The organism is Devosia sp. (assembly GCF_017744655.1).
Lineage (GTDB): Bacteria > Pseudomonadota > Alphaproteobacteria > Rhizobiales > Devosiaceae > Devosia.
Window position 1 is genome coordinate 115,343 of the sequence record NZ_JAGIAW010000008.1, and the last position, 49,127, is coordinate 164,469.

The 49,127-nt window shown below is 62.0% G+C and carries 47 protein-coding genes and 1 pseudogene (1 of these 48 cut by a window edge); 25 read left to right on the top strand and 23 right to left on the bottom strand.

The window, feature by feature from the left end:
- From J7557_RS16120 to J7557_RS16155, 8 genes are all read left to right on the top strand, one after another.
- Positions 1-5, top strand: partial view of a PAS-domain containing protein gene (locus tag J7557_RS16120; RefSeq protein WP_291421063.1) — the 3' end only. It extends 2,380 nt beyond the left edge of the window; only the last 5 of its 2,385 coding nucleotides appear in the window; its start codon lies off the left edge, out of view; its stop codon occupies positions 3-5.
- Positions 6-425 (top strand): tRNA (adenosine(37)-N6)-threonylcarbamoyltransferase complex ATPase subunit type 1 TsaE, encoded by a 420-nt coding sequence (gene tsaE, locus J7557_RS16125; protein ID WP_367272909.1) that lies wholly within the window; start codon positions 6-8, stop codon positions 423-425.
- Positions 426-774: 349 nt separating this feature from the next.
- Positions 775-2,106: a sn-glycerol-3-phosphate ABC transporter substrate-binding protein UgpB gene (gene ugpB, locus J7557_RS16130; protein WP_291421064.1), complete on the top strand. Its 1,332-nt coding sequence runs from the start codon at positions 775-777 to the stop codon at positions 2,104-2,106.
- A 76-nt stretch (positions 2,107-2,182) separates the two neighbouring features.
- Complete coding sequence (gene ugpA, locus J7557_RS16135) at positions 2,183-3,067, top strand: sn-glycerol-3-phosphate ABC transporter permease UgpA (protein WP_291421065.1); 885 nt, start codon at positions 2,183-2,185, stop codon at positions 3,065-3,067.
- Positions 3,068-3,079: 12 nt separating this feature from the next.
- A complete protein-coding gene (gene ugpE, locus J7557_RS16140; protein WP_291421066.1) occupies positions 3,080-3,922 on the top strand; it encodes a sn-glycerol-3-phosphate ABC transporter permease UgpE in 843 nt (280 codons plus the stop codon).
- 3 nt (positions 3,923-3,925) lie between these two features.
- The gene (ugpC, locus tag J7557_RS16145) at positions 3,926-4,972 is read left to right on the top strand and encodes a sn-glycerol-3-phosphate ABC transporter ATP-binding protein UgpC (protein ID WP_291421067.1); all 1,047 of its coding nucleotides are present in this window, start codon (positions 3,926-3,928) and stop codon (positions 4,970-4,972) included.
- Between the two features lie 205 nt (positions 4,973-5,177).
- A complete protein-coding gene (locus J7557_RS16150) occupies positions 5,178-7,763 on the top strand; it encodes an EAL domain-containing protein (protein ID WP_367272910.1) in 2,586 nt (861 codons plus the stop codon).
- Between the two features lie 78 nt (positions 7,764-7,841).
- Positions 7,842-8,873: a Gfo/Idh/MocA family oxidoreductase gene (locus J7557_RS16155; RefSeq protein ID WP_291421068.1), complete on the top strand. Its 1,032-nt coding sequence runs from the start codon at positions 7,842-7,844 to the stop codon at positions 8,871-8,873.
- Here J7557_RS16155 and J7557_RS16160 read toward each other — a convergent pair.
- The 6 genes from J7557_RS16160 to J7557_RS16185 all read right to left on the bottom strand — a co-directional run bounded on the left by J7557_RS16160 (position 8,863) and on the right by J7557_RS16185 (position 15,435).
- Entirely contained in the window at positions 8,863-9,897 is a 1,035-nt protein-coding gene (locus tag J7557_RS16160; protein ID WP_291421069.1) for a YihY/virulence factor BrkB family protein, read from the bottom strand. The two genes, J7557_RS16155 and J7557_RS16160, sit on opposite strands and share 11 nt — an antisense overlap.
- Before the next feature lie 140 nt (positions 9,898-10,037).
- Positions 10,038-10,868, bottom strand: coding sequence for an ABC transporter ATP-binding protein (locus J7557_RS16165; RefSeq protein WP_291421070.1), 831 nt, complete (start codon positions 10,866-10,868; stop codon positions 10,038-10,040).
- Positions 10,865-11,713 (bottom strand): ABC transporter ATP-binding protein, encoded by an 849-nt coding sequence (locus tag J7557_RS16170; RefSeq protein ID WP_291421071.1) that lies wholly within the window; start codon positions 11,711-11,713, stop codon positions 10,865-10,867. Before J7557_RS16170 ends, J7557_RS16165 begins: the two co-directional genes overlap by 4 nt.
- A 4-nt stretch (positions 11,714-11,717) precedes the next feature.
- The gene (locus J7557_RS16175) at positions 11,718-12,614 is read right to left on the bottom strand and encodes an ABC transporter permease subunit (protein WP_291421072.1); all 897 of its coding nucleotides are present in this window, start codon (positions 12,612-12,614) and stop codon (positions 11,718-11,720) included.
- 1 nt (position 12,615) lies between these two features.
- Positions 12,616-13,623 carry an ABC transporter permease subunit gene (locus tag J7557_RS16180; RefSeq protein WP_291421073.1) on the bottom strand — a complete coding sequence of 336 codons (1,008 nt, stop codon included), beginning with the start codon at positions 13,621-13,623 and terminating at the stop codon, positions 12,616-12,618.
- A 216-nt stretch (positions 13,624-13,839) separates the two neighbouring features.
- Positions 13,840-15,435: an ABC transporter substrate-binding protein gene (locus J7557_RS16185; protein ID WP_291421074.1), complete on the bottom strand. Its 1,596-nt coding sequence runs from the start codon at positions 15,433-15,435 to the stop codon at positions 13,840-13,842.
- Positions 15,436-15,657: 222 nt separating this feature from the next.
- Between J7557_RS16185 and J7557_RS16190 the strand changes: the two genes are divergently transcribed.
- The 4 genes from J7557_RS16190 (at position 15,658) to J7557_RS16205 (ending at position 18,996) form a co-directional block, all read left to right on the top strand.
- Positions 15,658-16,050: a VOC family protein gene (locus J7557_RS16190; RefSeq protein ID WP_291421075.1), complete on the top strand. Its 393-nt coding sequence runs from the start codon at positions 15,658-15,660 to the stop codon at positions 16,048-16,050.
- Complete coding sequence (locus tag J7557_RS16195) at positions 16,023-16,583, top strand: hypothetical protein (RefSeq protein WP_291421076.1); 561 nt, start codon at positions 16,023-16,025, stop codon at positions 16,581-16,583. The genes J7557_RS16190 and J7557_RS16195 overlap by 28 nt, the downstream gene beginning before the upstream one ends.
- Positions 16,555-17,493 carry an aldo/keto reductase gene (locus tag J7557_RS16200; protein WP_291421077.1) on the top strand — a complete coding sequence of 313 codons (939 nt, stop codon included), beginning with the start codon at positions 16,555-16,557 and terminating at the stop codon, positions 17,491-17,493. The genes J7557_RS16195 and J7557_RS16200 overlap by 29 nt, the downstream gene beginning before the upstream one ends.
- A 291-nt stretch (positions 17,494-17,784) precedes the next feature.
- A complete protein-coding gene (locus J7557_RS16205) occupies positions 17,785-18,996 on the top strand; it encodes an ROK family transcriptional regulator (RefSeq protein ID WP_291421078.1) in 1,212 nt (403 codons plus the stop codon).
- 75 nt (positions 18,997-19,071) lie between these two features.
- On the opposite strand, the gene J7557_RS16210 is transcribed toward J7557_RS16205, so the two are convergent.
- Positions 19,072-19,371: an HU family DNA-binding protein gene (locus J7557_RS16210; RefSeq protein ID WP_291421079.1), complete on the bottom strand. Its 300-nt coding sequence runs from the start codon at positions 19,369-19,371 to the stop codon at positions 19,072-19,074.
- A gap of 189 nt (positions 19,372-19,560) precedes the next feature.
- Here J7557_RS16210 and rirA point away from each other — a divergent pair, with 189 nt between their 5' ends.
- Both rirA and J7557_RS16220 read left to right on the top strand, forming a co-directional pair.
- Positions 19,561-20,052, top strand: coding sequence for an iron-responsive transcriptional regulator RirA (rirA, locus tag J7557_RS16215; RefSeq protein WP_051960373.1), 492 nt, complete (start codon positions 19,561-19,563; stop codon positions 20,050-20,052).
- Between the two features lie 243 nt (positions 20,053-20,295).
- Positions 20,296-22,107, top strand: coding sequence for an ABC-F family ATP-binding cassette domain-containing protein (locus tag J7557_RS16220; protein WP_291421080.1), 1,812 nt, complete (start codon positions 20,296-20,298; stop codon positions 22,105-22,107).
- A gap of 180 nt (positions 22,108-22,287) precedes the next feature.
- Here J7557_RS16220 and J7557_RS16225 read toward each other — a convergent pair whose 3' ends face one another.
- On the bottom strand, positions 22,288-23,277 hold the full coding sequence (locus J7557_RS16225) for an aldo/keto reductase (protein ID WP_291421081.1): 990 nt from the start codon (positions 23,275-23,277) through the stop codon (positions 22,288-22,290).
- Between the two features lie 119 nt (positions 23,278-23,396).
- Here J7557_RS16225 and J7557_RS16230 point away from each other — a divergent pair, with 119 nt between their 5' ends.
- The gene (locus J7557_RS16230; RefSeq protein WP_291421082.1) at positions 23,397-24,404 is read left to right on the top strand and encodes a zinc-binding alcohol dehydrogenase family protein; all 1,008 of its coding nucleotides are present in this window, start codon (positions 23,397-23,399) and stop codon (positions 24,402-24,404) included.
- A gap of 157 nt (positions 24,405-24,561) precedes the next feature.
- Here J7557_RS16230 and J7557_RS16235 read toward each other — a convergent pair whose 3' ends face one another.
- On the bottom strand, positions 24,562-25,251 hold the full coding sequence (locus tag J7557_RS16235) for a FadR/GntR family transcriptional regulator (protein WP_291421083.1): 690 nt from the start codon (positions 25,249-25,251) through the stop codon (positions 24,562-24,564).
- 173 nt (positions 25,252-25,424) lie between these two features.
- Between J7557_RS16235 and J7557_RS16240 the strand changes: the two genes are divergently transcribed.
- From J7557_RS16240 to J7557_RS16265, 6 genes are all read left to right on the top strand, one after another.
- Positions 25,425-26,990, top strand: a complete 1,566-nt coding sequence (locus J7557_RS16240; protein WP_291421084.1) for a sugar ABC transporter ATP-binding protein — start codon at positions 25,425-25,427, stop codon at positions 26,988-26,990.
- Complete coding sequence (locus J7557_RS16245; RefSeq protein ID WP_291421085.1) at positions 26,987-27,985, top strand: ABC transporter permease; 999 nt, start codon at positions 26,987-26,989, stop codon at positions 27,983-27,985. The genes J7557_RS16240 and J7557_RS16245 overlap by 4 nt, the downstream gene beginning before the upstream one ends.
- A gap of 114 nt (positions 27,986-28,099) precedes the next feature.
- Positions 28,100-29,047, top strand: a complete 948-nt coding sequence (locus tag J7557_RS16250) for an ABC transporter substrate-binding protein (protein ID WP_291421086.1) — start codon at positions 28,100-28,102, stop codon at positions 29,045-29,047.
- A 58-nt stretch (positions 29,048-29,105) separates the two neighbouring features.
- Entirely contained in the window at positions 29,106-29,837 is a 732-nt protein-coding gene (locus J7557_RS16255; protein WP_291421087.1) for an SDR family oxidoreductase, read from the top strand.
- A gap of 11 nt (positions 29,838-29,848) precedes the next feature.
- Positions 29,849-31,138, top strand: coding sequence for an L-fuconate dehydratase (locus J7557_RS16260; protein WP_291421088.1), 1,290 nt, complete (start codon positions 29,849-29,851; stop codon positions 31,136-31,138).
- A gap of 106 nt (positions 31,139-31,244) precedes the next feature.
- On the top strand, positions 31,245-32,288 hold the full coding sequence (locus J7557_RS16265; protein WP_291421089.1) for an HD domain-containing phosphohydrolase: 1,044 nt from the start codon (positions 31,245-31,247) through the stop codon (positions 32,286-32,288).
- On the opposite strand, the gene J7557_RS16270 is transcribed toward J7557_RS16265, so the two are convergent.
- The 3 genes from J7557_RS16270 to J7557_RS16280 are packed head-to-tail and all read right to left on the bottom strand — an operon-like array spanning position 32,285 to position 35,158.
- The gene (locus J7557_RS16270; RefSeq protein WP_291421090.1) at positions 32,285-33,106 is read right to left on the bottom strand and encodes an ABC transporter ATP-binding protein; all 822 of its coding nucleotides are present in this window, start codon (positions 33,104-33,106) and stop codon (positions 32,285-32,287) included. The two genes, J7557_RS16265 and J7557_RS16270, sit on opposite strands and share 4 nt — an antisense overlap.
- Entirely contained in the window at positions 33,099-34,142 is a 1,044-nt protein-coding gene (locus tag J7557_RS16275; protein WP_035079335.1) for an iron ABC transporter permease, read from the bottom strand. The genes J7557_RS16270 and J7557_RS16275 overlap by 8 nt, the downstream gene beginning before the upstream one ends.
- Complete coding sequence (locus tag J7557_RS16280) at positions 34,139-35,158, bottom strand: iron ABC transporter permease (RefSeq protein WP_291421091.1); 1,020 nt, start codon at positions 35,156-35,158, stop codon at positions 34,139-34,141. The genes J7557_RS16275 and J7557_RS16280 overlap by 4 nt, the downstream gene beginning before the upstream one ends.
- A 181-nt stretch (positions 35,159-35,339) precedes the next feature.
- On the opposite strand from J7557_RS16280, the gene J7557_RS16285 reads away from it, so the two are divergent.
- The gene (locus J7557_RS16285) at positions 35,340-36,248 is read left to right on the top strand and encodes an ABC transporter substrate-binding protein (RefSeq protein ID WP_291421092.1); all 909 of its coding nucleotides are present in this window, start codon (positions 35,340-35,342) and stop codon (positions 36,246-36,248) included.
- Positions 36,249-36,418: 170 nt separating this feature from the next.
- Positions 36,419-37,345: an ABC transporter substrate-binding protein gene (locus J7557_RS16290; RefSeq protein WP_291421093.1), complete on the top strand. Its 927-nt coding sequence runs from the start codon at positions 36,419-36,421 to the stop codon at positions 37,343-37,345.
- Positions 37,346-37,493: 148 nt separating this feature from the next.
- On the opposite strand, the gene blaOXA is transcribed toward J7557_RS16290, so the two are convergent.
- The 10 genes and pseudogenes from blaOXA to pcaD form a co-directional block, all read right to left on the bottom strand.
- Positions 37,494-38,300, bottom strand: coding sequence for a class D beta-lactamase (gene blaOXA / locus J7557_RS16295; RefSeq protein ID WP_291421094.1), 807 nt, complete (start codon positions 38,298-38,300; stop codon positions 37,494-37,496).
- Between the two features lie 182 nt (positions 38,301-38,482).
- Positions 38,483-38,824 (bottom strand): annotated as a pseudogene (locus J7557_RS16300) (transglycosylase SLT domain-containing protein); the annotation flags it as partial.
- Positions 38,825-39,250: 426 nt separating this feature from the next.
- Positions 39,251-40,453 (bottom strand): 3-oxoadipyl-CoA thiolase, encoded by a 1,203-nt coding sequence (pcaF, locus tag J7557_RS16305; protein ID WP_291421095.1) that lies wholly within the window; start codon positions 40,451-40,453, stop codon positions 39,251-39,253.
- A 2-nt stretch (positions 40,454-40,455) separates the two neighbouring features.
- Positions 40,456-41,127 (bottom strand): 3-oxoacid CoA-transferase subunit B, encoded by a 672-nt coding sequence (locus J7557_RS16310; RefSeq protein WP_291421096.1) that lies wholly within the window; start codon positions 41,125-41,127, stop codon positions 40,456-40,458.
- Positions 41,124-41,846: a 3-oxoacid CoA-transferase subunit A gene (locus J7557_RS16315; protein WP_291421097.1), complete on the bottom strand. Its 723-nt coding sequence runs from the start codon at positions 41,844-41,846 to the stop codon at positions 41,124-41,126. The genes J7557_RS16310 and J7557_RS16315 overlap by 4 nt, the downstream gene beginning before the upstream one ends.
- 152 nt (positions 41,847-41,998) lie before the next feature.
- Positions 41,999-43,030, bottom strand: coding sequence for a 3-carboxy-cis,cis-muconate cycloisomerase (locus J7557_RS16320; protein WP_291421098.1), 1,032 nt, complete (start codon positions 43,028-43,030; stop codon positions 41,999-42,001).
- A gap of 6 nt (positions 43,031-43,036) precedes the next feature.
- Complete coding sequence (gene pcaG / locus J7557_RS16325) at positions 43,037-43,645, bottom strand: protocatechuate 3,4-dioxygenase subunit alpha (protein ID WP_291421099.1); 609 nt, start codon at positions 43,643-43,645, stop codon at positions 43,037-43,039.
- On the bottom strand, positions 43,645-44,391 hold the full coding sequence (pcaH, locus tag J7557_RS16330) for a protocatechuate 3,4-dioxygenase subunit beta (RefSeq protein WP_291421100.1): 747 nt from the start codon (positions 44,389-44,391) through the stop codon (positions 43,645-43,647). Before pcaH ends, pcaG begins: the two co-directional genes overlap by 1 nt.
- Positions 44,388-44,777 carry a 4-carboxymuconolactone decarboxylase gene (pcaC, locus tag J7557_RS16335; protein ID WP_291421101.1) on the bottom strand — a complete coding sequence of 130 codons (390 nt, stop codon included), beginning with the start codon at positions 44,775-44,777 and terminating at the stop codon, positions 44,388-44,390. The genes pcaH and pcaC overlap by 4 nt, the downstream gene beginning before the upstream one ends.
- Positions 44,770-45,564 carry a 3-oxoadipate enol-lactonase gene (gene pcaD / locus J7557_RS16340; protein ID WP_291421102.1) on the bottom strand — a complete coding sequence of 265 codons (795 nt, stop codon included), beginning with the start codon at positions 45,562-45,564 and terminating at the stop codon, positions 44,770-44,772. The genes pcaC and pcaD overlap by 8 nt, the downstream gene beginning before the upstream one ends.
- A gap of 165 nt (positions 45,565-45,729) precedes the next feature.
- Here pcaD and pcaQ point away from each other — a divergent pair, with 165 nt between their 5' ends.
- Positions 45,730-46,641, top strand: a complete 912-nt coding sequence (gene pcaQ, locus J7557_RS16345; protein WP_291421113.1) for a pca operon transcription factor PcaQ — start codon at positions 45,730-45,732, stop codon at positions 46,639-46,641.
- On the opposite strand, the gene J7557_RS16350 is transcribed toward pcaQ, so the two are convergent.
- Positions 46,638-47,531: a helix-turn-helix domain-containing protein gene (locus J7557_RS16350; RefSeq protein WP_291421103.1), complete on the bottom strand. Its 894-nt coding sequence runs from the start codon at positions 47,529-47,531 to the stop codon at positions 46,638-46,640. The genes pcaQ and J7557_RS16350 overlap by 4 nt on opposite strands.
- Before the next feature lie 184 nt (positions 47,532-47,715).
- On the opposite strand from J7557_RS16350, the gene J7557_RS16355 reads away from it, so the two are divergent.
- A complete protein-coding gene (locus J7557_RS16355) occupies positions 47,716-48,951 on the top strand; it encodes an amino acid ABC transporter substrate-binding protein (RefSeq protein WP_291421104.1) in 1,236 nt (411 codons plus the stop codon).
- Positions 48,952-49,127: the final 176 nt, after the last annotated feature.

Sequence of the window (49,127 nt, forward strand, 5' to 3'; positions counted from 1 at the left end):
AGTAAATGGAGCGCTTCCTTGCCGATGACGCGGCGACCCTCGCCTTTGGGCAGGAACTGGCAGATATGCTGCGGCCCGGCGATATCGTCAGCCTCGAAGGCGAACTCGGCGCCGGAAAGTCGGCTTTGGCGCGCGCTACTATCCGCGCGCTCGCGGGCGATCCCGAGCTCGAAGTCCCTTCGCCCACCTTTGCCCTGGTGCAACCCTATGAGACGCCCCGCGGCCCGGTGCTGCATGCCGATCTCTACCGGCTTGGCGATGCGGCCGAAGCCGACGAACTCGGGCTTCTCGATAATGCCGGTGCTTTCGTGCTCGTCGAATGGGCCGAACGCGCAGCCCATGTGGCCGATGCCGCCAACATCGTGATCGCCCTCGCCATTCCGCCCGGCGGGTCCGGGCGAAATCTGGTCCTCGTCCGCCGCTAGCGGTCTTCCGCGGGCCTTTGCCGCTTTCGGATGAAAACGCACGTCGCGACGAACGGCCCAGCCGCCCGCCAAGACCTTGAAAGATCGGCGCTTCCTTTTGGCGGCCGCCCAGTGGTTTCAACAGTCACCGAACTGACATGTCACCGTCACGCGGACGTTAATCGCGGCCAATAGATCGGGCTCGCACGCCGCTTTCCTTTCAAATGGGGAGTCCGGAATGCGCGCTTGAACTTTCGGTTTGTCGAAACGGCTTCGGTTTTCGCCCGAAAGCACCAGGCGCTTCACTTTTCAAGAAGTCTGGCAGGAGCCGGACGGCCACGCGCCGATCCGGTCCGACGGGAGACAAGACATGAAGAACCTGAACGGCGTTGCCGGGCTTGCTGCCCTTTCGCTGATGCTTTCCACCTCGGCCGCCTTTGCGCAGACCGAAGTCACCTGGTGGCACGCCATGGGCGGCGAGCTGGGCACCAAGCTCGAAGAAATCGCCGCCAACTTCAATGCCAGCCAGTCCGACTATGTCGTGACGCCGGTCTACAAGGGCACCTATGCCGAAACGCTGACCTCGGCCATTGCCGCCTTCCGCGCCAATGAACAGCCGGCCATCGTGCAGGTCTTCGAAGTCGGCACCGGCACCATGATGGCCGCCAAGGGCGCCGTCTATCCGGTTTACCAGCTCATGGCCGACCAGGGCGAACCCTGGGACCCGTCGGGTTTCCTGGCTCCCGTGACCGGCTATTATTCGGATCCGGAAGGCAACATTCTCTCGCTGCCCTTCAATTCCTCGACCCCGATCCTTTATTACAACAAGTCCGTGTTCGAGAAAGCCGGCCTTGATCCGGAAGTCGCGCCCAAGACCTGGGCCGATGTCGAAGCCTTCTCCAAACAGATCGTTGAATCGGGCGCCGCCACCTGCGGTTTCACCACCGGCTGGGTGACCTGGATCCAGACCGAAAACCTCTCGGCCATCCACGATCAGCCCTTCGGCACCAAGGAAAACGGCTTTGCCGGTTTCGACACCGAATTCACCTTCAACGGTGAAGTCCAGGCCCGTCACTGGAACAATCTCAAGGCCTGGTCCGATGCCGGCCTCTTCAAATATGGCGGTCCGGAAGGCGGTGCCGATGCCGGCCCGCTCTTCTACACCCAGGAATGCGCCATGGTGATGAACTCGTCGGCCTCGCGCGCTGGCGTCATCAACAATGCCAAGGACTTTGAAGTCGGCTTTGCCCCGCTGCCCTATTATGACGACGTGATCGCCGAGCCCAAGAACTCGATCATCGGCGGCGCCACCCTCTGGGTCCTCAACGGCAAGTCGACCGAAGAATATGCGGGCGCCGCAAAGTTCTTCACCTATCTCAGCCAGCCTGAAGTCCAGGCCGCCTGGCACCAGTTCACCGGCTATCTGCCGATCACCAATGCCGCCTATGAACTGGGCCAGAGCCAGGACTACTATGCCCAGAACCCGGGTTCTGATGTTGCCATCAACCAGATCACCCGTGGTACCCCGACGGCCAATTCCAAGGGCGTTCGCTTCGGCAACTTCACCCAGGTCCGCAACGTCGTCGACGAAGAATTCCAGGCGCTGCTCTCGGGCAGCAAGACCGCCCAGGAAGCCCTCGACAGCGCCGTTAGCCGCGGCAACCAGCTCCTGCGCGATTTTGAAGCGTCCAACGCTCAGTAAATCCTGATCTCTGGGCAGGCCGGATCGTTCCGGCCTGCCCTTTCGTCTTTTTGCTTTTCTGGAAGCGGGGCCATTCGTGGAAACGAAGCGCACAACCTTTCCCAGCAAGACGCTGCCCTATGCGCTTGTCATGCCGCAGCTATTGATCACGCTGGTGTTTTTCATCTGGCCGACCTGGCAGGCGGTGCAGTCGTCGTTCCTGCGCGAAGATCCCTTCGGACTCGCCAGCACCTTTGTCGGCCTCTTGCACTATCAGCGTCTCTTCCAGGACCCGCTCTATCTCGATGCCATCGGCCGCACGGCGCTTTTCGCCGTCGCCGTCACCGTGCTTTCCATGGGCATGGGCCTCCTGCTCGCCGTCGCGGTCAGCCGCCTGGTGCGCAGCGCCAATGCCTATTCGACGCTTCTGCTCTGGCCCTATGCTGTGGCGCCGGTCGTTGCTGGCATTCTGTGGTGGTTCATGTTCAATTCGAGCTCGGGCATCCTGCCCTATATGCTGAGCTTTTTCGGGGTCGACTGGAACCACAAGCTCAATGGCACCCAGGCCATGATCCTGGTCATCGTCGCGGCGAGCTGGAAACAGGTCTCCTACAATTTCCTGTTCTTTCTTGCTGGCCTGCAATCGGTGCCGCAGTCGCTGACCGAAGCCGCCGCCATCGACGGGGCAGGGCCGGTGAAACGCTTCTTCACCATCGTCCTGCCGCTCCTCTCCCCGACGACGTTTTTCCTCTTCATCGTCAACGTCAACTACACGATGTTCGACACCTTCGGCACCATCGATGCCACGACGCAAGGCGGCCCGAACCAGGCGACCAATATCCTCGTCTACAAGGTCTATGCCGACGGCTTTATCGGCCTCAATCTCGGCTCCTCCTCGGCCCAGTCGGTCGTCCTCATGCTCTTCGTCATCGGCCTGACCTTCCTCCAGTTCCGCTATGTCGAGCGGCGCGTGCAGTACTGAGGACAAGGACAAATGGTAGAAAACCGACCCTTTCTTGCTTTCCTCACCCATCTGGTGCTGATCGCTGGCGTCGCCGTCATCGTCTTCCCCGTCTATATCGCCGTGGTGGCGGCAACCCATGATGCGACCGCCATGTCGAGCGGCATGATGCCCCTCTGGCCTGGCGCGCATTTGTGGGACAATCTCATGCTCACGCTGACCCACCAGACGCCCGGCCTGCCGCCCTTCTGGGTCATGGCCTGGAACTCGCTCTGGATGGCGGTGATCATCACGGCGGGCAAGATCGCCATTTCGATCCTTTCCGCCTTCGCCATCGTCTATTTCAAGTTCCCGTTCCGGAACCTCGCGTTCTGGCTGATCTTCATCACCCTCATGCTGCCCGTGGAAGTGCGCATCATTCCCACCTATTCGGTGGTGGCGAATCTGGGGATGCTCAATTCCTATCTCGGGCTCACCGTGCCGCTCATCGCCTCGGCGACCGCGACCTTCCTCTTCCGCCAGTTCTTCATGACCATTCCCGATGAACTGATGGAAGCCGCCCGCGTCGATGGCGCCGGACCGATGAAGTTCTTCCGCGATATCTTGCTGCCGCTCTCGCGTACCAACATCGCCGCGCTCTGCGTCATCCTCTTCATCTTCGGCTGGATGCAGTATCTCTGGCCCATGCTGGTGACCACCGACCGCAACTATTACACGCTCATGATGGGCGTGAAGCGCATGGCCGCCGTTGCCGATGCCGACCCGCAATGGAACCTCATCATGGCTTCCGTGGTGCTGGCCATGCTCCCCCCGATCCTCATCGTCATCTTCATGCAGCGCCTGTTCGTCAAAGGCCTCGTGGAAACCGAGAAATAAGTCATGGCTCCGATCAAGATTTCCCAAGTCAAGAAAACCTATCAGGGCAATGTCACCGCCATTCATGGCCTCGATCTCGATATCGAGGATGGCGAAATGGTCGTGCTCGTCGGGCCTTCGGGCTGCGGCAAGTCCACTCTTTTGCGCATGATCGCCGGGCTCGAAACCATCACTGACGGCACGATTTCCATCGGTGGCGAAGTGGTCAACCGCAAGGAACCGGCCGAGCGCGACGTCGCCATGGTGTTCCAGAATTATGCGCTCTATCCGCATATGAGCGTGCGGCAAAACCTCGAATATGGCCTCAAGAACCGCGGCACGCCGCGCGAGGAAATCGATCGCCGCGTCAACGAAGCCGCTCGCGTCCTCGAAATCGCGCCCTTCCTCGAACGCAAGCCGCGCCAGCTCTCGGGTGGTCAACGCCAGCGCGTCGCCATGGGTCGCGCCATCGTGCGCCAGCCCAAGGCATTCCTGTTCGACGAGCCCTTATCCAATCTCGATGCGAAACTGCGTGGGCAGATGCGCATCGAAATTCGCCGCCTGCAGCGATCCCTGAAAACCACCAGCGTCTATGTGACCCATGACCAGCTCGAGGCCATGACCCTGGCGGATCGGCTGGTGGTCATGAATGCCGGTCGCATCGAACAGGTGGGCAAGCCCATCGAGCTCTATGATCGCCCCGCTTCGCTCTTTGTTGCCGGTTTCATCGGCTCGCCGCCGATGAACCTTTTCAAGCTCGAGGCGCTGAGCCGGGTGACGGGACAGGACCTCTCGACGACCCTGCCGGAAAACACCGACATCGTCGGTATCCGCCCCGACCGCATCGAGGCTGGTCGCGGCGCGGGCCTGCATATGTTCGGCGTGGTCGAACTGATCGAGCCGGTCGGCGGGGAAAGCCACCTCTATGTCCGCGCCGAAGGTCTCGACCAGGCGGTGATCATCGTCGTCGAAGGGCCTTCGACCCTGAGCGAAGGCGAGGTGCTCGATTTCGTCCTGCCGCTTTCTGCGCTACACCCCTTCAATACTGCAACGGGCCGCCGCACCGACTGATCCCACGGGCTTTGCCAGATATTTACCAAGCGTCTAATTGCGTAGGCCCGGTAAGGAACTGGTCAATCCCAGCCCACTACTATGCCCTCCAGAGACCAGTATTGGTCCGTGTGGGCATATGGGCAGTATGGGTTTCGGTGCGGCTAGGCAAAAGAACCGGGAGTGGCGGCGGACAAGTTTCCTGCCCGCCCTTTTGGCGTTTCTGGTGGTCGTCGCTGCCGGGCTCGTGCTCGATCGGCAGGCCGAGACCATCAATCAGGAGCGGGCCCGTTCCGAAGTCCTCGGTCGCATCGCGGTCATTCGCGCCAAGCTCGAAGGCCATGTGTCGAGCAATGTGCAATTGGTGCGGGGCCTCGTCTCGGTCATCTCGACCGAACCCGATATGGACCAGGCGCGCTTCGACGCGCTGGTCGGCAATCTCTTCGAGGAAGACAGCCAGCTCCGCTCGGTCGCCGCCGCCCCCGATCTTGTCATCCGCATGACCTATCCGCTGCAGGGTAATGAGCGGGCCATCGGCCTCGACTATCGCCAGACGCCCAATCAGTGGGATGCGGTGCAGCAGGTGCTCTTTACCGGCCGGATGGTGCTGGCGGGGCCCGTCGACCTCGTCCAGGGCGGACGCGGCTTTGTCGGCCGCTTCCCGGTCTATACGACTGAAGACGGCTGGAAGAAATTCTGGGGCGTGGTCTCCGCCGTCATCGATACCGACCGGCTCTACATGGATAGCGGCCTGTTTGATCAATCGGTCGGCGATCTCGATATTTCCATCACCGGCCATGATAGCCAGGGCGGCCACGGAAAACTCTTTTATGGCGAGAGCCTCACCGGCCGCCAGCCGGTGCTCGCCAATGTCACCTTGCCCAGCGGCAGCTGGCAGATCGCCGCGGTGCCCAAGGCCGGTTGGCAATCGAGTATGACCAGCCAGTTCATGCTGCGCGGCGCCATCTTCCTTGCCGGCTGCCTGATCCTGCTGCCCTTCATCATTGCCGGCCGCATGATCAGCCAGCGCCACGACTATATCGCCCAGTTGCGCGCCCGCGAGGCCGAACTGACCCAGCAGACCCAGCGCCTCAACCTTGCCCTTGAAACCTCGAAAGTGGGGCTGTGGGAACTGGATCTGGCGACCGGCGAGGAAGTGTGGGACGCGCGCACCAATGAAATCTACGGCATGTCGGCCGATAGCGGCGGACGCACCCATGACCACTGGCAGAAAGTGGTTCATCCAGAGGATCAGGCGCGGGCGGAAGGCGAATTCCGCACCTCCATCGCCAATGGCCGCTACCAGTCCGACTACCGCATCGTGCTGCCCGATGGCACGACGCGCCATATCCGCTCCATCGCCGTGCTCTATCGCTCGCCCGGCGAGGATGACCGCGTCATGGGCATCAATTGGGATGTCACGGCCGACGTGGCGCTGAGCGAAGACCTGCGCCGCGCCAAGGCCCTGACCGAAGCGCGCAACACCGAGCTTGAAGCGGCGCGCGTCCGCATCGAGCACAATGCGCTCCATGACAGCCTGACCGGCCTGCCCAATCGACGCTATCTCGACGAAATGCTGCGCAGCAATGCCGCCGGCGGTTTCGATGACACCGGCACCATTGCGCTGCTGCATATCGACCTCGATCGCTTCAAGCAGATCAACGACACGCTGGGCCACGCCGCGGGCGATGCCATGCTCATCCATGCCAGCAAGGTGTTGCGCGAAAGCTGCCGCGACACCGATTTCGTCGCCCGCATCGGCGGCGACGAATTCGTCGTCGTCTCCAGCAACAGGCATGGCGAGGAGGGCCTGGCCCGTCTCGCAGGGCGGCTCGTCGACGCCATGCGCAAACCGCTCATGCATGAAGGCCATGAATGCCGCTGCGGCTTCAGCGTCGGCATAGCGACAGCCATGGTGCCCGCCATCGATGTCGAGCAATTGCTGATCAATGCCGATATCGCGCTCTATCGCGCCAAGGATCGCGGTCGCAATCGCTTCGAATTCTTCTCGGCTGCTTTGCAGGCCGAGGTGATCAACACCAAGCGCGTCGCCGACGAGATTCTGAACAGTCTCGAAAACAACGATTTTGTCGCCCACTACCAGCCCCAGTTCGATGCCCGGACGCTTGATGTCGTCGGTGTCGAGGCGCTGGCGCGCTGGCGGCATCCGACGCTGGGCCTGCGCAGCCCCGACAGTTTTATGGAGATTGCCGAAGAACTGAGCGTGGTGGCGGCAATCGACCACGCCATTCTCCAGCAGGGACTTGAGGACCTTCAGCGCTGGGACCGCATGGGGCTTAACGTGCCGCGCGTCTCGGTCAACGTGTCCCAGCGCCGCCTCCACGACGAAAACCTCGTCGCCGCGCTGCGGGAAATGGACCTTCCCGAAGGCCGCGTCGCTTTTGAACTGGTGGAATCCATCTATCTCGACGAGAGCGACGGCGTCATCGCCTGGAACATTGAGCAGATCAAGGCGCTCGGCATCGACGTCGAGATCGACGATTTCGGCACCGGCTATGCCTCGATCGTTTCGCTGCAAAAGCTGCATCCGCGCCGGCTCAAGATCGACCGGCAATTGGTCGATCCGATCATCACCGAGCCCGGCCAGCGCCGGCTCGTTGCCTCCATCGTCGATATCGGCAAGGCCATGGATATCGAGATCGTTGCCGAGGGCGTCGAGACCATGGAGCACGCCAAAATCCTGCGCGATCTCGGCTGCGATATTCTGCAGGGCTATGCCTTCGCAAAACCCATGCCGCGCGATGCGCTCGAAGCCTTCCTTCTCGAACAACGCTGGCGCCACGCCAGCTAAGAACAGGCGACAAGCGCCGGGAATTTCGCTAAACCCATCCGTCTATCTTGTATGGAACGGTTTTGGGGGAGAGCGGAAATGGGGCTGGGCAGGAAATTTGGGCTGGGCGTGGTCGGCACCGGCATGGCGGCAAAGCCGCATGCACTGGCGCTCAATGCGCTCAAAGACCGGATCGACGTGCGCGGCGTCTGGCGGCGCGATCCCGCGGCGCTCAAGGAGTTTTGTGACCAATACGGCTTCCCGGCAGCCCAAAGCTATGAAGCGATGCTGGCCGATCCCGACCTCGATGCGGTTCTGATCCTCACCCCGCCCAACGCCCGCGAGCCATTCGTCGCCGCAGCGGCTGCGGCCGGCAAGCATGTGCTGATGGAAAAGCCGGTCGAGCGCAGGACGGAAGCCGCTGCCCGTATCGTCGATATTTGCGACAAGGCAGGGGTGACGCTGGGCATCATCTTCCAGCACCGCTTTCGCGCCGCCTCCAAGGCGCTGGCGGCAAAGGTGGCCAGTGGTGAACTGGGCAAGCTTTTCGCGGCCCATCTCGTCGTTCCGTGGTGGCGCCCGCAGCAGGGCTATTACGACAGGCCCGGCCGCGGCAGTTTTGCCCAGGACGGCGGCGGTGTTCTGATCACTCAGGCCATCCATTCGCTCGACCTGATGCTGAGCCTCACCGGGCCGGTCAAGGCGGTGACAGCGCTCGCCGCGACCACCGGTTTCCATCAAATGGAGACGGAAGACTTTGTCGCGGGCGGGCTGGAGTTTGAGAACGGCGCGGTGGGCGGCCTGATGGCGACCACGGCCTTCTTCCCCGGCGGTGCCGAGAGCATCACGCTCAACTTCGAAAAAGCCAGCGCAACGTTGGCCGGCGGCAACCTGAACCTGAAATGGTTCGACGGCCGCGAGGAGAATATCGGCGAAGCCAGCAATTCCGGCGGCGGCGCCGATCCCATGGCTTTTCCGTTCGACTGGCACATGGCGCAGATCAAGGATTTCGCCGATGCGGTAGAGCAGGGGCGCCAGCCGCTTTCCACCGGCCATTCGGCTCTCGCCGTGCACAAGCTGATCGACGCGCTCATTGCCTCCTCGCGCGAAGGCCGCCGCGTCAACGTCTAGCCACATCCTCGCTGGCCGGTTGTTCCTTGGCGGCCTCCCCACCCTTGGCCGGCCAGCGCCCACCCACCGTGTCGGCCACATAGGCGCCGCGCGTGCCCATGGGGCGTGGTTCGCCCGTGGTGGAATCGGCTGTCGTCTGGTGCTCGCTCTCCGAATTCAGCGAACCGCCGAGAATGACGATGGTGACCGAAAGCCAGATCCAGGTGAGAAAGCCAATCACCGCGCCCAGCGATCCATAAGTGGCGCTAAATCGCGCAAAATTGGCCGCGTACCAGGAATAGCCGGCGGACATGAGCATGATGCCGACGGCGGCAAAAAGGCTGCCCGGCGTGATCCAGCGCCACTTGGCGAGCGCGCGGCTCGGTCCCCAGCGATATATCGACGAGAGCGCGACGAGCAGGCTGACGAGCATCAGCACATAGGCGCCGGCCCGCACGATCCACTCATAGCCCCCGAGCGCGAATATCTGCAGCAGGGCGGGCACGACAAGCATCACCGCCAACATCAGCACCAGCATCACTAAGCCACCAAAAATGAAGGCGAGGGCGAGCAGGTGGATATGAAAGATGTTCCGCTTTTCCTGTTCGCCATAGACGACATTCATGGCATCGAACAAAGCCTTGATCCCGGCACTGGCGCCCCACAGCGCCGCGACGAGCGAGATGACAAGGGCGAGCCCGAGTTCGCCACTGTCCTGGCTTGTCAGACGCACCAATTGTTCGCGGATGATATCGAGGCCCCCAGCCGGCACGATGCCGTCGAGGAGGCTGAGCTGGTCGACGACACCCACGGGATCGTTGAGGAGGCCATAGAGCGAGACGAAAAGGCTCAGCGACGGCACCAGCGCGAACAGCAAAAAATAGGCAACGCCGGCGGCGGTAAGCAGCACGCGGTTTTCGGTGAAACCGATGAAGAGCCGATAGGCGATGTCCTTCCAGCCGCGCCATGGAATGGCGATCGGTGCCGTGGCCCTGCGACCCCGGTCATGCTGCTTTGCTCTGAGTAATTGTGTCCGCGTCGGCATAATCCGACAACGCCGTGCGGGGCCGCTTGGCTCCGCGCCACCGGCTGTCATCCCGGCGCAGGCCGGGACCTATCTTGAGATCTCAGGATGGGCCCCGGGTCAGGCCCGGGGTGACAGTCGCGTTTTTGGTGACGCCGGCCTTATGCCGCGGAAGCCTTCTTCTTCGCGATACGGGCGCGGATGTGTTCCACGTCTGCCTGCGGCGTCGCGGCAAAGAGCGTCTTGGTATAGTCGTGCTTGGGGTCCGAAAACACCTCGTCACGGCTGCCGTGTTCGACGACGTCGCCAAAGTACATGACCATGACTTCGTCGGCGATGTAGCGCACGACCGAAAGGTCGTGGCTGATGAACACATAGGTCAGGCCAAACTCGTCCTGCAGATCCTTCAACAGATTGAGAATCTGCGCCTGCACCGACAGGTCGAGCGCCGAAACTGGCTCGTCGAGCACGAGGAAGCTTGGGTTCAGCATCAGCGCGCGGGCAATGGCGATGCGCTGGCGCTGGCCGCCCGAGAACATGTGCGGATAGCGGTTGTAGTGCTCGGGCTGCAGGCCGACCTTGGTCAGCATGGCCATGGCCTTTTCGCGCCGCTCGGCCGCCGAAAGACTGGTGTTCAGCAGCAGCGGTTCGGAGAGCACGTCGCCGATCTTCTGGCGCGGATTGAGCGAGCCATAGGGATTCTGGAACACGATCTGCACTTTCTGGCGCAGTTCCTTCGTCACATTGGCCGCGCTGGCTGGAATGCCGTCGATCAGGATTTCGCCCGAGGTCGCCTCGTCGATCAGCGTGATCATGCGGGCAAGGGTCGACTTGCCGCAGCCGCTTTCGCCCACGACGGCGAGGGTCTTGCCCTTTTGAAGGGAAAAACTGACGCCCTTGACGGCGTGGAGCACCTTGGCCGGCTTCAGAAAGCCGCCGGAGGTGACGTAATCGCGCTTGAGATTGCGGACTTCAAGAACGGGTGTCGTCATTGGGAGACTCCCGGGGCGGCAGTGAACAGCATGTCGGAAACGGTGGGCAGGCGATCGCCCACGGCATTTTCCGGCAGGGCCGACAGCAGCGCCCGCGTATAGTTCGACTGGGGATTTTCGAAGAGGGAGAGCACGTCGGCCTCCTCCATCTTGTGCCCCTTATATTGCACGATGACGCGATCGGCCGTTTCGGCGACGACGCCCATGTCATGGGTGATCATGATCAGTCCCATGCCCGTCTGCTGTTGCAATCCAACGAGGAGATCGAGAATCTGCTTCTGGATGGTCACGTCGAGCGCGGTGGTGGGCTCGTCGGCAATAAGAAGCTTTGGATTACAGGCAATGGCCATGGCGATCATCACGCGCTGGCACTGGCCGCCCGACATCTGATGCGGAAAAGCTTTTAGCTTGTCCTGGGCATCGCGAATGCCGACTTGGTTCAAGAGTTCGACGGCCCGATCATGCGCCGCGCGCCCCTTGAGGCCGAGATGCTTGTCGAGCACTTCGCCGATCTGGAAGCCGACTGTGAAGCATGGATTGAGGCTCGCGATCGGTTCCTGAAAGATCATGGCAATGTCCTTGCCAATGATTTTCCGCTTGTCGCTGTCCGACATGGTGAGAAGGTCTCGCCCCTCAAAGCGCATGACGTCGGCGGTGACGCGGGCGCTGGCCGGAAGCAGGCCCATGGTGGCGAGCATGGCCACCGATTTGCCGGAGCCGCTTTCGCCCACAATGGCGAGCACTTCGCGGTTGTCGACCGAAATGTCGATGCCGTCGACGGCCTTGAAGAGGCCAACCGAGGTATCGAAGGCGACGGTGAGGTTCTTGATTTCGAGAAGGGACATGGCGTCAGCTCCTCTTCAGCTTGGGATCGAGCGCGTCACGCAGCCCGTCGCCGATAAGATTGATGGCAAGCACTGTGATCAGGATGGCGAGACCCGGGAAGGTCACAACCCATGGCGCTTTGAGGATGAATTCGCGGGCCGAAGCCAGCATTGTGCCCCATTCCGGGGTCGGTGGCTGTGCGCCCATGCCGAGGAAGCCGAGCGCGGCGGCTTCAAGAATGGCATTGGAAAAGCTTAGCGTCGCCTGCACGATCAGCGGCCCCAGGCAGTTTGGCAGGATGGTGATCATCATTAGCCGGAAGTGGCCCGCACCCGAAAGTTTTGCCGCCGTCACATATTCCCGGTTCTTCTCGGCCATCACCGCCGCGCGCACGAGGCGGGCGAAGTGCGGTTGCAGAACCAGGGCAATGGCGATCATGGCATTGAAGAGGCCCGGCCCGAGAATGGCCACCAGCACCAGGGCCAGCAGCAACGGCGGGAAGGCGAGGATAATGTCCATGATGCGCATGATCAGGACGTCGACCCAGCCACGGAAATAGCCGGCCAGCACGCCGAGGATCACCCCGACAACAAGCGCGCCGACAACGACGAAGAAGCCGATGAACAGCGAATAGCGCGCGCCATGGATGAGGCGCGAGAGGATGTCGCGACCCACCGGGTCGGTGCCGAGAATAAAGCGCGGATCGGAATTGGCATCCCAGATCGGCGGCTTCAGCAGCGCATCGCGATACTGCACGTCGGGCAGATGCGGCGCGATCAGCGGCGCGAAGATGGCGACGAAGACGAGAATGGCAAAGACGGTGAGGCCGATGACCGCGCCGCGATTGACGGAGAAATAGTACCAGAATTCACGCAGGCCCGAAGCCGGGGTGGTGCTGGCGGAAGTGTTAGATGTGGCCATGTTACTGCACCCGGATGCGCGGATTGATGAGGGCGTAGAGGAGGTCAACGATCAGGTTCACCGACATGACAATGAGAGCGATAATAAGCAGGCCCGACTGCACCACGACATAGTCGCGCTTGGAGATGGAATCGATCATCCACTTGCCAATGCCCGGCCAGGTGAAGATGGTCTCGGTGAGAATGGCGCCGCCAAGGAGGAGGCCGACCTGCAGGCCGATCGTGGTGACGACCGGGATCAGCGCATTGCGCAGGGCGTGCACATTGACCACGCGATTGGGCGACATGCCCTTGGCGCGGGCGGTGCGCACATAGTCTTCGCCCAGCACTTCGAGCATGGCCGAACGGGTCTGGCGTGCGATGACCGCCAGCGGAATTGTGCCGAGCACAATAGCGGGCAGGATCAGGTGGCGCAGTGCGGACACAAAGGCCGCCCAGTTTCCATAAAGCAGCGTGTCGATCAGCATGAAGCCGGTAATCGGCTTCAAAAAGAAGGTCAGCGCGATACGGCCCGAAACCGGTGTCCAGCCCAGATACCCCGAGAAGAAGATGATGAGCAGGAGGCCCCACCAGAAGATCGGCATGGAATAGCCGGTCAGCGCCACGCCCATGGTGACCTGGTCGAACCACGAACCGCGCTTGATGGCGGCAAAGATGCCGGCGGGAATGCCGATGATGACGGCAAAGAGCAGGGCGACGAAGGCCAGCTCCATGGTGGCTGGGAACAGCGCCATGAATTCATTGATCACCGGGCGCTTGGTGGCGAGCGAAATACCGAAATCGCCCTGCATCACATCCCAGAGATAATTGAAATATTGCTGCCAGATCGGCAGGTTATAGCCGAACTGCTCGCGCAGGATTTCGTAGCGTTCCGGGGTCACGCCATGTTGCCCGGCCATGGCCAGGATGGGGTCGCCCGGCAAAACGCGGACAAACGCAAAAGCGCAGATGGAGATGCCGATGATGGTCGGCACCAGAAGCGCAATCCTGCGCAAAACATAGTTCAGCATGTGAGGGTCTTGCCTCTTGGGTGCAGGCCCGCCGCACAAATGCGGCGAACCCACTGGTCCCGTTTCCTGTTATGGCGAGGCGCGTTCGTGGACCTTGGCTGGCCCATCCCGATGAAACGGTTTTCGTTTCATCTAACCCCGCTCTGTCTTAAAAAGCGGAGCCCCGATCCGGCCTTTGCCGGACCGAGGCCCCTTGTTTGGTGAGAAGGCTAAAGCCTACTCCTGAACGTCCACGCCCTTGAAGGAGTGGCTGCCGAGCGGGCTCATGACATAGTTGAGCACGGTCTTCTTCATCGGCATGAATACGCGGCTGTGAGCCAGGGTGATCGCAGGTTCTTCAGCTTTGAAGATTTCCTGGGCCTTGGTGTAGAGCTCGGTGCGTTCTGCCGGGTCCGACGAGGTCTTGGCTGCGGAGATCGCAGCTTCGAAGTCGTCATTGCACCAGCTCGAATAGTTCGAAACGCCGATGGCCGAGCAGGAGAACAGGGTCGCAAAGAAGTTGTCCGGATCGCCATTGTCGCCGGTCCAGCCGATCATGAACGGGCCCTTGCGGTCGGCCTGCTTGCCGCGCTCGCGATATTCGGTCCATTCGTAGGTCACGATATTGGCGGTGACGCCGACCTTGGCCCAGTCGGCCTGGATCAGTTCGGCAACGCGCTGGCCGTTCGGGTTATAGGGACGCGACACCGGGATGGCCCAGAGATCGGTCGTCAGGTTGGTCACGCCGGCAGCTTCGAGAGCGGCCTTGGCAGCTTCCGGATCATAGACGTCGGCCGGAATGGCGTCGTCATAGGACCACATGGTGGGCGGGATCAGGTTCTTGGCGTCCTGGCCTGCACCCTGGTAGACAGCCTCGATGATGGCCGCCTTGTCGATCGCCATGGTCAGGGCCTTGCGCACTTCCGGATTGTCGAACGGCGCTTCGGTGGTGTTGTAGGAGATGTAGCCGATGTTCAGGCCTTCCTGTTCCTGCACGACGAGATCTTCGTCAGCCTTGAGGGCTTCGAGATCGGCCGGAGCCGGGTAGGGCATGATATCGCATTCGCCAGCGAGCAGGCGCTGTGCACGCACCGAGGCATCGGTGGTGATGGCGAAGATCAGATCATCGATCGGCTGCTTGCCATCCCAGTAGTCGGGGAAAGCCTGGTAGCGGATGACGGTGTCGAGCTGGTAGTCGACGAGCTGGAACGGACCGGTGCCGACCGGCTGGGTCGAGAAGGCAGCCATGTCGCCCGAAGCTTCGAGCTGATCGGCATATTCCTTCGACACGATCGAGGCGAACTGCATGGCAAGGTTTGCCAGCATCGGTGCGTTCGGTTCGGTCAGGGTCAGCTTGACGGTCAGGTCATCGACCTTGTCGATCGAGGCGATGTACTTCGGCATGTCCATGCCCTGGAAATAGTCCCAGGTCATGCCTTCGAGGTAGTTGTGCCAGGCGTTGTCTTCCTTCCACTGACGCTCGAACGAGAAGATCACGTCGTCAGCGTTGAGGTCGCGGGTCGGGGTGAAATAGGGCAGGGTCTGCCACTTGACGCCCGGACGCAGGTGGAAGGTGTATTCCTTGCCGTCTTCCGAGACGTCCCAGCTTTCAGCCAGGGCCGGAATGACTTCGGTAGAGCCGGGAGCGAACTCAACCAGGCGTTCGAAGATCGTGTGGGCAGAGGCGTCGAAGTCATTGCCACCGGTCACCGGGCCGGGGTCGAAGTGAGCCGGCGAGGCTTCCGAGCAGTAAACCAGCTGCTTGGCCTGGGCGGCGCCGGCGGCAAGAGCCACCATGGCAGTCGCGGCCATCAGGGTTTTCATCAATTTCATGATTGTTGTCTCCCGAAGTAATTCATGCTCTCCAGCGTTCCCGTCTGGAGGCTTGGGCGACACCAAATCCTAGTTTTTTAGGAAGTGCAATGACGAAATTGACCATTTGGTCAATCGTGTGACGGCGCGAAGGCTTTCCACAGAAATGGACGGATGATTCCAAATCCGTTCGGCAAGTAATCATGGCTTGACCGCGTCTTATCGGTAATGAACGATAGAACCATGACGCAGAAAATCGCCACCCTCGCCCTTGTCGTCGCCGACTATGACGAAGCCATCGAATTTTACCGTGACAAGCTTGGCTTTTCCCTCGTGGCCGATACGCCGCTGGGCGGGGACAAGCGTTGGGTGCTGGTCGCCCCGCCGGGCAGCACAGGCGCGCGGCTGCTGCTTGCCAGGGCCGATGGCCCCGAACAATTGGCCTGCGTCGGCAACCAGACCGGCGGCCGCGTCATGCTCTTTCTCGAAACCGACGATTTCGCCGGCGATTTTGCACGCATGAGCGAAAAGGGCGTCACCTTCCTCGAAGCGCCGCGCCATGAGGCCTATGGCTCGGTTGCGGTCTTTGCCGATCTTTATGGGAACAAATGGGATCTCATCGAGCCGCGGGGCTGATCGTTCTTTTGGCCTTCGCCCAGCCGGTTCTTGCGCAGACCTCCGGCTGGCGTTTCTCCCCGCTTCCCGGCGAGGGCGATCGCGCCGCCATGGGCTGCGCGCGTGATGCGACGCCCGAGAATTTCACCTGCCTTGCCGTGCGCTGTGAGGACGATTTTACCACCGGCCTCCATATCCATTCGAGCCGCTTCGGCGGCGATGTCGGCACCTGGGAGATGACGCTCGATCGCGAGAACCGCAGTTTTGTTGCGGAGAAATCCGACAGCCCCTATGGCGCGCGCATTCGTGAAGATGCCGAACTGCTGCTCGATCGACTCCGTCACGGAACTTTCGTCTACCTCCGCCATAGCGGGGATGAAAATGCGCCATTCGCTTTCATCGACCTTTCCGGCTCGATGAAAACCATCGCCGAGGCGCTCTATTGGTGCGCGCCCCGCGTGCTGCCCGCAGAACAAAATGCTGTCTCGGACGTTACTACCGATCCGTCCCAATTGGAGAAGAACAATGAACCGTCGCCCCCTCGGCCGCAGTGAACTCGTGATCGAACCGCTGGTGCTCGGCGGCAATGTCTTCGGCTGGACGGTCGACGAAAAGCTTGGCTTCGAGATTCTGGACGCCTATGTCGACGAGGGTTTTACCGCCATCGATACGGCCCAGGGCTATCCCAATTGGGTGCCGGGCAATCCGCCGGGCATGAGTGAGACCATCATCGGCAAGTGGCTCAAGGCGCGCGGCAATCGCGACAAGGTCCACATCATCACCAAGGTCAATTCTGCCCACCAGCCGCAGGGCCTCAGCGCTGAAGCCATCAGGACCGGCATCGAGGATTCGCTGCAGCGCCTGCAGACCGACTATATCGACCTCTATTTCAGCCACTGGCCGGCGACGGAAAGCACCCATGAGGAAACCCTCGCCGCCTATGACGTCCTGATCCGCTCGGGCAAGGTGCGCACCATCGGGGCCTCGAACTACGACGCGGCAATGATGAAGGCGGCGCAAGACACCGCCATTCTCAAATCGCTCCCGCGCTACGAAGTCACCCAGCCGCTTTACAATCTTTATGACCGCGAAAAATTCGAGGAGCTGAAGCCTTTCCTCCTCGAAAACGAAGTGGGCGCCATCACCTACTATAGCCTCGCCGCCGGCTTCCTGACCGGAAAATACCGTTCCAACGCGGATCTCGGCAAATCGCCCCGCGGTGGCGGCGCGGAAAAGTACCTTAATGACAAGGGGCTTGGCATTCTCGAAGCGCTCGATGCAGTCGGCAAGGAGCTTGGCGCAACGCCATCGGAAGTGGCGCTGGCCTGGCTCGTGGCCCAGCCCGGCGTCAGCGCTCCCATCGCCTCGGCAACCTCGGTCGAGCAGGTGAAAAGCCTTGCCCGCGGCGTGCGGCTTACCCTCGGTGACGACGCCAATGCGCGTCTCACCAAGGCGGGCGCCTAAAGCAAGAGCGGCGCTTTCGCGTGCTGTGCCGCCGGGTCTGTCCCGCTGGCTCCAGCACTCCCGCATCACTCTTGCCGGGCGAACCCCGGCAAGAGTGATCAGAAATGCCCGCCGTGAGGCAAATTGCCTGAGCGGCGAAATGGTCGCTTGCACTAGCGCGTGGCATCGCCATGATGGCGCCAGCGGACAAGCCAGAATCGGCATCGGCCCCATAGCTGCTCCATCCCAGGGGCGCAGCGCGGGAGCCTATTCGCTTTGCCATTTTCAGAACTATGTGACGGGTAGGTCAGCGTGAGCGATTCCGCAGTCCCGACGATTGATTTGTTCAACCTGGGCGCCAAGGGCTTGCAGCACCATGGCCTGCGCCGGGCCAATGAGCGCGCCGTTCTGACCGTCGTCGGCTTTAATCCCGGCCTTTCCAATGCCGAGATCGCCCGTATGTCGGGCCTTGCCCCGCAGACCGTCTCGGCCATTCTCAACGATGTGGAGGCTGCCGGCCTCATCGTGCGCGGCGAAGTGCTGCGCGGCCGCCGTGGCCAGCCGGCGACTCCGATCTTCCTCAAACCTGAAGGGGCCTATTCCATCGGCATCGAAATCGGCTGGCGTCATGCCGATGTGCTGGCCATCAACCTCCATGCCGCGGTGGTCGCCCATCGCCATCTCGATTATGCCGAGGCCGACCTCGCCGCGCTCGCCCCGCAACTGGCGCAGGTGATCGACGAAATGACCGGGGATTGGCCCAAGGAGCAGCGCGAGCGGCTGGCCGATATCGGGGTGGGCATGCCCGGCTCCATCCATGCCGCCACCTGGCCGCTGGAGCACGGAACCGGCAGCAAATCCGGTCCGTCCCCGGCCGAATTCGCCGCCGATCTCGAAGCGAGGACCGGCCTTGCCGTAACGCTCTTCAATGATGGCAATGCCGCCTGCTGGGCCGAACTCATCGCCCAGCCGGCGCCGCGCCCGGCAAGCTTCATCTATCTGCTTGTTTCGACCTATCTCGCCGCCGGTCTTATCGGAGAAGGCCGGCTCTGGCAGGGGCCGACCGGCCATTCGGCCGATCTCGGCGCCATGCTGGTCGATCGCAACGACGAGGGGCCGTTATCAGCCCATGCCATCGCCTCGGCGTCGGCTCTCGTCGAGCGACTTGCTGCCGCCGGCATCGCGGTTGACATCGCCGATGTCGAAAATTGGGATTGGCCCGCGATCGAACACGTGGTCGGGCCCTGGGTCGAAGACTGCGCCGAGGCCATGGCCCTGGTCGTCTTCAATACCAATGCCGTGGTCGAAGCGAGCCTTGTCGTTCTCGACACGATCCTGTCGTCCGCGATTACGGCCCGTCTCGTCGAATGTCTCGCGCTACATTTCGAGCGCCTGCCGGCCCGGCGCCGGGTGAGTATCGCTTCGGGGCATATCGGCCGCCTGGCGCCCGCCCTGGGCGCCGCCGAACTGCCACTTTACCACCGGTATTTTTCGCGCAATCTGCTTGAAAAGCCCAAGGATTAGCCGGTTGCCAGATAAACAAAATCCCGCGAAAGCGGGATTTTGTTTGTCCAGAATCTTCGTTACGGCGCTAAAAGCCTAGCTCTCTACCAGCTCGTCGAGCGCTTCGCGCAAACGCGCGCTCGGCGTAAATGTCACGGTATGGCGCGGGGTAATGCGATGCTCGGTGCCGGTGCGGGGATTGCGCCCCACGCGTTCGGCCCGGGAGCGCACGGCGAGAGTGCCGAAACCGGTCAATTTGACCGTTTCCCCGGCCTTGAGTGCATCTCCGATCAACTCAAACATGCGCTGGCCAATGGCCGTGACGTCGTTCTTGGCTAGGCCCGTGGCCTCACTGGCAGAGGCGGTGATGATGGCTCGCGTGACGGTGTTGGACATGCGAAACTACTCCTAATAATTTCATATTCCGAAGTTAAGTCGCTGTCCAGTCGGGTTTTTGGGCTTTAAATATGATCGGGTCGTTCAGGATAAGGTTGACATTTTTTAGAATGGTTTTAAATTACGGCCTGTGCCATGGATGGGGTCGAAGCCATGGCCGCGCTGCCAAAGCCAAAGGATCGTTCGCTCGTGAGACTGACTCGCCAATCCAATTACGCCATCCGCACCCTGGTCTATTGCGCCGTCAACGATCCTGAACTGAGCCGGGTTGCAGAGATTGCCCGCGCCTATGGTATTTCCGAACTGTTCCTGTTCAAGCTGATCAAGCCGCTCGTTGAGAATGGCCTGCTGCAGACCGTGCGCGGCCGTCATGGCGGGATCAAGCTGGGTAAGCCGGCCGACCAGATCACGCTCCTGGAAACGATTCGCCTGACCGAAGAAAACTTCGCTCTTGCCGAGTGCTTTGAAGAGGGCGCCGATTGCCCGCTGATCGGCGAATGCGACCTCAACGGCGCCCTGCGCGAAGCCCTTGGCGCCTTCTTTGAAGTGCTTGCCGGCTATTCCATTGCCGATCTTGCCGCCAAGAAGCGCACCATTCGTGAACGCCTGGGCCTTTCCGCCACCGAAGCGGTGAACGCGGATTCCGAAGGCAATATCGTCGGTGACATCGTCGCCGCTTAAATCTGACTCAAAAACTCAAATATGAGTTTGACAATCAAGTTTGCCCGTGGTTATTAGGACGCATTGGTGCAGCGCCCCCGTGGGGCCTGTGGGGTGCAGCGCCATAACGACGGGGCTTGCTGCTGCCGTCTCCCCGGGCCGATCAGGATCCTCAACGTCCTGATCGGCCTCTTTGTTTTTCCCTCAGATTGATATGTCGCCGGGCCTATGCTCTATCCGCGGCAAATTCCCGGACTTTTGCCCATGGCCCCGCCTCCTCTTCTTTCCCTGCAAGACGTGCAACTGACTTTTGGTGGCACGCAATTGCTCGAATCCGCCGAGCTGATCGTGTCGCCCGGCCAGCGCATCGCGCTTGTCGGCCGCAATGGCTCGGGCAAGTCGACGCTGCTCAAGATCGCCGCAGGCATCGTCCAGCAGGATGGCGGCAAGCGCTTTGCTGAACCCAGCGCCACCATCCGCTACCTGCCGCAAGAGCCCGATCTCTCCGCCTATGCGACCACCTCGGCCTATGTCGAAGCCGGCCTCGCGCCGGGCGACGACGAATATCGGGCCCAATACCTTCTCGAAGCCCTGGGCCTGACCGGGAAGGAAGACCCCAAAACCCTCTCGGGCGGGGAAGGCCGCCGCGCCGCCCTCGCGCGCGTTCTCGCACCGCAGCCCGACGTTCTGCTGCTCGACGAGCCGACCAACCATCTCGACCTGCCCGTCATTGAATGGCTGCAGCAGGAACTCGATTCCATGCGCTCGGCCATGGTGCTGATCAGCCACGACCGCCGCTTCCTCACCGATCTCTCGCGCTCGACCGTCTGGCTTGATCGCGGCCTCACCCGCCGCATCGAAAAGGGTTTTGGCTCCTTCGAAACCTGGCGCGACGAAGTCTTGGAACAGGAAGAAAAGGACCGCCACAAGCTCGACCGCCAGATCGTGCGCGAAGAACATTGGCTGCGCTATGGCGTCACCGCCCGCCGCAAGCGCAATGTCGGCCGCCTCGAACGCCTCGCCAATCTGCGCCAGGACCGCCGTGATCAGCGCCGCGTCACCGGCGCCGTCAATATGCAGGTTACCGAGGGCCGCACCTCCGGCGCGCTGGTGGTAGAAGCCGAAAACATCTCCAAGACATTTGGGACCAAAACCGTCGTCCGCGATTTTTCGACCCGCGTCCTCCGCGGCGATCGTGTCGGTCTTGTCGGCCCCAATGGCGCGGGCAAGACCACGCTGATCAAGATGCTCAACGGTCTGCTCGAACCTGACAGCGGCACGATCAAACTCGGTTCCGCCATCGAGCTCGCCATGCTCGACCAGGGCCGCGCCCGCCTCGACCCGGAAACACGCCTCAAGGACGCGCTGACCGGCGGCGGTAGCGATACCCTAAAAATCAACGGCGAGAACAAGCACGTTGTCGGCTATATGAAAGACTTCCTGTTCACCCCCGAACAGGCCAATACCCCTATCGGCAAACTCTCCGGCGGCGAACGCGCCCGTGTTGCCCTGGCCCGCGCCCTGGCCCTGCCGTCCAACGTGCTGGTGCTCGACGAGCCGACCAACGACCTCGATCTCGAAACCCTCGACCTGCTCGAAGAAATGGTTTCGGACTATTCCGGCACCGTCATCGTCGTTAGCCACGACCGCGATTTCCTCGATCGCGTCGCCACTTCCATCATCATGGCCGAAGGCAATGGCAACTGGCTCGAATATGCCGGCGGCTACTCCGACATGGTCGCCCAGCGCGGGGCAGGGGTTTCGGCCCGCGTGGTGGAAAAAGCCGCGCCTGTCGAAAAGCCCAAGGCATCCGCGCCGGCTGCTGCCTCGTCCACCAAGCGCAAGCTGAGCTTTAAGGAAAAGCACGCCCTCGAAACGCTTCCAAAAGACATCGAAAAGCTCGACGCGCTGATGGAAACCATCAACAAGCGCCTCGCCGATGGCAACTATTACACCCGCGACCCCAACGGCTTTGCCAAGGACACGGCCGCTTTAGGCGAAGCCGCGACCAAGAAGGCCGCAGCGGAAGAGCAGTGGCTGGAGCTGGAAATGCTCCGGGAAGAACTGGAAGGGTAGGCACGGCCTAACCCCACCGGCCATCCAGTAACCCTCATGGTGAGGTGCGAAGCGCAGCGAAGCCTCGAACCACGAGGGTGTGTCCTGATGCCTAGTTGCCGCGCCCTCGTCCTTCGAGGCTCCGCTGCGCTCCGCACCTCAGGATGAGGACTACTGTGGCGCTTCGCCTTGCTCGAAGAGCTAAGCCCGCACCGGACCCTGCCCAGCCCCCGTCGTCGCGATTGCCTGCGCGATCTCCTCGATATCCCCCGCATCCAGTTCCAGGCTCGCCGCATCGATCCAGCCATCCACCTGCGCCGGCGAGCGGGCACCGACAATGGTCGCCGTCAGCCCCGGCCAGGCATGGCACCAGGCCAAAGCCACGCTCGACACACTGGTTCCGTGCTTTGCCGCGATCGGCTTGAGGCTCTCGGCCAAAGCCAGATTGGCCTTCAACCGGTCCCCCTGAAATTCCGGGTTCTGCTTCCGCCAGTCATTGTCCGGCATGGCGGCCACGCGCTCGGCCGTCATTGCCCCTGTGAGAAGGCCAGCCTGCATCGGCGAATAGCAGATGGTGCCGGTGCCATGCTCGGCGCACCAGGGCAGGATTTTTGCCGCGCTATCGCGCCGGATCATCGAAAATGGGGGCTGCAGCGTTTCGACATGGCCCAGCGCTTCGGCGCGAGCCAACTGCCCCTCGTCATGATTGGAAAGCCCGACATGGCGCACCTTGCCCTCGGCCTTGAGCTCCAAGAGCGTCGCCCAATAGTCTTCCAGCGGCACATCGTCCGAAGGCCAGTGCATTTGGTAGAGGTCGATCACATCGACCTTCAGCCGCTTGAGCGAATTTTCCAGCTCCTGCCGCAAATGCCCACGCTCCCCGATCCGCCGCGGGTTTTGGCCGTTCTCGTCGCGCACAATGCCGCCTTTGGTGAACACCAGGGGCCGCGCATCCGCCGAGAGGCCCGCCAGTGCTTCGCCGATGACGGCCTCGGAGTGTCCATTGCCATAGACCGCCGCCGTGTCGATCCAGTTGATGCCGCTGTCGATGGCGTGCCGAATCGCCGCCATCGACTCCTGGTCATCCTGCGGACCCCACATATTGCCGCCCATGGCCCAGGCGCCGATGCCCAGCTTGGTGATCTGCATGCCCGTTTTGCCAAAGGCCCGTGTCGGCAGATGCGTCTTCATCGCGTGTTCCTCCAAATCTGCTGGCTTTTCCATGGTCTACTCGCCCAGGCTTGTCTTGTCACTCGCCATGTATGGAAGATATAAGGCACTAACATGTTACGGTGATGAAGGATCGACCGATGCAAGCCCTGACCATCCTGCGTCCCGGAACCGCCACGCTCACTGACAAGCCCGTGCCTGTGCCCGGCTCCGGCGAAGTCGCCATCGATCTCGCCTTTGTTGGCTATTGCGGCTCTGACCTCACCTCCTACCGCGGCCTCAATCCGCTGGTGAGCTATCCCCGCGTGCCCGGTCACGAAATCTCCGGCACCATCGCAGAACTGGGGCAGGGGGTCGAAAATCTCGCTCCGGGCACCGCCGTAACTGTGCTGCCCTACTTCAATTGCGGCACCTGTCGCGCCTGTCGCTCGGGCCGCCCCAACGCCTGCCCCAATAACCAGACCATGGGCGTGCAGCGCGAAGGCGCCATGACCGGTCGCGTCGTCGTTCCGGCCGCAAAAGTCATCCCGGTCACAGGCATTTCCCAGCGCGATCTCGCCCTAGTCGAACCCTGCGCCGTTGGCTTCCACGCCGTCCGCCGCTCCGAGTTGAAATCGGGCGAAACCGTCGTTGTCCTCGGCTGCGGCATGATCGGCTTGGGCGTCATCCTCGGCGCCCTGCGCCAGGGTGCAAAAGTCATCGCGGTGGATTTGAGCGATGCGAAACTCGACGTGGCCAAAAAGCTCGGTGCGCACGAAGTCATCAATGCCTCGACCGACGTAAAGGCCCGGGTCACTGAACTGACAGGGGAGGGCCCCGATGTCGTCGTGGAAGCTGTCGGCGCCGAAGCCACTTTCCTGCAAGCCGTCGACCTCGTCGCTACGGCCGGCCGTGTCGTCTATATCGGCTACGCCAAGGCGCCCATCGCCTACGAGACTAAGGTCTTCATCACCAAGGAACTCGACATCCGCGGCTCCCGCAACGCGCTGCGCTCGGATTTTGATGATGTCATCGACGAGTTGCGAAGCCGCCCGGAAGCCGGCGATCTGATCGTCACACGCACGGCGACGTTGGAGGAGGCGGCCGAGGCACTTGCCGATTGGCATGCTCGACCGGGTGATTTCACGAAGATTTTGGTGCGGTTCTAGGTCTCACCTCCTCACCGGCCCGGCACCTCCCCCTCGACGGGGGAGGATGGGAGGGGGTGTGAGAGCCACGATCCGGAGTTCGTGAACACCCCTCCCCAACCCTCCCCGTCAAGGGGAGGATGTCCATCGAGTTAGCGAAACGCGCAGTGGCAGGCCCTCAGTCCCAGGCCCCAAGCATCGACGCGGTAACAAAATCCAGATGCGTCGCCATGGCTTCGCGCGCAGCTTCGGCATTACCCTGCACGATGCCCGCAACGATCCGCGCATGGTCATCCATGATATGCGTCCGCACCGCGCTCATGCTGGCGAGATGCTCGTGAAATTTCGTATCGACGACTTCGAAACGCGAGTTCCAGAGCAGGTCCAGCACTTCGCGCAGCATCGTATTGCCCGAGCCTTCGGCAATGGTCAGGTGCAGCATGCGGTCGCTTTCCGAAGACCAGCGATTGTTTGCCGTTTCGGCCTGCATGCGCCGCATGGCCTCGGCCATTCGCGCCGTGCCTTCGGGCGAAATATTCTGGCTCGCCAGCGCCGCGGCCTCCGGCTCCAATAGGCGACGCACCCGCATGATTTCGATGGGCGAATGGCCTTCGGGCAGGGCCGCACTGCCCTTGCTCTGGTCGCGCACAAAGGCGCCAACGCCGACGCGTACCTCAACAAATCCGGCGACTTCGAGCGCAATCAGCGCCTCACGCACCGTGGGGCGAGAGACGCCGAGACTCACCGCCAGGTCGCGCTCCGAGGGCAATTGCCGGCCGGGCTCGACCGCGCCCGCGAGAATCTGGTCCCGGATCTGGTCGGCGATCTGGATGTATAGTTTGCGGTTGGATACGGCCTGAAGTTTCATTCTCTCCCCGAGGGCGGCTGTGCCGTTCCCTTGTTCAACCCATAGCGCCACGCCCTGCTTCTGTCCACTGGTCTGACCACTTGACAGCTTGATCGTTTTGCCATTCATTCCTCCCACATTGCGAGGACGGCTCGGGAGCAAGGAGCCGCCATACGCATCGGGAGGACTTTTACATGGCTGGGCATTCTGGGCCGGCATCCGCAGCGGATGCGCCGCGGCCGCTGGTCGAAATGACCGACATCGACAAGTCTTTCCCTGGTGTCCGCGCCCTCTCCAAGGCGCGCTTCGAGCTGCGCCCCGGCGAAGTCCATGCCCTGATGGGCGAGAACGGCGCCGGCAAGTCGACGCTGATGAAGATTCTCTCCGGCGTTTACACCCGCGATGCCGGTACCGTGCTGCTCGATGGCCAGCCGGTGGACATCACCTCGCCCCGCCAGGCCCAGGCGCTCGGCGTCGGCATCATCCATCAGGAACTGGCGCTGATGCGCGACCTGACGGCCGCCCAGAACATTTTTATCGGCCGCGAACCGCGCCGCTTCGGCATTTTGGACGAAGGCCAGCTCAACCGCGACGCTTCAGCCATTTTTGCGTCCATGAACCTGAAACTCGAACCCACCGTAAAGGTCGAAACCCTCACCATCGCCAAGCAGCAGATGGTGGAAATCGCCAAGGCGCTTTCCTATCGCTCGCGCGTCCTGATCATGGATGAACCGACCGCGGCGCTGAACGACGCCGAAATCGCCGAGCTTTTCACCATCATCAACCGCCTCAAGGCCGAAGGTGTCGGCGTGGTCTACATCTCGCACAAGATGGACGAGATCAAACGCATCTCCGACCGCGTCACCATCATGCGCGATGGCGAATATGTCGGCACCGTGCCGGCCGCCGAAACATCAATCGAAACCATCATCTCCATGATGGTCGGCCGCACGCTCAGCAATGAAGCCCTAGTTGTCCCCAACACAGCCGACGCGCCCGTCGCCCTTGAGGTCAAAAACCTCAATCGCGGCCGCGAAATCCGCGATGTTAGCTTTTCGGTGAAAGCCGGCGAAATCCTCGGCTTTGCCGGTCTCATGGGCGCCGGCCGCACCGAAGTCGCCCGCGCCATCTTTGGTGCCGACCGGCGCGAGAGCGGCGAAATCTGGGTTCATGGCAAGCGCGTGGGCATCGCCTCGCCCAAGGACGCGGTGGAAGCCGGCATCGGCTATCTCTCGGAAGACCGCAAGCATTTCGGTCTCGCGACCGGACTCGACGTCCGCAACAATATTGCGCTCGCCAGCCTTGATCGTTTCACCGGCCTCGGCGGCGTGCTCGACGAAGCCTCAATGCAAAAAGAGGCCGTCGGCTACATTAAGCAGCTCGCCATCAAGACACCCGGCGACACCCAGGAAGCGCGCCTTCTCTCCGGTGGCAACCAGCAAAAGGTTGTCATCGCCAAATGGCTGCTGCGCGATTGTGACATTCTCATCTTTGACGAACCGACGCGTGGCATCGATGTCGGCGCAAAATCCGAAATCTACAAGTTGCTCAATGCCCTCGCGGCCGAAGGCAAGGCGATCATCGTGATCTCCTCCGAACTGCCCGAAGTGCTGCGCCTGTCCCACCGCATAGCGGTGATGTGCGAGGGGCGCCTAACCGGCATGTTGCCCGGCGGGGCGAGCCAGGAAGAAATCATGCGTCTGGCGACCCAGCGCCAGAGCAGCGTGGCCGAAAGCGCCACCCAAAGGAGGACGGCATGACCGATACCGCAGCCCCCGCAGCCCAAAAGTCCGGGCCCCGCATTTCCGGTGCCTTCCATCGGCTGCTCGCCTTTTCGGGTCTCATCGCCCTGGTCGTCGCCTTCTCGCTGGCTTCGCCCAATTTCATGCAGACCCAGAATATCCTGGCCATCCTGCAGGCGACCTCGGTCAATGGCGTCCTCGCCATCGCGGCGACCCTCGTCATCATCACCGGCGGCATCGATCTCTCGGTCGGCACGATGATGACTTTTTGTGCGGTTATCGCCGGCGTCATCCTCACCTATCTCGGCCTGCCCTTGCCGCTCGGCGTCATCGGCGCCATCCTTGCTGGCGCTGCCTGCGGACTCATCTCCGGCGTCATCATCGCCAAGCTGAAGGTTCCCCCCTTCATCGCCACTCTCGGCATGATGCTGATATTGAAGGGGCTGTCGCTGGTCATTTCCGGCACGCGCCCGATCTATTTCAACGACACGCCCGGCTTCAACCAGATCGCCCTCGGCTCCGTCGTCGGCCAGATCATTCCCGCCGTGCCCGTGCCCAACGGCGTGATGATCCTCTTCGCGGTGGCGTTGATCGCCTCCCTCGTCCTCGGGAAAACCGCGCTCGGCCGCTACACCTTTGCGCTGGGCTCCAACGAGGAAGCCGTGCGTCTTTCGGGCGTCAATGTCGATCGCTGGAAGATCGGCGTCTATGCGCTGGCCGGCGGCATTGTCGGGGTGGCCGGCGTGCTCATTGCCAGCCGGCTCAATTCGGCCCAGCCGGCTCTCGGCCAGGGCTATGAACTCGACGCCATTGCGGCCGTGGTTATCGGCGGCACCTCGCTTTCGGGCGGTCGCGGCACCGTGCTTGGCACGTTGATCGGCGCCCTCATCATATCCGTGCTGGCCAATGGCCTGCGGATCCTATCGGTGGCCCAGGAATGGCAGACGGTGGTGACCGGCTGCATCATTATCCTCGCGGTCTATGCCGACATACTGCGGCGCCGCACACTTTAGGCGCCGGTCCCGTTGGCGTTCTTTGAACGCCGACACAACTGCGCCCTTCGGGGCGCCAACAAAATGGCTCAAGCAATGCCAAGAAGTTTCAACGCAGCATGTGGGAGGAAAACCATGCTCAACCGCCGCACCCTGCTCGGCGCCCTCAGCGCCGTCGCAATGCTCGCCGCATCCAACGGCGCCGCATTCGCGCAGGATACTTATGATATCGCCCTGATCTCCAAAGGCTTCCAGCACCAGTTCTGGCAGGCCGTGAAAGCCGGTGCCGACAAGGCCGCGGCCGAGTTTGGTGCCAATGTCACCTTCGAAGGCCCGGAAAGCGAAACTCAGGTCGACCGCCAGATGGATATGCTGGCCGCTGCCCTGTCGCGCAACCCCGACGCCATCGGCTTCGCCGCCCTCGACAGCCAGGCCGCCATCCCGCTGCTGCAGCAGGCCAAGGATGCCGGCATCCCGATCATCGCCTTCGACTCTGGCGTCGACAGCGACATTCCGCTGACCACTGCCACCACCGACAACGTCGCGGCTGCTGCTCTTGCTGCCGACAAGATGGCTGAACTGATCGGCGGCGAAGGCAAGGTTGCTGTCGTTGCCCACGACCAGACCAGCCGCACCGGCATCGATCGCGTCGACGGCTTCGTCAACCGCATCAAGGAAGCCTATCCCAATATCGAAGTCGTCTCGGTCCAGTACGGTGGCGGCGACCAGCTCGCCTCGACCGAAATCACCAAGTCGATCCTGCTCGCCAATCCCGACCTCAAGGGCATCTTCGGTGCCAATGAAGGCTCGGCCATCGGCGTTGCCAACGGCAAGACGGAACTGGGCAGCCAGATCGTTGTCATCGGCTTTGACTCCGGTGCGGCTCAGAAGGGCATGATCACCTCGGGCGTGATGGCTGGCGCCATCACCCAGAACCCGGTTGGCATCGGCTACGAAACCGTCAAGGCCGCCATCGGCGCGCTCAAGGGTGAAACCCTGCCGCCGATCATCGACACTGGCTTCTACTACTACGACGCCTCCAACATGGCAGACCCGGAAATCGCCGCGGTTCTCTACGACTAAGACTTTCACCGGCCGGGCAGCTTCGCGCTGCCCGGCTTCTTCTTTTCAGGAACAGAATATGGCCGACCTCAACGGAAAGATCGTCTTCATCACCGCCGCAGCCCAGGGGATTGGCGAGGCTTCGGCCCGCGCTTTCGCCAAGGCAGGCGCTAAGGTGATCGCGACCGACATCAACGAAGCCAAGCTCAGGGAGCTTGATGGCACGCCCAATATCACGACGCGCCTGCTCGACGTTCTTTCCGATGAGGCCGTCACCCAGGCCGTCGCCGAAATCGGCCGCATCGACGTGCTCTTCAATTGCGCCGGCGTCGTCCACAACGGCACCCTGCTCGAAATGAGCGACAGGGATCTGGACTTCGCGCTCGATCTCAATGTCCGCGCCCAGGTCCGCACTATCAAGGCCATCCTGCCGCAGATGCTCGAGCGCAAAGACGGCGCCATCATCAATATGGCAACAGTTGCCTCCTCGATCAAAGGCGTGCCCAACCGCGCCGCTTATACGATTTCCAAGGCCGCCGTCATCGGCCTCACCAAGTCCATCGCCTCGGACTACACAACCAGCAATATCCGCGTGAACGCCATCTGCCCCGGCACGGTGGAATCGCCGAGCCTTCACGATCGCTGGCACGCCACCGGCGATTTCGAAGGTGCGAAAAAGGCCTTCATCGCCCGCCAGCCCATCGGCCGCATCGCCCGTCCCGATGAAGTCGCCGATCTCGCGGTCTATCTCGCCGGCGCCACCTACACGACCGGCCAGGTCCATATCATCGACGGCGGCTGGACGGCCTGAGCGAGCAAGAAATGACCAAGATCACCACCCTCACCACGCACGACCTGCGTTTCCCCACTTCGGCCTCGCTCGACGGGTCCGATGCGATGAATCCCGACCCCGATTACTCGGCCGCCTATGTCGTCCTCGGCACCGATGGCGATCTTGAGGGCCACGGGCTCACCTTCACCATCGGCCGCGGCAATGAAGTCGTCTGCGCCGCCATCGCCGCGCTGACGGACCGGGTGACCGGCCTCGATCTCGACTGGGTCGAAGAAAATCCCGGCCGCTTCTGGCGCCACATGACCGGCGACAGCCAGCTGCGTTGGATCGGCCCCGACAAGGGTGCCATGCACCTCGCGACCGGCGCCGTCGTCAACGCCGTCTGGGACCTCCTCGCCAAGCGCGCCGGAAAACCGGTCTGGCTCTATGTCGCCGAAATGAGCCCCGAACAGCTCGTTTCCATCATCGACTTCCGCTACCTCACCGACGCCATCACGCCCGAAGAAGCTCTTGCTATTTTCAAGGCCGCCGAACCCGGCAAGGTCGAGCGTATCGCCAAGCTGCGCGCCGAGGGCTATTCCTGCTACACGACCTCGGCCGGCTGGCTCGGCTACTCCAACGAAAAGCTGACCCGCCTTGCGACCGAAGCCGTCGCCGAGGGTTTCACCCATATCAAGATGAAGGTCGGCCGCGATCTCGCCGACGACATCCGCCGTCTCGAAATCGTCCGCTCCATCATGGGGTCCGACCGCTACTTGATGATCGACGCCAACCAGGTCTGGGAAGTCGATCAGGCCATCGAGTGGGTCAATGAGCTCAAGCGCTTCAACCCCTATTTCATCGAAGAGCCGACGAGCCCCGACGACATCGAGGGCCATCGCAAGATCCGCGACGCCATCGCGCCGGTAAAGGTCGCGACCGGCGAAATGTGCCAGAACCGCATCATCTTCAAGCAGTTCATCACCCGTGACGCCATCGACGTGGTTCAGATCGACGCCTGCCGCATCGGCGGCCTCAATGAGGTTTTGTCGGTTCTGCTCATGGCCGCAAAATACAAAAAAGCCGTCTGGCCGCATGCCGGCGGCGTCGGCCTTTGCGAATATGTGCAGCACCTTTCGATGATCGATTATCTCGTCGTATCAGGCACCAAGGACGGTCGCGTGATCGAATATGTCGATCACCTACACGAGCATTTCATCGATCCCTGCGTGATCAAGAATGCCGCCTATATGCCGCCGGAATTGCCGGGATTCTCGATTGAAATGAAGCCTGCTTCCATTGCCGGCAATAAATTTATTGCTTCTGGAAAGATGCAATAAACCATCTGCAGCAGTCGAGTTAAATGCATGTGAGCCATTAAGTTTCGACTAAGGGCTCACCCCTATCATCACCAGTGCATTAGGCCGGGGGGCTGTAATTGTGCACGTGCTGATCGTAGATGACAGCCGATCGAGCCTGGCCTTGTTGGGCTCGATTGTGCGGGAAATAGTCGGCGACGACATCGAGCTTTGTCTCAATCCGCTCGAGGCGCTAAGGCGTTGCGAAGAACGGCAATTTGATCTGCTTCTCGTCGACCACATCATGCCCGGGATGGACGGTATCGCCGTCATCGAGGCACTGCGCAATTGCGATAATTACCGCACTGTCCCCATGGTCATGGTGACCTCCGACATCGACAAGGCCATCCGCATCGAGGCCATCCGCGTCGGCGCCAATGACTTTCTGACCAAGCCCTTCGATCCCATCGAACTCAAGGCGCGCATCACTAATCTGCTGGCCCTGCGCGGCGCCCAGGTGGAGCTGGCCGATCACGCCAATCGCCTCAGCCGCGAAGTCGCCAAGGCCACGGCCCATCTTCTCGCCCGCGAGGAAGAGATCATCTGGCGCCTCGCCCGCGCCATCGAATATCGCGATGGCGATACCGGCGAGCATGTCTCGCGCGTCGCCCAGATCAGTCAGATTATCGGCCAGGGCCTCGGGCTCACGCCCCAGCACTGCCGCATGGTCTATCTCGCCGCCCCCCTGCACGATATCGGCAAGATCGCCATCGCCGATGCCATTCTCTCAAAGCCCGGCAAGCTGACCGCAGAAGAAATGGCGCGCATGCGCGAGCACGTCACCATCGGCGCCCGCATTCTCGCCGATGCCGATAGCGACCTCATCCGCACGGCCGAACTGATCGCCCAGAGCCACCATGAAAAATGGGACGGCACCGGCTATCCCAATCGCATATCGGGCGAGGCCATCCCAATCGAGGCGCGCATCGTCGCCTTGGCCGACGTTTTTGATGCCCTCTGCTCGGAGCGCCCCTATAAGCGCGCCTGGCCGATCGACGAGGCCTATGCCGAAATCGTGCGCTGTTCCGGCACCCATTTCGACCCCGCCTGCGTCGCGTCGTTCCAGTCCCGCTGGTGCGAGATTTCTGCGCTCATGGGCCAAGAAACGATTGTGCTCGCCGAGAGCGCCTAAGCGACTTCCTGCACTGCCGCCCGGGCCCGCCCGCGCGGAATGCAGATCGGCCGTCCATGCACCGGATCGGTCATGATCGCGGCGTCGACCTCGAAGACTTCAGCCAGCAGTTCCGGCTTCATCAGCTCTTCCGGCTGCCCCAGCGCCCGCACGCGGCCTTCATGCACAAACACCAATTGGTCGGCATAGCGCGCTGCAAGGTTAAGGTCATGCAGCACCAGCACAATGGTGCGCCCATCCTCCTGATTGAGCTTTGACACGAGATCGAGGCAATCGAGCTGGTGCGCCATGTCGAGATGATTGACCGGCTCGTCGAGACAGATGACATCGGTCTCTTGCGCCAGCACCATGGCAATCCACGCGCGCTGCAATTGCCCGCCCGAGAGCGAGCCGATGCGCCGCGTCTTGAGCCCGGTAACGCCCGTGCCGTCCATGGCGCGATTGACGGCGGCGCCATCCCTCTCGCTCCACGGCTGCAACATGGCCTGATGCGGATAGCGCCCTAGCCGCACCAGTTCTTCCACCGTCATATCAGGCGGCGCCGAGGGATTTTGCGCCAGAAGCCCGATCTGCCGCGCCAGATCCTTGGCGCCGAGCGAGGCGATATCGACATTGTCGAGAAGGATTTGCCCCTTCTGTCCCGTATGCAGCCGCCGAATGGCGCGCAGCAATGTCGACTTGCCGCAACCATTGGGGCCGGCCAGCACGGTCACCTTGCCGCGCGGAATCGGCAGGTTCAGCGCATCGAGCACCGTGTCATGCCCATACATCAGCGTGAGGTCGCGAACCTCGATGCGGCTCGGAACGAGGTCAGCCATTGGTCTTGTCCTTGCGCATGAGAAGGAAGAGGAAATAGGGCGCGCCGACAATGGCGGTCACCGTGCCCGCTGGCACTTCGAGGGGGGTAAAGGCGACGCGCACCAGAAGATCGGCGCCGATCAGCATCATCGCCCCGATGAGGCATGAGGCCAGAATCCCCGCAAAGCGGGCCCGCCCGACGAGCAACCGCGCCAGATGCGGCGCAATCAGCCCCAGGAAGCCAACGCCGCCGACAAAGGCCACGGCGATCGAGGTCAGCATCGCCGCCACGAAAAACACGGCAATGCGATAGACCGGCAGGTTGAGCCCGATACTGCGCGAGGACACATCGTCGAGATCGGCCGGCGGCAGGTCTTTCGCCAGCCACGCGGCCAGCAGCACCGTCGGCACGAGGCAGATCGCCATGATCTGGATTTCGCTCCAGGAAATGGCATTGACCGCACCGGCAAGCCAGCGCGCCGCCTGCGCCGTCTGATAGACGGGACCGATCAGCATGAAGACGGTTGTCAGCGCCTTGGCGACGGCGGCAATGGCAATGCCGAACAGCAAGAGGCGAATGGCCGAGGACGATTGCCGCCCCGAGAGAATGAACACCAAGGAAATCGCCGTCAGCGCCCCGATCGCCGCCGCCAGCGGCTGCCAGGCGACCGAGACGGTCAGCGCATTGGATTCATTGGAAAAGATGGCAAGGAACAGCACGACGCCAAGCGCTGCCCCATCGACGACGCCCAGCACGCCCGGCGAAGCCAGCTCGTTGCGGGTAATGCGCTGCAGGAGATAGCCCGAAAACGCAATGGCCGCCCCGGCAATCGCCGCCGCCATGACGCGCGGCATGCGCAATTGCCAGACCACCAGCTTTTCCGTCTTCTCCCCGCCGCCCAGGATCACCTGCGCTACGGTTTCAAGCGGAATCCAGGTCGAGCCAAAGGCAATGGCGGCCAGGGTGAGGAGCACAAAAAGCCCGACAATGATGAGGACAATGGCCCCGATGCCAAACCGGCGTTCGGCAGGCGCTGAAACAGCCAGAGTGCTCATGCTGCCCTCCGCATCAACAGAACGAGGAGCACGATAGCCCCGACCACAGCCGTGATCGCCCCCACCGGTGCTTCTACGGGATAAATGACGAAGCGCGCGGCAACATCGGCCAGCGTCGCATAGACAGCGCCGAACAGCGCGGCCGCCGGCAATTGATGAATATGCCGCAGACCAACCAGCCGCCGCGCCGCATGGGGCACGACCAGACCCACAAAGGCCACCGGCCCTGCCATCGACACCGCTGCGCCGGTAAGAAGCGCCACGGCGACAAAGGCCAGCCCCCGCACCGCCGCCAGCGGCACCCCGAGCCCGGCCGCCGTCGAATCGTCGGCCTGCAAGGCGTCGAGCGCCCGCGAGAGGCCAATGCCGATAATCCCGCCCACGATCACCACGGGCAGCCCATTGTAAAAGAGCGCAATCGGCCGATCGACAAAGGCGCCAGACAACCAAAAGAGCAATTGCTGCAACTGCGCTTCGTTGCTGGTGAGAAGCACTTCCACAAATGCATGCGAGAGGCTGGCAAAGGTAACACCCACCAGCACGATTTTCAGCGGCGACAGCCCGCCGGCGCTCGCCGCCACGCCAAAAACCACGATGGCCGTCACAAACGCCCCAAAGGCTGCCGCCAGCGATAGCCCCGCCAGCGATTGCACGCCGAGCATGATGCTCGCCACGACCACGGCCAGCGACGCCCCGGCATTGAGCCCCAGCGTATCGGGCGAGGCGATGCGATTGCGCGAGAGGGTCTGCACCATCACCCCGGCCATGCCGAGCGCAGCGCCGGCCAACGGCGCAATCAGCGCCCGCGGCAGCCGCAGCCCGGCGATCACCACGGCCGCTTCCGATCCGTCATGGGCGAAAAGGGCCATCCAAACCTGGTCCAGCGAATAGATTTTATAGCCCAGCGTCAGGCTCATCAGCATGGACAGGGCGAGCAGCAGGATCAGTCCCGCATAGACCTGCGGCGGTCCCAGACGCAATCCCTGCGATTGCGGTGACATTGCCAGTGTGGACACCACTGGGCCCTCATATAGTTGATGTTGACAGTCAAATTAAATTCTGACTTTTTGCACCCATCCAATTTCCGACTACCGATGTCAAGAAAAGATGGGGAGAGGGGTGTTGGAGAGACCGCTTAGACGGACACTCTCCTCAGGTCCCGCGTCTCATCGCTGATCGTCAACAGGAGCTCCTCCCATGTTCCATCGTCTCGTGACTGCTATTGCCGCCGTGGCGCTGCTGAGCACCCCGGTCTTTGCCCGCGAAATCACCCATGCCATGGGAACAACCGATGTGCCGGATAATCCGCAGCGCATCGTCGTGCTCACCAATGAAGGCACCGAAGCGCTGCTCGCCATCGGCATCAAGCCGGTCGGCGCAGTAAAATCCTTTCTCGGCGATCCCTGGTACGACCACATTGCCGGCGAAATGACCGACGTTACCGTCGTGGGCGAAGAATCCGCCGTGAACCTCGAAGTGCTGCTCGCGCTCGAGCCCGATCTGATCCTGGGCAACAAGATGCGCCACGAGAAGATCTACGAGCAGCTCTCGGCTATCGCCCCGACCGTGGTTTCCGAGCGCCTGCGCGGCGACTGGAAAATCAACATGGCCCTTTACACCGATGCCGCCGGCAAGGGCGAAGACGGCAAGGCGGCCCTCGCCAAGTACGACGCGCGCATCGCCGCCCTCCACGACGCACTCGGCACCTCGCTCGACGAAAAGATCTCCATCGCCCGCTTCATGTCCGGCCAGACCCGCATCATGTTCAAGGACAGCTTTTCGGGTCTTGCTCTCTCCGAACTCGGCTTCCAGCGTCCCGCCAGCCAGGACAAGGACGAATTCGCCGAAGAGATCACCAAGGAACGCATCCCCGAATTCGAAGGCGATCGCCTGTTCTACTTCACCTATGAAACCGGCAATGGCGAAGGCGATAGTCAGGCCAAGGACTGGCTGGCCGACCCGCTCTGGAACAACCTGGCCGTGGTCAAGGCCGGCAAGGCCTTCCCGGTCTCCGACGCCATCTGGAACACCGCCGGCGGCTATATCGCTGCCAACCTGATGCTCGACGATATCGAAAAGATCTACGGGCTCCCGAGCACCCGCTAAGTGTCGCTGAATTTCGGCACGTCGTCACCACCGGGCTCGTCCCGGTGGTCCCGAGCTTCCCCAAGAGTGGATTGCCGGGACAGGCCCGGCAATGACGGCGGTCGAAATCTGTCGATACGGCCGGCCGTTCCCTTACCCGGCCTTCTTCCCAACATCACAGGAACTCGAGAATGTTCTCTCTCCGCTCCTCCTCAGCGCTCGCTGTCGCTTTCCTTGCCGCAACCACGCTCGTTGCCCCGACCTTCGCCCGCGAAGTCACCCATGCCATGGGTGTCACCGACGTTTCGGACAATCCGCAGCGCGTCGTCGTTCTGACCAATGAAGGCACCGAGGCGATCCTTGCTTTGGGTAGCAATCCCGTCGGCGCCGTCCAGAGCTGGGATGGCAATCCCTGGCATGCCCACCTCACCGATCTCCTAAAAGGCACGACCGATCTCGGCACCGAACTCGCCGTCGATCTCGAAGTCCTCGCCACGCTCGAACCCGATCTCATCATCGGCACCAAGGTGCGCCAGGAAAAGATCTACGAGCAGCTTTCGGCCATTGCCCCCACGGTGATGAGCGAAACCATCGGCGGCGAATGGCAGGACAATATGACCTTCTACGCCAGCGTCCTCGGCAAGGATGCGGAAGCCGCAACCGCGCTCGCCGCCTTCGACGCCCGCACCAAGGCCATCCACGATGCCCTGGGCGATCAGGTCAATGAACAGATCTCCATGGTCCGCTTCTCGCCCAACCGCACGCGCATCTATTACAAGGAAACCTTCAGCGGCCTGATCCTTGATCAGATCGGCTTCAAGCGCCCGGCCGCACAGGACAAGAATGAGTTCGCCGAAGAAGTGACCAAGGAGCGTATCCCCGACATGGCCGGCGATCGCATCTTCTACTTCTCGAGCGACCTCAACGACGCCGAGCCCGAAGCCAATCTCGCCGATTGGCTCGCTGATCCGCTCTGGAACAATCTCGAAGCGGTCAAGGCCGGCAAGGCCCAGCGCGTCAGCGAAATCATCTGGAACACCGGCGGCGGCATCTATTCGGCCCACCTGATGCTCGATGACATCGAGAAGATCTACGGGCTTGCCAGCACGCGGAAGTAAGTCTTCCCAGCAGTCGCTGCGACCCTTCGCGGACGCCGCCTCAACCATTGAACGTCATCCTCGGGCCTGACCCGAGGACACTTCACTTGTCGAGGCTGCAATAAGTACAGAGCCCTCGGGTCAAGCCCGAGGGTGACGATCTGGTGGCTTAGAGCCCCGCAACCAACCCCGCCCAATCCTCCACCAGCTCATCGCGCGCCCTCAGCCCGCCACTCACCTGGTGCCGCTGCTCATCCTGTGCGAGCCGCACGAAGACCAGTTTCCGGTCTCCCTTTTCCGCCCAGCCCACATACCAGCCCCAACCGCGTGCCCGGTCAAAATTGCCATCGGCCATGCGCGGAAAGGCCGAACCCGTCTTGCCCTGCAGCACCCAGCCGTCGCTCGCGCCACCCTGTTGCACCAACTCCATTGTTCCAGAGATAACCGCCGCCGAAACCGGCAATTTTCTATCAACCAGCGCCGCGACAAATCCCGCCTGCTCCAGCGGCGATATTTTCAGCGACGAGGAAATCCACGACCGCTCAAGCCCATTATCCTTGCCCGGATCGCCAGAAAAATCGGCATTCCCATAGCCAAATTTCTGGGCGTAGGCCGTCAGCTTTTCCGCCCCCAGCATTTCTGCCAACCGCTGCGAATACCAGACGGTGGAATTCTGCATCCACATGGTCGGGTCCGTATCCTGCCGCCAGCTATCCCCGCCCCAGTCGGCATAGCCTTCCTTAAACGGCAATTTCGGCTCATGCGCCGAAGTAATGATCCCGGCATCATAGGCCATCACCGCCAGCGCCACCTTGAAGGTGGAAGCCGGCGTCACCCGCGTTTCGCAGTCGCCCTCTTGGTGAAGAACCGTCCGCGTCGCGGCATCGGCAATCAGCGTACAGATATCCCGCGCCTGCGCCGGCACGGACAAGGCAAGAACACCCGCCAGAGCGGCGGCAAACAAAGACAGTCGCACAAAAATCTCCTCCGGCACTTTGGCCGCAGGTCAGTTCTCACGTCCCACAACGTCGCAATTGTGACGCTGAGCGATAAGCCATCGTCACCACCGGGCTTGTCCCGTTGGTCATACTTCAGCGCGCGCCGTGGATTGCCGGGGCAAGTCCGGCAATGACGGTGGAGTTGGGGGAGTGGAGCGCCTTAGCGCAGGCCGGCCTTTTCAAGCAGCCCCTGACGCTTCGCGTCATAATAGTAACCCGCCGCATAGAGCTGCATGGCGCGGTCGTGGTTGCCGCCAGCCGTCACATAGGCGCCGGCAAGATAGCGCACGGCGAATCGCAGATTGGTTTCCGCATCGAGAAGGCCCGAAGCCTCGCCCGAAAAGCCCATGCCGCGCGCGGTGGCGTAGCTGATCTGCATCAGGCCATAGTAGGGCCCGTTGCGCGCCGCAGGATTATAGCCGCTTTCCTTATTGATCACCCGCCGCACCAGGTTTTCCGGAACGCTGTATTGCGTCGAATAGTGGGAAATCAGCCCATCGAGCGAACCGCGCTCGCTGGCGGCAAAGCCAAGCAGCAGGTCCGAACCGGCGCGGGGAACATTGACCGCCTTGGGAACATGGCCTTCCGGCGTCGGCATCGGCGCTACAGGGGCGGCGGCAGCAATGGCGGCGGAAGCGGATTTGTTGCCCGGAAGCGGCTTGATGCCGGACATGGAGCAGCCCGAGACGATGACCGCCAGCGCAACAATTCCCGCCAGAGGTATGGCCCGTGCCGTCATGCCTTCGTCCTTTGCGGATGCTTCAAATGCGGCACCTAAGCCCAAATCGCGGCGCCTTGATGGCAGAACAATGTTCCCATGCCGCGCAAGCATATTGTGATCACTATGCCGGCTTCTGCCGCCAAAAGGTTTACAATTCCCTACCGCATATGCTTCGGGCATGAAAGCAAGTCTATCATTTGCCCGCCGCTAAACCCGCTCCAGCCCCACAGCAATACCCTGGCCAACGCCGATACACATGGTCGCCAGCGCGCGTTTCTTACCCGTCAGCGAGAGTTCCAGCGCCGCCGTTCCGGTGATGCGCGCGCCACTCATCCCCAGCGGATGCCCGAGCGCAATCGCTCCGCCATTTGGGTTTACCCGCGGATCGTCTTCGGCAATCCCAAGGTCGCGCAAAACGGCAATGCCCTGGCTGGCAAAGGCCTCGTTGAGTTCGATCACATCGAAATCGCCCGCGGCCAGCCCCAGCCGCGCAAACAGCTTCTTGCTCGCCGGCGCCGGCCCAATGCCCATGATCCGCGGCTCGACGCCCGCAGTGGCGCCCCCAAGAATCCGCGCAATCGGCGTCAGACCATACTTCTTCGCCGCAGCTTCCGAAGCAATGATCAGTGCCGCGGCCCCGTCATTTACCCCCGACGCATTGCCAGCAGTAACGGTCCCATTAGGAAAAAGCGGCCGCAGCTTCGCCAGCGTCTCAACCGTCGTCCCTGCCCGCGGATGTTCATCGGTGTCGACAACAACCGGATCGCCCTTTTTCTGCGCGATGGAAACCTCAACGATTTCCCGGCCCAGGCGCCCACTCTTCTGCGCCGCCACGGCCTTGTCCTGACTGCGCACCGCAAAAGCGTCCTGCGCCTCGCGCGACACGGCAAATTCTTGCGCCACGTTCTCGCCGGTCTCGGGCATGGAATCGACGCCGTAATGCACCTTCATCGCCGGATTGACGAAACGCCAGCCGATGGTCGTGTCATAAATCTCCGCATTGCGCGAAAACGCTGTCTCCGCCTTGGGCAGCACAAACGGCGCCCGCGACATGCTTTCGGTGCCCCCGGCAATCACCAGTTCAGCCTCGCCCGCCTTGATCGCGCGCGCTGCTGCGATAACCGCATCCATGCCCGAGCCACAGAGCCGATTGATCGTCGTCCCCGTCACCCCCACCGGTAACCCGGCGAGCAGCAGGCTCATCCGGGCAACATTGCGATTGTCCTCGCCCGCCTGATTGGCATTGCCGAAGATGACATCGTCGACCGCATCCCAATCGACGCCCACATGCTCTGCCATCAGCGCTTTGAGCGGGACGGCGCCGAGATCATCCGGCCGTACCGAAGACAACGACCCACCAAACCGCCCGATCGGCGTGCGCTTGTAGGCGCAGATAAAAGCTTCAGCCATTCTCAAACCTCGGGGGCAATCAGGTCGCCAATCATATCGGGCAGCACCAATTCCGCGCCCGTCACCGCCTGCAATTCCTCGACACTCATCGACGGCAGCTTTTCGCGCAACACGAACCGCCCACCTTCGATGTCGATCACCGCCAGGCTCGAATAAACCCGCGTCACACAGCCAACGCCCGTCAGCGGCAGCGTGCAACGCTTCACCAGTTTCGGTTTTCCGTCCTTGGTCACATGGTCGGTGATGACGGCCACGCGCTTGGCTCCATGCACAAGGTCCATCGCCCCACCCACGGCCGGCACGCCCTTCGGCCCCGTTGACCAATTGGCGAGGTCGCCATTTTCCGCAACCTCGTAAGTGCCAAGGATCGCCACATCCAGATGCCCGCCGCGCACCATGCCAAAGCTATCGGCATGATGGAAAAACGCCGCGCCAGGTTTGAGCGTAATCGCCTTCTTCCCTGCATTGATCAGGTCCCAGTCTTCCTCACCCGCCGGCGGCGCCTCACCAAAGTTCAGCACGCCATTCTCGGTATGAAAAATCGCCTGCCGCCCCGGCGGCTGAAATTTCGCTACCATTTCGGGAAAGCCGATGCCGAGATTGACATAGGCGCCGTCGGCAATGTCCTGCGCCGCGCGCCATGCAATCTGCGCGTTGGAAAGTTTTTGGCTCATGCGTAAGCCACTCCATCGCGCATCAGCGCCTCTTCCTGCTTGGCGCCAGCCACTTCCACCACGCGGTTCACAAAAATCCCCGGCGTCACCACCTGCTCGGGATCAATCTCACCCGGTGCAACGATGTTGGTAGCTTGCACAATCGTCAGCTTTGCCGCCGCTGCCATCAGCGGCGAAAAATTCCGCGCCGCCTTACGATAGGTCAGGTTCCCCATCGTATCGGCCATCTCCGCCTTGATCAGCGCCGCATCGGCCTTCAGCCAGCGCTCCTGCACATAGCTCTTGCCATCGAACTCAGCCACCGGCTTGCCCTTGGCCACATCGGTCCCAAAACTCGCCGGCGTATAAAATGCCGGAATGCCCGCGCCCCCGGCGCGAATACGCTCGGCGAGCGTACCCTGCGGCACCAGCTCCAGCCCGATTTCGCCCGCGAGATACTTTTCCGTAAAAGCCCGCGGATCAGCCGAGCGCGGAAACGAACAGACTATTTTGGCCACCATCCCCGCATCGATCATCGCGGCAATACCAATGCGCCCATTGCCCGCATTGTTATTGACCACGGTGAGGTTCTTCGGGCTCCCCGTCGCCTTGAACCGATCAATCAGCGCATGAATAAGCTCGATGGGCGCGCCCGAGCCGCCAAACCCACCCACCATCAGCACCATGCCATCCTCAATCCCCGCTACGGCAGCGGCGAGATCGGGCACTGTCTTGTCCATCTTTTCGTCCTTTCGGCTGGGGCCAACAGCATGTTTGCCATTGGAAGCCTGCGGACGGAAATGAAATGGTGGGGGCGATATATATGTGTGAGGTTATGCTAAGTCGTCGCGCGGTAGCACTATCGACCGAAATTCCGGTCAATCAATAACCGTTAGGCGATCCTGATTTGCTCAACCAGCTTCTGCGCCAGCCGCAAGCTTGCCCCCGTCGACACCAGCATCTGCGGCAATGTCAGCCATTCCAGCGTCCAGGCCGCGCCCGAGCGCTCGTTCTCGTGCACCAGAGCCTGATTGAGCGTACCCGATAGCCCCGCCACCTGCCGCGCCAGCGCCACCAGCACTTCGGCATTCACCGGGTTACTCTTGTGCGCCATTGCGGAAGACCCGCCGCCGCCTTCGAGCCTCAGCGCCGCAACCTCGTTCTGCGCCAAGAGCGTCACATCGGCCCCGATCTTCCCCAGCGTCCCGGCAATCAGCGCCAGCAAGTTCCCCAGCGCCGCAATCGGATCGCGCTGCGCCTGCCACGGCGTCGCCAATCCCAGATCCAGCCGCTTCGCCATGCCAGCCGCAATCGCGTCGCCAAAACCCTCAAAACTGCCGCGGTCTCCCACAGGTCCGCCAAGCTGAATAACCAGCAGGCTCCGCCGCATTCCGCTGAGCGCACGCAGATGCCGCTGCAACGGCTCGCCCCAACTCGCCAGTTTTGCGCCCCAGGTCGTCGGCAGCGCCACCTGCATGCGCGTATGCGCCATCAGTTTCTGGCCGCCACGCAGATGCGCCAGCTCTTCCAACGTCGCCAACACGGAAGACAGCCGCGTCTCATAGACGCCCAGCACCTTCGCCACCTGCAGCATCAGCGCCGTATCAATGACATCCTGGCTGGTTGCACCCTTGTGCAGGGCAGGGCGGTGCTCCTCCGTAACCCCCGCCTTCAACTGCTTCACCAGCGCCGGCACCACCACGCCGTCCCGCGCCATACCCGCCGCCAACTCCGTCCAGTCCGGCTTGAAGCTATCGGTCACTGCAACAATAGTGCTTGCTGCCTCGGCAGACACAAATCCGCAATCCGCACTCGCCTCCGCCAGCGCCCGCTCAAAAGCCAGCATGGCCCCAAGCTGCGCTTGATCCGAGAGCAAATCTTCGATTTCCGGATCGCCGGTGAGGGCAGAGAGAAGGGCGGTCATATCGTCCTAAATATCAAAAAACACCGTTTCCTTCTCCCCCTGGAGATGAATATCGAGGTGATAGCGCCCCACGCTTTCTTTCCGCGCGATCAGCGTCTGCCGCCGGCGCTTGTCCATGATCTTGTTGAGCACGAAGTCGCCTTCGTTGTCCTCGTCCTCGAAATAGAGCCGCGTCTGCAGCCCGATATTGATGCCGCGCGCCACGATCCACAGCGACACATGCGGCGCCATCGGCTTTCCATCCGGTCCCGCCACGCGCCCCGGCTTGATCGTCTCGAAAACCGTCACGCCGTTAGCGTCCGAGGCTTGCCGCCCCCAACCCGTAAAAGCCGGCACCGAATTGGAATTGGGCGCCGCCGGCGAAACGAAACTACCGCTCGCATCTGCCTGCCAGATTTCCACCAGCCCATCACTGAGCGGTACACCGGCGCCATCGATCAGCCGAATGGAAAGCGTAATCCGTTCACCCTCCACCTCGCCATTGATCATGGTCGCGCCCATGTCGGAGGCATAGACCCCCGGCAGGTCGCAAAAATTCGGCGTCATGCCGATATGCACATAGGGGCCTGCGGTCTGCGACGGGCTTTCCTTCAGCGTCGGAACGGGATGCAGCATCAGTTCCCCTCCAGCTTGTTTTCAAACATGGTCGAACGCCGTCCGCGCAGTACGATATCGAAGCGATAGGCCAGCGCATCCATTGGCGTCGTATTGTGCCGATCAAGCCGGGCGGTGAGCTGGTCGATCGCCGCTTTGTCGTTGATCGTCGCGACGATCGGGCACTGCCAGATCATCGGATCGCCCTCAAAATACATCTGCGTAATCAGCCTTTGCGCAAAGGCATGGCCGAAGACGGAAAAGTGTATATGCGCCGGCCGCCAATCATTGCCGCCATTGGGCCATGGATAAGCACCCGGCTTCACTGTGCGGAACGAATAGAACCCGCTCTCGTCAGTCACCGCGCGCCCAAAGCCCGCAAAATTGGGGTCGAGCGCTGCGAGATAGGCTTCTTTCTTGTGCCGATAGCGCCCGCCAGCATTGGCCTGCCAGAATTCCACCAGCGTGCCCGGCACCGCCCGCGCATTCTCGTCGAGCACCTGCCCATAAACAATCATCCGTTGCCCGATGGCATCGGTACCATCCTGACTGAAATTGCGGATCAGATCGTTGTCGAGTGGCCCCAGCTTTTCGTGGCCAAAAGTCGGCCCCGACATCTCCGACTTGGTCGGCCCCAAGGCAAGCAGGCTGTGCTTGGGCGCGCGAAACGTCGTGCTCTTATATGCCGGCGTATCTGCGGCCGGGTGCCAGGCGCGGTCGCGCTGATAGAGAACGCCATCGGCGCCGGGCAGAATAATGCCGCTCATTCCGCGCCCTCCTTGCGCTTGGCCAGTTCTTCCCGGGCGATCTTGAACGCCCGGTTGGCCGCCGGCACGCCGGCATAAACCGCCACATGCAGCAGCGCTTCCTTGATATCCTCCGGGCTGGCCCCGGTATTTTGCGTGGCGCGCACATGCATTGCCACTTCCTCATCATGGCCCAAGGCGGCCAACAGCGCGAGCGTGATCATCGAGCGCTCGCGCTTGGTCAGCCCCGGCCGCGACCAGACCGAGCCCCAGGCGCCTTCGGTAATAAAACTCTGAAAATCAGTATCGAACGCGGTCATCTTGGCTGAAGCATTGTCCACATGGGCATTGCCCAGAACAGAGCGGCGCGTCGCCATGCCCCGGTCGTAAAGCGTCGTTTCAGCCATGACCGGCCTCCTTGAAAAATTCGAGCATGAGGCCAGCCAGTTTTTCCGGCGCCTCGATGGATGGAATGTGTCCCACGCCAGGGAAAACCTCGAACCGCGAACCGGCAATGGTTTTGGCCGTCGCCTCAACCTGCGCCACCGGCATGGCAAGATCTTGCTCCCCAGCCACCAGCAGCGTCGGCAGGGTGATCGCACCAACCTTCTCCCGCAAATCCGCATCGCGCAGCGTCGCGCAGGTCGCGGCATAGCCCTCTGCGTCACAGCGCAAAAACATGTTGCGCCATCCGGCCAGCTCTTCCGTCCGCTCCGCCCGGAACTGCGGACTGAACCATCGCTCCATGATCCCATTGGCAATCGACGCCACGCCGTTCTCGAGCACGGCATTCATCCGCGCCGACCAAAAGGCATGATCGCCCGATTTCGCCGCCGAGTTGCAGATCACTAAAGCAGTCAACCGCTCGGGCGAGCGCAGAGCTGCACCCTGCGTGATCAACCCGCCAATCGACACCCCGCCGAGCGCAAATCGCTCGATGCCGAGATGATCGACCAGCCCAAAAAGATCATCGAGATGGTCATCCAGCGAATAGTCACCTGCCGGAATATCGCTCAGTCCATGCCCGCGCTTGTCATAGGAAACCACGCGATAGCTTTGTGCCAACCGCGAAATCACGCCATCCCAGATGCGCGCATCTGTACCGAGCGAGTTGGCCAGCACCACGACCGGCGCGTCATCAGGGCCGACAACGCGAAAATGCAGCAGCACGCCATTGATGCGAGCAAAGTTCATGGGGCCTCCCTCTCACTCTCGGGTGTAAGGCCCTCAAAACCCCAAGTAAAATGATTAGCTCTGGACGAATTATAACCTCTGACTTATCGATGACCTCAAGAAGCGCAGAAAATGCGTCAGGATTAGCCAGTCGCATAACCAGAGGAGCTATTCGTGGCGCAGCGCATCATCGACCCCCGCATAAAGCTGCGCCACATCGCCTGCTTCCTCGAAGTCGCGCGGCTCAGGAGCGTCGTCAACGCCGCCGATGCTCTCAACATTTCCCAGCCCGCCGCCAGCAAGACCATCCAGGAGCTCGAAGAGTTTTTGGGCAGCGCGCTCTTCGACCGCTCCCGCCGCAAGCTGTTTCTCACCCCCTTCGGCGAAACCTTTTATCGCTACGCCTCCACCTCCATCGCCGCCCTCCGCCAGGGCATCGATGCCGCCCGCTCCGGTGGCGAGGCGACCACGGTAAAAGTCGGCGCGCTCCCCACGGTTTCCGCCCGCATTCTGCCCACGGCCGTCAGCGCCTTCACCGCCGATGATCCCGGCGTTCACACCCGCATCATCACCGGCCCCAACAATTACCTTCTGTCGCTGCTCCGCACCGGCGATGTCGATCTCGTCATCGGCCGCATGGCCGAGCCCGATGTGATGATCGGCCTCGCCTTCGAGCACCTTTATTCCGAACGCGTCGTCATGGTCGTCCGTCCTGACCATCCGCTGCTGAGTGCCCCCGATTTCAACCTCGGCCTGATTGAACCCTATCAGGTGCTGATGCCCACACCCGATGCCGTCATCCGCCACCATGTCGACCGCATGCTTCTTACGCACGGCATCACCAATATCCGTGACGAGGTCGAAACCGTCTCCAATGCCTTCGGCCGCTCTTATGTGCGCCAGACCGACGCCATCTGGATCATTTCCGAAGGTGTCGTCGCCAAGGATGTCGAAGAAAGCCAGCTTGCTCTCTTGCCGGTCGATACCAGCGAGACCACCGGCCCAGTCGGCCTTACGACACGCGCCGACACCGTCCCGACCCTCGCCGCCACGGCTTTGATGCAAGCCATCCGCAACGTCGCCTCTGGCTTCCGCTAGGGCCAAGCCGCATAAGACCCGTCGCGTCGTCCCAGTCGCTGCGCCGCCTGCTGCCTGAATCGCCCCGGAGAAATCCCCTTCCGCTGCGAAAAGAACCGGCTGAAATAGCCCGCGTCCCGAAAACCCAGCGCATCGGCCACTTCGCCCACCTGCATCGAGGATCGCTCCAACAGCGCCTCGGCGTCCTCGAGCAATCGCCGGTGCACCAGATCGAGCGGCGTCACCCCCGTCGCCCGCTTGATCGCCGTATTCAGCCGGTCCGTCGTGATCCCCATGGCGCCAGCATAATCGGCCACCCGCCAATGCCGCCGCGCATTGAGCTCCACCAATTGCAAAAAGCCCTGTACCAGCATACGCGGCGAACTCTGCGCCGGTCGCGTTCCCCCGCCACCCAGCCGCCAGAAAGCAATGAGCACGAGGCAAAGCCGGCTCATCACCGCCTCGCGCATCCCAGGCAGGTCTTCAAACAATTCCTCGCTGAGCGCCGCAATATCAGCGCCAATCCCACGCGCCGCCTTGCCATCGAGCGGCACGCCGAGCAGCGGCCTTTCCATGCCCTCGCGCAGTGGTCCGGCAATGGCGGTGGCCGGCACGACCCGCGCCAATGCGCCATCCGAAACCGTCAGTGCCGCCCCGCGCGCCCCCGCCGCCAGTCGCAGTTGCCCGCCTCGTCCGCCTGGCAACCAGATGAGGCACGGCCCGCGCACGGTGGTGACTGTATCGCCCAACCGCACCTCACCTTCACCGGCATTGAGCAAAAACCCATGCGCCGAGCGCCGCGCCCGATCCCCGGCAAAACTCCATTCCGACGACCCGAGGCTGCCGGTCAGATCAGTCACCTCGACATCTGGCCCCTCCACCCGAGCGCCCTGCGCCATGGCTTGATGCACGTTCCTCTCCCCGAAATGCCGTTAAAAATACAAAACTCTCTCAGTTTTGTCCATTTCGCTGGGGTCAAACCCGGCCTAGCGTTTTGTCAGGGTCGGAACCGGACACCCAAAACCGCCGCCAAGGCAGGGGTCCGGAACCGAGATTTTGGGAAGCGCCCGCCGGGAGCGGGCATGGGAGGACGACATGACTGATCTGTCTCGTAGAACGCTGCTTCAAGCCATGGGCACCGGGGCACTCGCCACGGCTCTTGCCAGCCTGCCTACCTTCGCGCAGGACCGTACCGCCATCCGCATCGGCTACGCCGTCTCGAAAACCGGCGCCAATGCCGGTGGCGCCGGCATCTCGACCATTCCGAATTACCTGCTCTGGGTCGACGACGTGAACAAGGCCGGCGGCCTCGAGCTTTCCAAGCTCGGTGTGACGCTGCCGCTCGAAGTCACCGAGTATGACGATCGCTCTTCCGCCGAGGAAACTGTTAGGGCTATCGAGCGCCTCGCGACGCAAGACAATGTCGATTTCATCCTGCCCTCCTGGGGCACGGGCTCCAACCTTGCCGCCGGCCCGACCTTCGACCGCTTCCAGTTCCCCCAGCTCGCCGGCACCGCCGTCACCGATATGGCCCCGCAACTGGTGCAGCGCTGGAAGAACTCTTTCTGGTTCCTCGGCGGCGGCCACGACTATGCCAATGCTCTGGTCGATCTCCTGGTAAAACAGCGTGACGCCGGAGCGATCAACAATAAAGTCGCCATTGCCTCAGTGGCAGACGGTTTTGGCATCGACCTTTCCAAGGCCGCGACGCCCGCTTTCCAGGCCGCCGGTTTCGAGCTGGTCTACGACAAGACCTACCCGCTCGGCACGTCCGATTTCGCACCTATCATCAATGAAGTCTCCGGCCTCGGCGTCGATACCTTCGTCGCCTTCTCCTATCCGCCCGATACCTTCGCACTGACCCAGCAGGCCGTGGTTGCCAATTTCAGCCCGAAGATTTTCTATCTCGGCGTCGGCACGGCCTTCCCGATCTACCCGAACGTCGCCGGTCCCAACCACAATGGCGTCATGGGCGTCGGCGGCATCGACCCCGACAGCGAAGCCATCGCTGCTTACTTCGAGCGCCACACCGCCCTCGTCGGCCAAGCCCCCGATAGCTGGGCCAGCGCCGTCACCTATGCCAGCCTCGAAATTTTGGGCCAGGCCATTACCCGCGTCGGCGACCTCGACAAATCAGCCGTCGCAGCCGAAATCGCCACCGGCGAATTCGACACGATCCTCGGCAAGGTCAAACTCGTCGACAACCAGCTCCGCGCCTTGTGGACTGTCGGCCAGTGGCAAGACGGCAAATTCGTCGGCCTCGCCCACACCGAAGGCAAAGCCGCCCGTGAACCGGTGGTGCCAAAGCCCGCCTGGGTTCCCGCGAGCTAAGGAAAGACACCCCCTCCCATCCTCCCCCATCAAGGGGGAGGTGAAGGCTGGTGCCTTGGGCAATATGCTGCCCCAAACTCGATATGACACCTCCCCCTTGATGGGGGAGGATGGGAGGGGGTGTCTTTCCTTAGCTCGCGGGAACCCAGGCGGGCTTTGGCACCACCGGTTCACGG

Coding starts and splice junctions, on each gene's coding strand:
- J7557_RS16230 (WP_291421082.1), top strand. CDS start 23,397: ATGCAAGCCCTGACCATCCTGCGTCCCGGAACCGCCACGCTCACTGAC.
- J7557_RS16180 (WP_291421073.1), bottom strand. CDS start 13,623: ATGCTGAACTATGTTTTGCGCAGGATTGCGCTTCTGGTGCCGACCATC.
- J7557_RS16260 (WP_291421088.1), top strand. CDS start 29,849: ATGACCAAGATCACCACCCTCACCACGCACGACCTGCGTTTCCCCACT.
- J7557_RS16290 (WP_291421093.1), top strand. CDS start 36,419: ATGTTCTCTCTCCGCTCCTCCTCAGCGCTCGCTGTCGCTTTCCTTGCC.
- J7557_RS16270 (WP_291421090.1), bottom strand. CDS start 33,106: ATGGCTGACCTCGTTCCGAGCCGCATCGAGGTTCGCGACCTCACGCTG.
- pcaF (WP_291421095.1), bottom strand. CDS start 40,453: ATGGCTGAAGCTTTTATCTGCGCCTACAAGCGCACGCCGATCGGGCGG.
- J7557_RS16310 (WP_291421096.1), bottom strand. CDS start 41,127: ATGAGCCAAAAACTTTCCAACGCGCAGATTGCATGGCGCGCGGCGCAG.
- J7557_RS16240 (WP_291421084.1), top strand. CDS start 25,425: ATGGCTGGGCATTCTGGGCCGGCATCCGCAGCGGATGCGCCGCGGCCG.
- J7557_RS16210 (WP_291421079.1), bottom strand. CDS start 19,371: ATGTCCAACACCGTCACGCGAGCCATCATCACCGCCTCTGCCAGTGAG.
- J7557_RS16235 (WP_291421083.1), bottom strand. CDS start 25,251: ATGAAACTTCAGGCCGTATCCAACCGCAAACTATACATCCAGATCGCC.
- pcaD (WP_291421102.1), bottom strand. CDS start 45,564: ATGAACTTTGCTCGCATCAATGGCGTGCTGCTGCATTTTCGCGTTGTC.
- J7557_RS16255 (WP_291421087.1), top strand. CDS start 29,106: ATGGCCGACCTCAACGGAAAGATCGTCTTCATCACCGCCGCAGCCCAG.
- J7557_RS16250 (WP_291421086.1), top strand. CDS start 28,100: ATGCTCAACCGCCGCACCCTGCTCGGCGCCCTCAGCGCCGTCGCAATG.
- ugpE (WP_291421066.1), top strand. CDS start 3,080: ATGGTAGAAAACCGACCCTTTCTTGCTTTCCTCACCCATCTGGTGCTG.
- J7557_RS16245 (WP_291421085.1), top strand. CDS start 26,987: ATGACCGATACCGCAGCCCCCGCAGCCCAAAAGTCCGGGCCCCGCATT.
- J7557_RS16220 (WP_291421080.1), top strand. CDS start 20,296: ATGGCCCCGCCTCCTCTTCTTTCCCTGCAAGACGTGCAACTGACTTTT.
- J7557_RS16160 (WP_291421069.1), bottom strand. CDS start 9,897: ATGCCGACGCGGACACAATTACTCAGAGCAAAGCAGCATGACCGGGGT.
- J7557_RS16275 (WP_035079335.1), bottom strand. CDS start 34,142: ATGAGCACTCTGGCTGTTTCAGCGCCTGCCGAACGCCGGTTTGGCATC.
- pcaC (WP_291421101.1), bottom strand. CDS start 44,777: ATGGCTGAAACGACGCTTTACGACCGGGGCATGGCGACGCGCCGCTCT.
- J7557_RS16315 (WP_291421097.1), bottom strand. CDS start 41,846: ATGGACAAGACAGTGCCCGATCTCGCCGCTGCCGTAGCGGGGATTGAG.
- ugpC (WP_291421067.1), top strand. CDS start 3,926: ATGGCTCCGATCAAGATTTCCCAAGTCAAGAAAACCTATCAGGGCAAT.
- J7557_RS16355 (WP_291421104.1), top strand. CDS start 47,716: ATGACTGATCTGTCTCGTAGAACGCTGCTTCAAGCCATGGGCACCGGG.
- pcaG (WP_291421099.1), bottom strand. CDS start 43,645: ATGCTGCATCCCGTTCCGACGCTGAAGGAAAGCCCGTCGCAGACCGCA.
- J7557_RS16165 (WP_291421070.1), bottom strand. CDS start 10,868: ATGACGACACCCGTTCTTGAAGTCCGCAATCTCAAGCGCGATTACGTC.
- J7557_RS16200 (WP_291421077.1), top strand. CDS start 16,555: ATGAACCGTCGCCCCCTCGGCCGCAGTGAACTCGTGATCGAACCGCTG.
- J7557_RS16320 (WP_291421098.1), bottom strand. CDS start 43,030: ATGACCGCCCTTCTCTCTGCCCTCACCGGCGATCCGGAAATCGAAGAT.
- pcaH (WP_291421100.1), bottom strand. CDS start 44,391: ATGAGCGGCATTATTCTGCCCGGCGCCGATGGCGTTCTCTATCAGCGC.
- tsaE (WP_367272909.1), top strand. CDS start 6: ATGGAGCGCTTCCTTGCCGATGACGCGGCGACCCTCGCCTTTGGGCAG.
- J7557_RS16170 (WP_291421071.1), bottom strand. CDS start 11,713: ATGTCCCTTCTCGAAATCAAGAACCTCACCGTCGCCTTCGATACCTCG.
- J7557_RS16195 (WP_291421076.1), top strand. CDS start 16,023: ATGGGATCTCATCGAGCCGCGGGGCTGATCGTTCTTTTGGCCTTCGCC.
- J7557_RS16285 (WP_291421092.1), top strand. CDS start 35,340: ATGTTCCATCGTCTCGTGACTGCTATTGCCGCCGTGGCGCTGCTGAGC.
- J7557_RS16185 (WP_291421074.1), bottom strand. CDS start 15,435: ATGAAATTGATGAAAACCCTGATGGCCGCGACTGCCATGGTGGCTCTT.
- J7557_RS16225 (WP_291421081.1), bottom strand. CDS start 23,277: ATGAAGACGCATCTGCCGACACGGGCCTTTGGCAAAACGGGCATGCAG.
- J7557_RS16175 (WP_291421072.1), bottom strand. CDS start 12,614: ATGGCCACATCTAACACTTCCGCCAGCACCACCCCGGCTTCGGGCCTG.
- J7557_RS16190 (WP_291421075.1), top strand. CDS start 15,658: ATGACGCAGAAAATCGCCACCCTCGCCCTTGTCGTCGCCGACTATGAC.
- J7557_RS16155 (WP_291421068.1), top strand. CDS start 7,842: ATGGGGCTGGGCAGGAAATTTGGGCTGGGCGTGGTCGGCACCGGCATG.
- ugpB (WP_291421064.1), top strand. CDS start 775: ATGAAGAACCTGAACGGCGTTGCCGGGCTTGCTGCCCTTTCGCTGATG.